At 68.0% G+C, this 56079-nt stretch carries 55 protein-coding genes, 1 tRNA gene and 1 riboswitch (2 of these 57 only partly in view); of the genes, 29 read left to right on the top strand and 27 right to left on the bottom strand.

The genetic code is table 11. From position 1 onward, the window contains the following. Both AC07M8_RS06425 and AC07M8_RS06420 read left to right on the top strand, forming a co-directional pair. Positions 1-554, top strand: partial view of a cystathionine gamma-synthase family protein gene (locus AC07M8_RS06425; RefSeq protein ID WP_495173542.1) — the 3' portion only. The gene continues 772 nt to the left of window position 1, outside the view; the window shows 554 of its 1326 coding nt (coding positions 773-1326); the start codon falls outside the window, past its left edge; it ends in the stop codon at positions 552-554. A gap of 57 nt (positions 555-611) precedes the next feature. After that, complete coding sequence (locus AC07M8_RS06420) at positions 612-1127, top strand: phosphoribosyltransferase (RefSeq protein ID WP_495173541.1); 516 nt, start codon at positions 612-614, stop codon at positions 1125-1127. 117 nt (positions 1128-1244) lie between these two features. Here the strand turns inward: AC07M8_RS06420 and murA are convergent, their stop codons facing one another. Further along, the gene (murA, locus tag AC07M8_RS06415; RefSeq protein WP_495173540.1) at positions 1245-2528 is read right to left on the bottom strand and encodes a UDP-N-acetylglucosamine 1-carboxyvinyltransferase; all 1284 of its coding nucleotides are present in this window, start codon (positions 2526-2528) and stop codon (positions 1245-1247) included. 206 nt (positions 2529-2734) lie between these two features. Between murA and AC07M8_RS06410 the strand changes: the two genes are divergently transcribed. Next, positions 2735-3409, top strand: a complete 675-nt coding sequence (locus tag AC07M8_RS06410; RefSeq protein WP_495173539.1) for a Crp/Fnr family transcriptional regulator — start codon at positions 2735-2737, stop codon at positions 3407-3409. A gap of 38 nt (positions 3410-3447) precedes the next feature. Here the strand turns inward: AC07M8_RS06410 and clpS are convergent, their stop codons facing one another. The 3 genes from clpS to AC07M8_RS06395 all read right to left on the bottom strand — a co-directional run bounded on the left by clpS (position 3448) and on the right by AC07M8_RS06395 (position 8314). Beyond that, complete coding sequence (gene clpS / locus AC07M8_RS06405; protein WP_267397160.1) at positions 3448-3792, bottom strand: ATP-dependent Clp protease adapter ClpS; 345 nt, start codon at positions 3790-3792, stop codon at positions 3448-3450. Positions 3793-3908: 116 nt separating this feature from the next. Continuing rightward, on the bottom strand, positions 3909-5639 hold the full coding sequence (locus tag AC07M8_RS06400; RefSeq protein ID WP_495173538.1) for a PHA/PHB synthase family protein: 1731 nt from the start codon (positions 5637-5639) through the stop codon (positions 3909-3911). A 194-nt stretch (positions 5640-5833) separates the two neighbouring features. Next, the gene (locus tag AC07M8_RS06395; protein ID WP_495173537.1) at positions 5834-8314 is read right to left on the bottom strand and encodes a TonB-dependent receptor; all 2481 of its coding nucleotides are present in this window, start codon (positions 8312-8314) and stop codon (positions 5834-5836) included. Positions 8315-8587: 273 nt separating this feature from the next. Between AC07M8_RS06395 and AC07M8_RS06390 the strand changes: the two genes are divergently transcribed. Then, entirely contained in the window at positions 8588-9796 is a 1209-nt protein-coding gene (locus tag AC07M8_RS06390; RefSeq protein WP_495173536.1) for an LL-diaminopimelate aminotransferase, read from the top strand. Between the two features lie 43 nt (positions 9797-9839). Here AC07M8_RS06390 and AC07M8_RS06385 read toward each other — a convergent pair whose 3' ends face one another. From AC07M8_RS06385 to AC07M8_RS06370, 4 genes are all read right to left on the bottom strand, one after another. After that, the gene (locus AC07M8_RS06385; RefSeq protein ID WP_495173535.1) at positions 9840-10277 is read right to left on the bottom strand and encodes a hypothetical protein; all 438 of its coding nucleotides are present in this window, start codon (positions 10275-10277) and stop codon (positions 9840-9842) included. Continuing rightward, complete coding sequence (locus tag AC07M8_RS06380) at positions 10274-10708, bottom strand: protein tyrosine phosphatase family protein (RefSeq protein ID WP_495173534.1); 435 nt, start codon at positions 10706-10708, stop codon at positions 10274-10276. The genes AC07M8_RS06385 and AC07M8_RS06380 overlap by 4 nt, the downstream gene beginning before the upstream one ends. Before the next feature lie 49 nt (positions 10709-10757). Further along, on the bottom strand, positions 10758-12536 hold the full coding sequence (recQ, locus tag AC07M8_RS06375) for a DNA helicase RecQ (protein WP_495173533.1): 1779 nt from the start codon (positions 12534-12536) through the stop codon (positions 10758-10760). A gap of 248 nt (positions 12537-12784) precedes the next feature. Further along, positions 12785-14944, bottom strand: a complete 2160-nt coding sequence (locus AC07M8_RS06370; RefSeq protein ID WP_495173532.1) for a M3 family metallopeptidase — start codon at positions 14942-14944, stop codon at positions 12785-12787. 103 nt (positions 14945-15047) lie between these two features. Between AC07M8_RS06370 and AC07M8_RS06365 the strand changes: the two genes are divergently transcribed. After that, complete coding sequence (locus AC07M8_RS06365; RefSeq protein WP_495173531.1) at positions 15048-15317, top strand: GNAT family N-acetyltransferase; 270 nt, start codon at positions 15048-15050, stop codon at positions 15315-15317. Positions 15318-15496: 179 nt separating this feature from the next. Here the strand turns inward: AC07M8_RS06365 and AC07M8_RS06360 are convergent, their stop codons facing one another. Continuing rightward, positions 15497-17353, bottom strand: a complete 1857-nt coding sequence (locus tag AC07M8_RS06360) for an ABCB family ABC transporter ATP-binding protein/permease (RefSeq protein ID WP_495173530.1) — start codon at positions 17351-17353, stop codon at positions 15497-15499. A gap of 95 nt (positions 17354-17448) precedes the next feature. Between AC07M8_RS06360 and AC07M8_RS06355 the strand changes: the two genes are divergently transcribed. After that, complete coding sequence (locus tag AC07M8_RS06355) at positions 17449-17679, top strand: hypothetical protein (RefSeq protein ID WP_267414270.1); 231 nt, start codon at positions 17449-17451, stop codon at positions 17677-17679. 81 nt (positions 17680-17760) lie between these two features. On the opposite strand, the gene AC07M8_RS06350 is transcribed toward AC07M8_RS06355, so the two are convergent. From AC07M8_RS06350 to crtY, 6 genes are all read right to left on the bottom strand, one after another. Further along, positions 17761-18705, bottom strand: a complete 945-nt coding sequence (locus AC07M8_RS06350; RefSeq protein WP_495173529.1) for a phytoene/squalene synthase family protein — start codon at positions 18703-18705, stop codon at positions 17761-17763. Next, on the bottom strand, positions 18702-19283 hold the full coding sequence (locus AC07M8_RS06345) for an LOG family protein (protein WP_495173528.1): 582 nt from the start codon (positions 19281-19283) through the stop codon (positions 18702-18704). Before AC07M8_RS06345 ends, AC07M8_RS06350 begins: the two co-directional genes overlap by 4 nt. 71 nt (positions 19284-19354) lie before the next feature. Beyond that, complete coding sequence (locus AC07M8_RS06340; protein WP_495173527.1) at positions 19355-19648, bottom strand: hypothetical protein; 294 nt, start codon at positions 19646-19648, stop codon at positions 19355-19357. Between the two features lie 33 nt (positions 19649-19681). Beyond that, positions 19682-20248, bottom strand: a complete 567-nt coding sequence (locus AC07M8_RS06335; RefSeq protein ID WP_495173526.1) for a septal ring lytic transglycosylase RlpA family protein — start codon at positions 20246-20248, stop codon at positions 19682-19684. 17 nt (positions 20249-20265) lie between these two features. Beyond that, complete coding sequence (locus AC07M8_RS06330) at positions 20266-21741, bottom strand: phytoene desaturase (RefSeq protein WP_495173525.1); 1476 nt, start codon at positions 21739-21741, stop codon at positions 20266-20268. A gap of 10 nt (positions 21742-21751) precedes the next feature. Further along, positions 21752-22927: a lycopene beta-cyclase CrtY gene (gene crtY, locus AC07M8_RS06325; RefSeq protein WP_495173524.1), complete on the bottom strand. Its 1176-nt coding sequence runs from the start codon at positions 22925-22927 to the stop codon at positions 21752-21754. Positions 22928-23135: 208 nt separating this feature from the next. Here crtY and AC07M8_RS06320 point away from each other — a divergent pair, with 208 nt between their 5' ends. The 6 genes from AC07M8_RS06320 to AC07M8_RS06295 all read left to right on the top strand — a co-directional run bounded on the left by AC07M8_RS06320 (position 23136) and on the right by AC07M8_RS06295 (position 28450). Continuing rightward, complete coding sequence (locus AC07M8_RS06320; protein ID WP_495173523.1) at positions 23136-23675, top strand: GNAT family N-acetyltransferase; 540 nt, start codon at positions 23136-23138, stop codon at positions 23673-23675. An 82-nt stretch (positions 23676-23757) separates the two neighbouring features. Next, positions 23758-25989 (top strand): TonB-dependent siderophore receptor, encoded by a 2232-nt coding sequence (locus AC07M8_RS06315; RefSeq protein WP_495173522.1) that lies wholly within the window; start codon positions 23758-23760, stop codon positions 25987-25989. Positions 25990-26118: 129 nt separating this feature from the next. Beyond that, positions 26119-26292 (top strand): hypothetical protein, encoded by a 174-nt coding sequence (locus AC07M8_RS06310; protein ID WP_495173521.1) that lies wholly within the window; start codon positions 26119-26121, stop codon positions 26290-26292. Between the two features lie 61 nt (positions 26293-26353). Continuing rightward, positions 26354-27160: a sterol desaturase family protein gene (locus AC07M8_RS06305; protein ID WP_495173520.1), complete on the top strand. Its 807-nt coding sequence runs from the start codon at positions 26354-26356 to the stop codon at positions 27158-27160. Further along, complete coding sequence (locus tag AC07M8_RS06300; RefSeq protein WP_495173779.1) at positions 27129-27515, top strand: DUF2141 domain-containing protein; 387 nt, start codon at positions 27129-27131, stop codon at positions 27513-27515. The genes AC07M8_RS06305 and AC07M8_RS06300 overlap by 32 nt, the downstream gene beginning before the upstream one ends. 68 nt (positions 27516-27583) lie before the next feature. Then, on the top strand, positions 27584-28450 hold the full coding sequence (locus tag AC07M8_RS06295; RefSeq protein ID WP_495173519.1) for a MipA/OmpV family protein: 867 nt from the start codon (positions 27584-27586) through the stop codon (positions 28448-28450). A gap of 141 nt (positions 28451-28591) precedes the next feature. On the opposite strand, the gene AC07M8_RS06290 is transcribed toward AC07M8_RS06295, so the two are convergent. Together AC07M8_RS06290 and AC07M8_RS06285 are read right to left on the bottom strand one after the other, a co-directional pair. Beyond that, complete coding sequence (locus tag AC07M8_RS06290; protein WP_495173518.1) at positions 28592-29344, bottom strand: anti-sigma factor; 753 nt, start codon at positions 29342-29344, stop codon at positions 28592-28594. Then, a complete protein-coding gene (locus tag AC07M8_RS06285; RefSeq protein ID WP_495173517.1) occupies positions 29337-29939 on the bottom strand; it encodes a sigma-70 family RNA polymerase sigma factor in 603 nt (200 codons plus the stop codon). Before AC07M8_RS06285 ends, AC07M8_RS06290 begins: the two co-directional genes overlap by 8 nt. A 185-nt stretch (positions 29940-30124) precedes the next feature. Between AC07M8_RS06285 and AC07M8_RS06280 the strand changes: the two genes are divergently transcribed. From AC07M8_RS06280 to AC07M8_RS06240, 9 genes are all read left to right on the top strand, one after another. Then, positions 30125-31114 (top strand): ferritin-like domain-containing protein, encoded by a 990-nt coding sequence (locus AC07M8_RS06280; protein ID WP_495173516.1) that lies wholly within the window; start codon positions 30125-30127, stop codon positions 31112-31114. A 35-nt stretch (positions 31115-31149) separates the two neighbouring features. Further along, positions 31150-32154, top strand: a complete 1005-nt coding sequence (locus AC07M8_RS06275; protein ID WP_495173515.1) for a ferritin-like domain-containing protein — start codon at positions 31150-31152, stop codon at positions 32152-32154. Between the two features lie 205 nt (positions 32155-32359). Then, complete coding sequence (locus AC07M8_RS06270; RefSeq protein ID WP_495173514.1) at positions 32360-33361, top strand: ferritin-like domain-containing protein; 1002 nt, start codon at positions 32360-32362, stop codon at positions 33359-33361. Between the two features lie 62 nt (positions 33362-33423). Next, positions 33424-34410: a ferritin-like domain-containing protein gene (locus AC07M8_RS06265; protein WP_495173513.1), complete on the top strand. Its 987-nt coding sequence runs from the start codon at positions 33424-33426 to the stop codon at positions 34408-34410. Between the two features lie 96 nt (positions 34411-34506). Continuing rightward, positions 34507-34596, top strand: a riboswitch (TPP riboswitch). Positions 34597-34667: 71 nt separating this feature from the next. Beyond that, positions 34668-36512: a phosphomethylpyrimidine synthase ThiC gene (gene thiC / locus AC07M8_RS06260; RefSeq protein WP_495173512.1), complete on the top strand. Its 1845-nt coding sequence runs from the start codon at positions 34668-34670 to the stop codon at positions 36510-36512. Positions 36513-36582: 70 nt separating this feature from the next. Then, the gene (locus tag AC07M8_RS06255; RefSeq protein WP_495173511.1) at positions 36583-37062 is read left to right on the top strand and encodes a GNAT family N-acetyltransferase; all 480 of its coding nucleotides are present in this window, start codon (positions 36583-36585) and stop codon (positions 37060-37062) included. A gap of 246 nt (positions 37063-37308) precedes the next feature. Next, entirely contained in the window at positions 37309-37647 is a 339-nt protein-coding gene (locus AC07M8_RS06250) for a DMT family protein (RefSeq protein WP_267414248.1), read from the top strand. 112 nt (positions 37648-37759) lie between these two features. Further along, complete coding sequence (locus tag AC07M8_RS06245; RefSeq protein WP_495173510.1) at positions 37760-38170, top strand: hypothetical protein; 411 nt, start codon at positions 37760-37762, stop codon at positions 38168-38170. A 108-nt stretch (positions 38171-38278) separates the two neighbouring features. Continuing rightward, on the top strand, positions 38279-38782 hold the full coding sequence (locus tag AC07M8_RS06240; protein ID WP_495173509.1) for a DUF3833 family protein: 504 nt from the start codon (positions 38279-38281) through the stop codon (positions 38780-38782). Between the two features lie 23 nt (positions 38783-38805). Here the strand turns inward: AC07M8_RS06240 and AC07M8_RS06235 are convergent, their stop codons facing one another. The 3 genes from AC07M8_RS06235 to AC07M8_RS06225 form a co-directional block, all read right to left on the bottom strand. Further along, positions 38806-39237, bottom strand: a complete 432-nt coding sequence (locus AC07M8_RS06235; RefSeq protein WP_495173508.1) for a pyridoxamine 5'-phosphate oxidase family protein — start codon at positions 39235-39237, stop codon at positions 38806-38808. A 68-nt stretch (positions 39238-39305) separates the two neighbouring features. Beyond that, positions 39306-39605, bottom strand: a complete 300-nt coding sequence (locus AC07M8_RS06230; protein WP_495173507.1) for an alkylphosphonate utilization protein — start codon at positions 39603-39605, stop codon at positions 39306-39308. A 72-nt stretch (positions 39606-39677) separates the two neighbouring features. Continuing rightward, entirely contained in the window at positions 39678-41129 is a 1452-nt protein-coding gene (locus AC07M8_RS06225; RefSeq protein WP_495173506.1) for a S41 family peptidase, read from the bottom strand. Between the two features lie 297 nt (positions 41130-41426). On the opposite strand from AC07M8_RS06225, the gene AC07M8_RS06220 reads away from it, so the two are divergent. From AC07M8_RS06220 to AC07M8_RS06210, 3 genes are all read left to right on the top strand, one after another. Beyond that, complete coding sequence (locus AC07M8_RS06220; RefSeq protein WP_495173505.1) at positions 41427-41696, top strand: ATP-dependent DNA ligase; 270 nt, start codon at positions 41427-41429, stop codon at positions 41694-41696. Further along, positions 41693-42124, top strand: coding sequence for a hypothetical protein (locus AC07M8_RS06215; protein ID WP_495173504.1), 432 nt, complete (start codon positions 41693-41695; stop codon positions 42122-42124). Before AC07M8_RS06220 ends, AC07M8_RS06215 begins: the two co-directional genes overlap by 4 nt. Positions 42125-42246: 122 nt before the next feature. Beyond that, the gene (locus AC07M8_RS06210) at positions 42247-42768 is read left to right on the top strand and encodes a YciE/YciF ferroxidase family protein (protein WP_495173503.1); all 522 of its coding nucleotides are present in this window, start codon (positions 42247-42249) and stop codon (positions 42766-42768) included. Between the two features lie 58 nt (positions 42769-42826). On the opposite strand, the gene pepN is transcribed toward AC07M8_RS06210, so the two are convergent. Further along, positions 42827-45433, bottom strand: coding sequence for an aminopeptidase N (pepN, locus tag AC07M8_RS06205; RefSeq protein WP_495173502.1), 2607 nt, complete (start codon positions 45431-45433; stop codon positions 42827-42829). A gap of 152 nt (positions 45434-45585) precedes the next feature. On the opposite strand from pepN, the gene AC07M8_RS06200 reads away from it, so the two are divergent. Continuing rightward, positions 45586-46404, top strand: coding sequence for a Rossmann-fold NAD(P)-binding domain-containing protein (locus AC07M8_RS06200; protein ID WP_495173501.1), 819 nt, complete (start codon positions 45586-45588; stop codon positions 46402-46404). Here AC07M8_RS06200 and AC07M8_RS06195 read toward each other — a convergent pair. The 3 genes from AC07M8_RS06195 to AC07M8_RS06185 form a co-directional block, all read right to left on the bottom strand. After that, positions 46314-47231, bottom strand: a complete 918-nt coding sequence (locus AC07M8_RS06195) for a DMT family transporter (protein WP_495173500.1) — start codon at positions 47229-47231, stop codon at positions 46314-46316. The two genes, AC07M8_RS06200 and AC07M8_RS06195, sit on opposite strands and share 91 nt — an antisense overlap. 30 nt (positions 47232-47261) lie before the next feature. Continuing rightward, positions 47262-48263 carry a threonine aldolase family protein gene (locus tag AC07M8_RS06190; RefSeq protein ID WP_495173499.1) on the bottom strand — a complete coding sequence of 334 codons (1002 nt, stop codon included), beginning with the start codon at positions 48261-48263 and terminating at the stop codon, positions 47262-47264. 101 nt (positions 48264-48364) lie between these two features. Next, the gene (locus AC07M8_RS06185; RefSeq protein WP_495173498.1) at positions 48365-50515 is read right to left on the bottom strand and encodes a transglycosylase domain-containing protein; all 2151 of its coding nucleotides are present in this window, start codon (positions 50513-50515) and stop codon (positions 48365-48367) included. Between the two features lie 156 nt (positions 50516-50671). On the opposite strand from AC07M8_RS06185, the gene AC07M8_RS06180 reads away from it, so the two are divergent. The 3 genes from AC07M8_RS06180 to AC07M8_RS06170 all read left to right on the top strand — a co-directional run bounded on the left by AC07M8_RS06180 (position 50672) and on the right by AC07M8_RS06170 (position 53151). Next, positions 50672-51250, top strand: coding sequence for an NADPH-dependent FMN reductase (locus tag AC07M8_RS06180; RefSeq protein ID WP_495173497.1), 579 nt, complete (start codon positions 50672-50674; stop codon positions 51248-51250). Between the two features lie 84 nt (positions 51251-51334). Beyond that, a complete protein-coding gene (locus AC07M8_RS06175; RefSeq protein WP_495173496.1) occupies positions 51335-51817 on the top strand; it encodes a DUF2231 domain-containing protein in 483 nt (160 codons plus the stop codon). Beyond that, positions 51814-53151, top strand: coding sequence for a PQQ-dependent sugar dehydrogenase (locus tag AC07M8_RS06170; RefSeq protein WP_495173495.1), 1338 nt, complete (start codon positions 51814-51816; stop codon positions 53149-53151). Before AC07M8_RS06175 ends, AC07M8_RS06170 begins: the two co-directional genes overlap by 4 nt. A gap of 53 nt (positions 53152-53204) precedes the next feature. Here the strand turns inward: AC07M8_RS06170 and AC07M8_RS06165 are convergent. Beyond that, positions 53205-53279: transfer RNA gene (locus tag AC07M8_RS06165), tRNA-Thr, on the bottom strand. 96 nt (positions 53280-53375) lie between these two features. On the opposite strand from AC07M8_RS06165, the gene AC07M8_RS06160 reads away from it, so the two are divergent. Beyond that, entirely contained in the window at positions 53376-53555 is a 180-nt protein-coding gene (locus AC07M8_RS06160) for a hypothetical protein (protein WP_495173494.1), read from the top strand. Between the two features lie 17 nt (positions 53556-53572). Here AC07M8_RS06160 and AC07M8_RS06155 read toward each other — a convergent pair whose 3' ends face one another. Both AC07M8_RS06155 and AC07M8_RS06150 read right to left on the bottom strand, forming a co-directional pair. Beyond that, entirely contained in the window at positions 53573-55375 is a 1803-nt protein-coding gene (locus tag AC07M8_RS06155; protein ID WP_495173493.1) for an aminopeptidase P family protein, read from the bottom strand. 364 nt (positions 55376-55739) lie between these two features. Next, positions 55740-56079: the 3' portion of a DUF808 family protein gene (locus AC07M8_RS06150; protein WP_495173492.1), read on the bottom strand. It continues 590 nt past the right edge of the window; the window shows 340 of its 930 coding nt (coding positions 591-930); the start codon falls outside the window, past its right edge; its stop codon occupies positions 55740-55742.

The following is a 56079-nucleotide window of genomic DNA, read 5'->3' as shown; positions in this document are numbered from 1 at the left end:
CGGACCTGGTCGCGGGCGGGGTGCTCGGCACCAAGGCGCACATCAACACCATCCGCTCGATGCGCAATACCATCGGCACGATCTGCGATCCCAACACTGCCTGGATGCTGCTGCGCAGCCTGGAGACGCTGGAACTGCGGATGAGCCGCGCCGGCGAGAATGCCGCCAGGGTCTGCGCCTTCCTGCGCCACCACCCCAAGGTGGAGCGGGTGGGCTATCTCGGCTTCCTCGAGGACAGCCCCGGCATGGAGCGCCAGGCCGACATCTACCGGCGGCATTGCACCGGCGCGGGATCGACCTTCTCGCTGCTGGTCAACGGCGGCGAGAAGGAGGCGTTCGCCTTCCTCGATGCGCTCAAGATCGCCAAGCTCGCGGTCAGCCTCGGCGGCACCGAGACGCTGGCAAGCCACCCCGCGGCAATGACCCACCTGTCGGTGCCCGACGCGCGCAAGGCGGCGCTCGGGATCACCGACAATCTGGTGCGGATCTCGATCGGCGTCGAGGATGCCGACGACCTGATCGCCGACTTCGACCAGGCGCTGGCGGCGATCTGAGCGGCCCGCCCGGCACCGCGACTTGCCCGCATAAGGCAATAGCGCGATAGCCGGGCGATGCCGATCTTCACCCCTGTCGCGCACGACGACGTCGTCGCCGCCGTTCTTCAGTTGGCCGATGCGATCGCCGGCGACGGCTGGCGTCCCGATGTGATCGTCGGCATCGGCCGCGGCGGGCTGGTGCCGGCGGTGTTCCTCAGCCACGCCATCGGCGTACCGATGCAGTCGGTGGATCGGTCCGGCGGCGAGGCGGCGGTGACCGAGCTGGCGCTGGCGCGGCTCGCCGAGCGCACCCGGGTCGGCGGGCGATTGCTGGTGGTGGACGACATCAACGATTCAGGCCGCACCATCGCCCAACTTCGCGGCGCGCTGGCCGCGGCAGGCGCGCAGGGCGATGGGGTGCGCTTTGCAACGCTGATCGACAATGTCGCCTCGGCGGAGCGGGTGGACTATCGTGCGCGGGCGATCGATCGGCGCGTGACCAAGGACTGGTTCGTGTTTCCCTGGGAGGCCGTGGCGCCTGCCGCCGCGATCGCCGCCGATGCCGCCGAGGTGCCCGAGCGGATCGGCTGAGACCCGCCGGTGGGTCGGCCCGGCCCTCGCATGCCACCAGCCATCGCCGTCACGCCGGACAAGGAAGCGGGAAAAGCAGCCGCCCTGGACCCCAGCTTGCGCGGGGACCACGACGCCTCACCCGTCGCTGGCGCGCTCGATATCGGCGCCGACGGCGGACAGCTTCTCCTCCAGCCGCTCATAGCCGCGGTCGAGGTGATAGACCCGCGCCACCGAGGTCTCGCCCTCGGCGGCAAGACCAGCGAGGATCAGGCTCATCGAGGCGCGCAGGTCGGTCGCCATCACCGGCGCGCCGGTCAGCCTGGCGACGCCCTTGACCACCGCGGTGCGGCCATGGACCTGGATATCGGCGCCCATCCGCGCGAGCTCGGGGACGTGCATGTAGCGGTTCTCGAAGATCGTCTCGGTGAGCACGCTGGTGCCCTGCGCCAGGCACAGCATCGCCATGAACTGCGCCTGCATGTCGGTGGCGAAGCCCGGGAACGGCGCGGTTGACAAGGTAACGGGCTGGAGCGGGCCGCTCGCCGCCACCCGAATGCCGTCCTTGGTCTCGTCGACCGAGACACCGGCCTCGCGCAGCGCATCGATCGTCGCCTGCATGTCGGCCACCGAGACGCCGACCAGCTCGAGCGAGCCGCCGGTAGTCGCCGCGGCGCAGGCATAGCTGCCCGCCTCGATCCGGTCGGGCATCACCGCATAGGTGGCGCCATGGAGTCGGTCGACGCCCTCGATTTCCAGCGTCTCGGTACCGATGCCGCTGATCTTCGCGCCCATTGCCACCAGGCAATTGCACAGATCGACGATCTCGGGCTCGCGGGCGGCATTCTCGATGCAGCTGCCGCCCTTGGCGAGCACCGCGGCCATGATCACATTCTCGGTGGCGCCAACCGAGACCACCGGGAAGCGATAGCGCCCGCCGCTGAGGCGGCCTTGCGGCGCGGTGGCGCGGACATAGCCTGCCGCCATCTCGAGCTCCGCGCCGATCGCCTCCAGCGCTTTCAGGTGGAGATCGATCGGGCGATTGCCGATCGCGCAGCCGCCGGGCAGCGATACCGTCGCCTCGCCGGCGCGCGCGAGCACGGGGCCGAGCACCAAGATCGAGGCGCGCATCTTGCGCACGATATCGTAGGGCGCCTCGGTTGAGGTCAGCTGGCCGGCACGGATCGTCATCACCCGGCCGAAATCCTCGGGTCGCGACCCTTCGATCTTGGTCGAGGCGCCGAGCTGGTTGAGCAGATGGCCGAAGCCGTCGACATCGGCGAGCCGCGGCAGATTCCGTAGCGTCAGCGGCTCGTCGGTGAGCAAGGCGCAGGGCATCAGGGTAAGCGCCGCGTTCTTGGCGCCGGAAATGGGCAAACGGCCCTCGAGGCGGTTGCCACCGCGGATCAGGATACGGTCCATCACCAAAGGCTCTAGCGCGCTGCCCGGCGCGTGCAAGGCCGGCAACCATCGGGCCGCCATGATCATTGGGGCCTTGTTAGGTTGATCAACTTTAAGGCAAAGATTTCCGAGCCTTGTTACATGCCACGGATAAAGGGGGAAAAATTCGCGTGGGCAGCTGTTTCGTCGATCGCATCGGCGAACTCATTGAACTGACGGCGGCCGAGATGGTGGCCCTAAGCGGATTGGAACAACGCGAGCGCGCGCTGCGGCGTGGCGCGGTGCTGCTGCGCGAGCACGACAAGCTTGCCGACATGTTTATCGTCCGCCGCGGCGTGCTGATGAGCTTCGTGCTGCTGCCCGACGGCAGTCGCCAGATCCTGCGCTTCCTGTTTCCCGGCGACCTGATCGGCGTCTCGTCGCTGGTATACCGCACCTCGACCGAATCGATCGCGGCGCTGAGCGAGGCGGTGGTGGCGCCGTTCGATCGCGCGCTGATCGGCACGCTGATCGCCGAGCACCCGCGCCTCACCGGCGTGCTGATGGCGCTGCACGAGATGGAGCGGGTGATCCTCACCGATCGGCTCGCGGCACTCGGCCGCACCTCTGCCAAGGTGCGGGTGGCGTCGCTGCTGATCGAGATCCGCAACCGCCAGCGGATCGGCGACCGCAACATCGGCGCGTCCTTTGCGCTGGGGCTGACCCAGGAGGAGATCGGCGACGCCACCGGGCTGACCTCGGTGCACGTCAACCGCATGCTTCGCCAGCTCGAGGAGGAAGGGATGATCAGCCGCACCGGCGGGCGGTTCACCATCACCAACGAGCCGGCGCTGATCCGCGCCGCCAATTACATCGACCGCAGCAGCCGGATCGATCTGGGATGGCTGCCTGCCGCCAAGTGACCCGCCTGCCGTAACTCGGCCGGTTCAGCCGAAGCAGCTCAGGCTTTCTCCAGCGTGCATTGCAGCGGGTGCTGGTTCTGGCGCGCGAAATCCATCACCTGGCCGACCTTGGTTTCCGCGACCTCGTAGCTGAACGTGCCGCACACCCCGACGCCCTTCTGATGGACGTGGAGCATCACCCGCGTCGCCGCCTCCATGTCCATGCGGAAGAAGCGCTGCAGGCACAGCACGACGAATTCCATCGGCGTGTAATCGTCGTTGAGCATCAGCACCCGGTAAGGCGTCGGCTGCTTGGTGCGGGTGCGCGTCTTGGTGGCGACCCCGGTGCCGCTGCCGTTGCCGCCAGCGCCGTCGTCGGAACCGTCGTCGGGGCGACCGGCCATGGTTAAAGGTGAAAGCTGCATGATGTTAGGGAAATATGGCATGCCGGGGGGTGGGGGCAAGAGGCGCGGCCGACTTAAAGCGCGCCGGGATCGGCAGCAGCCCTGATCGGTTCCGCTCAGCGCGTGCGGACATAGGCGCCGGGCGCGTCGCCGAGCGCGGGCAGTGTGCCCTCCCCCGGTATCCGGGCGCCGGTCGCCGGCACCCTGACATCGCCGTGGCGATGCAGCCAGGCGCTCCAGTCGGGCCACCAGCTGCCCTTGGTCTCGGTGGCACCGGCGACGAAGGCGTCGAGCGTGTCCGCGGGGGCATCGTTGGTCCAATATTGGTATTTGCCCGCGGCCGGCGGGTTGACCACGCCCGCGATATGCCCCGATCCGGCGAGCACGAAGCGCATCGGGCCGCGGAACAGCCGGGTGATCGACCAGACGCTCGCCGCCGGCGCGATATGATCGTCGCGCCCGGCCTGGACGTAGCTCGGGGTGGCGACTTGGGAGAGATCGAGCGGCACGCCGCGGATTGACAACGCGCCGGGCTGCACCAGCAGATTGTCGCGATACAGATCGGTGAGATAACCGAGATGCCAGTCGAGCGGGAGGTTGGTGGTGTCGGCGTTCCAGTGGAGCAGGTCGAACGGCGGGTAATCGCGCCCGAGCAGATAATGGGTGGTGACATAGCTCCAGATCAGGTCGCGGCCGCGCAGCAGGTTGAAGGTCGCCGCCATGTAGCGACCATCGAGAAACCCCTCGGGCGAGACCGCGCGGATCAGCGCCAGCGCGTCGTCGTCGACGAAATGGGCAAGATCGCCCGCTTTGGCGAAATCGACCTGCGCGGTGAAGAAGGTAGCGCTGGCGATCTGCTCGGCCTGCCCGCGCGCGGCAAGCCAGGCCAGCGTCGCGGCGAGCGTGGTACCGGCGACGCAATAGCCGATCGCGTGCACCGCGGGCACCGCCAGCAGCGCGCGGATCGTCGCCACCACCTCGGCCTGGGCAACGACGTAATCGTCCCAGCTCACGTCCTTCATCGTCGCGTCGGCCGACTTCCACGACACCGCGAACACGCTGATCCCCTGCGCCACCGCCCAGCGGATGAAGCTTTTCTCCGGGGTGAGATCGAGAATGTAGAAGCGGTTGATCCACGGCGGGAAGATCACCAGCGGGGTCGCGAGCACCGTGTCGGTGGTCGGCGCGTACTGGATCAGCTCGTACAAAGGCGTGCGCTTGATCACCTTACCCGGCGTGGTCGCGAGGTTGCGGCCGAGCTCGAAGGCGTTGCCGTCGGAGTGAGTAAGCTGGCCGCGGGCAAGATCGGCGAGCATGTGCTGCAGCCCGTCGAGCAGGTTCTGGCCGTTGGTGGCGATCGTCCGCTCGATCACCTCGGGGTTGGTGAGCGGGAAATTGGCCGGGCTGATCGCGTCGACCAGTACCCTGGTGGCGAAGCGCCATTGCTCGCGCTGCCGATCGGGCAGATCGGCGAGCGCATCGACCTCGCCGAGCATGCGATCGGCGAGCAGATTGTAGCTGCGCCGGATCCAGTCGAACCAGGGATCGTCGCGCCAGGCGGCCGCGGTGAAGCGCCGATCGCGGGGATCGCCCTCCGACGCGGCGGGCGGGGGCGGCGCCGCAGCGGGGTCGAGCCAGCGCTGCCACAACGCGATGCCGTCGTTCCCGTAACCGCGGCTCCGCGCCAGCGCCGCGGCGGCCGGCGTGTCCGCCGGCACCGCGGCCTCGGCGAGATCGAAGCCTTGCTCCATCATCATCTGCTGCGCGCGGCCGAGCACCCAGGTCCACTGCTGCAGCTCGGCGAGGCTCGGGATCGCAGTGGGTGGGTGGTCGGCAGGGTCCGCCATGGCTTTCCTCTTGGGCCAACGCCTTAGCCGCTCAGCCGGCGCAAGGGAAAGAACTTCGCTCGTCCCACTTCGCCCTCAAGCCGAGCTTGGTTCAGCATCCATGGCCTGCACGATCCGCGCGCTTGACGGCCGTGAGGGGCTATGGATCCTGAACCAAGTTCAGGATGACCGGGGGTAAGAAGGACGCGTTATCCCTAGCGGTGGATGCGGAAGGTGACGCCGACGGTGCGCGGGTCGCTCGGTGTCGCCAGGATCAGCCCGGAGTTGCCGGCCTGGACGGTGACATTCTGGATGTAATCCTTGTCGAGCAGGTTGCGCGCGAACACCGCCAGTTCCCAGCCCTCGGTCGAGCGATAGCCGATGCTGCCGTTGACCACCGTATAGCCGTTGATCACTGTATAAGCGGAGCCGGTGGGATCGCCGAACTGCCGGGTGCGGGTGTTGGAATCGACATGGAGGAAGCCGCTGCCGGCGTCGCCGATCGGCTGGGCGTAATCGGCGCCGAGCGTATAGGCCCATCTGGGCAGGCTCGGCAGTTGCTGGCCTGACAGATCGCACACCGCAGTGGTGTTGCCGATCCGCTCGATCGGGCACGGCGCCGCCGGGTAGGAGGCGTATTTGCCGTCGGCATAAGCGACGCTGGCGCGCAGCGTCAGGTTGCGGGTCACCGCCGCGGTGGCGTCCGCCTCGAAGCCCTTCACCGTTACGCGCGGGATGTTGGCGAGATAGGTGCGCAGCGCCGCGGCGGCGCCGGTATCGGTGACATTGGCCTGGAAATCGGTGACGCGGGTGTAGAAGCCGTCGACGTTGAGGATCAGGCGGCGATCGAACAGCCGGGTCTTCACCCCGACCTCGTAATTGGTATTCTCTTCGGGACGCACCACCGCGGTGTTGAGCGCGGGCAGGTTCTGGTTGTTGAGCGGCAGGCCGGACATGTTGATCCCGCCCGATTTCGCGCCGCGCGCGAAGCTTGCGTAGGTGAAGATGTCGCCCACCACCTCGTAGGAGATGTTGGCGCGGCCGGTCAGCGCACCATCGTCGACCTTGGCATCATAGCTCTGGCCGCGCAGGATCGACAGCTTGGCGGCGTTGAGCGCGGCGTTGGTGGTCTGCAGCCCGCCGAAGGTGAAGGTGTCGTAGGTGCCCTTCTTGTCCTCATAGGTGTAGCGCAGGCCGCCGGTCAGCGTCAGCCGGTCGATCGGGCGCCAGTTGACCTCGCCGAATGCGGCATAGCTGTTCGACTGGAAGTCGGTGCGCCCGTCGGTGCCATAGCCGTCAAGCAGATTGGCGGGGACGGCGACCGCGGCGGTGCCGGTGCCGGTGGTGGTGCCGATCAGCCAGCGCGCGGCCTGCGAGCCATAGATGGAGATCGGCCGTCCGATCACCCGCTGGCGGAAGAAATACAGCCCGCCGACATAGCTCAGGGCATGATCGCCGTTGGAGGCGAAGCGCAGTTCCTGGCTGTACTGGTCCTGCCGCGACGGGATGTGCTGCTCGGTCTGGATCTGGATGCCAGTATAATCGCGATCGTTGGCCGCATCCCAGTTCCAGAACCGCCAGGCGCTGACCGAAGTCAGCGTTACCGTCCCGAGGTTCCAGTCCGCGATCGCGGAGACGCCACCCTCGTTGGTGTCCACGCCGAGCGCCGCGTCGATGTCGGTCTTGCGGTCATAGGGGTTGGTGCTCGGCGGGGCATAGCCGAACTGCGCGGCAAGCCCGGCCGGCCCGCCATATTGACGCGAGGCGGTGCGGAACATCGTCGGGTCGGTGCCCGTCGTCGGCCGCACCGCGACATCGTAATAGACCTGGGTGCAGCAATTGCTCTGGAAGTTGGTGAAATCGGCGGTGAGCCGCACCGACAGATCGTCCGACGGTTTGAACAGCAACTGGCCGCGGATCGCCTGGTTGCCGATGCCGTTGTTGTCGCGCCCGGTGCGGACGTTGTCGATCACGCCGTCGCGTCGGGTACTGACCACCGACAGGCGGCCGGCGAGATTGTCGCTGATCGGGCCCGACACCGCCGCCTTGGCCTGGACGAAGTTGAAGCTGCCGTAGCTGATCTCGGCCTGGCCCTCGGACGTGAAGGTCGGCGCGCGGGTGGTGATGTTGATCGCCCCGGCGGTGGTGTTCTTGCCGAACAGCGTGCCCTGGGGGCCGCGCAGCACCTCGATCTGCTCGATGTCGCTGAAATCGAACGCCGCCGTCGCCGGACGCGCGTGATAGACCTGGTCGACATAATAGCCGACGCCCGGCTCCAGCCCGTCATTGGCCTGGCTGACCGCGACGACGCTGCTGCCGAGGCCGCGGATGGTGAAGGCGGTATTGCGTGGGTTGGCCGAACTATAGTTGAGCGCCGGCACCAGCTGCGAGAGCTGCTGGGTGTTCACCGTGTAGGAGCGATCGAGCAGATCGCCGCCGACCACCGACAGGCCACCCGGTACGGCTTGAGCATCCTCCGAGCGACGCCGCGCGGTGACGAGGATGTCGGGCAGAGCGGCGGAGCCGCTGTCGCCGGCGACGCGGGTCGGGCGGGTCGCCGCGGTGGAATCCTCGCCGGTCGCCGCGACACCGTCTTGCCCCGGCACCGCCGACCCGGTGTCCTGCGCCATCGCCGGTGTGGACAGCGCGCACGCCAATGCCGCCGCCGAAATCATGCCGCCGAGCCGCTTGCCCATTCGTTGTCCCCGTTATGCCGTGCCACACGCGGACGTTGCCGCGTCATTCCCTGATATATTTGGCCATATACAGGCGCCGCGGCAGCGGGAAAGCCCCGATCGTACCGTTCCATCATCCCAGCGAACGCTGGAATCTCTCACCGATCCTGCCTTCACATCATCGCCAGCGATCCCGACGCTCGGCAAGGTGACGGACAGAGCCCGCAAGTTCATGCCGCGAAAGGATGGTCTCGCGTTGCGCTAGAGCGTAGGAAGGCGACAGAAAGGTGCCCCATGTCCGACGATTTCTATCGCATCCGCCGTCTGCCCCCCTACGTCATCGCCGAGGTCAACGGCATGCGAGCGGCGGCGCGCGCGGCCGGCGAAGACATCATCGATCTTGGCATGGGCAACCCCGATCTGCCGCCGCCAAGCCATGTGCTCGACAAATTGTGCGAGGTGGCGATGAAGCCGGACGCGCACGGCTATTCGCAGTCGAAGGGCATTCCCGGGCTGCGCCGCGCCCAGGCGAACTATTACGGCCGCCGCTTCGGGGTCGATCTCGATCCCGAAACCGAGGTGGTGGTGACGATGGGCTCCAAGGAAGGGCTCGCCAGCCTCGCCACCGCGATCACCGCGCCGGGCGACGTGGTGCTCGCGCCCAACCCGTCCTATCCGATCCACACCTTCGGCTTCATCATCGCCGGCGCGACCATCCGCGCGGTGCCGACCACGCCTGACGAGCATTATTTCGAGAGCCTCGAGCGGGCGATGAACTTCACCGTGCCGCGGCCGAGCATCCTGGTGGTCAACTATCCGTCCAACCCCACCGCCGAGGCGGTGGACCTCGCCTTCTACGAACGGCTGGTCGCCTGGGCGAAGGAGAACAAGGTCTGGATCATCTCCGACCTCGCTTATTCCGAGCTCTATTACGACGGCAATCCGACGCCCTCGATCCTCCAGGTCAGGGGCGCCAAGGACGTCGCGATCGAGTTCACCTCGCTCAGCAAGACCTATTCGATGGCCGGTTGGCGGATTGGCTTTGCGGTCGGCAACAAGCAGCTGATCGCGGCGCTGACCCGGGTGAAGTCATACCTCGATTATGGCGCGTTCACGCCGATCCAGGCCGCCGCCTGCGTTGCGCTCAACGGCCCGCAGGATATCGTCGAGAAGAACCGCCAGCTCTACCAGCACCGCCGCGACGTGCTGGTCGAGAGCTTCGGCCGCGCCGGCTGGGACATTCCCTCCCCGCGCGCGTCGATGTTCGCCTGGGCGCCGCTGCCGCCGGCGGTGGCGCATCTCGGCAGCCTCGAATTCTCCAAGCAATTGCTCACCCACGCCAAGGTCGCGGTGGCACCGGGCGTCGGCTATGGCGAGAACGGCGAGGGTTTCGTGCGCATCGCGATGGTCGAGAATGAGCAGCGGCTGCGCCAGGCGGCGCGCAACGTGAAAAAATATCTGCAGTCGATGGGGGTCAACACCCCGTCGCGCAACGCAGGGTAAGATATCCTCGTCGCCCCAGCGCAAGCTGGGGTGACGGCATTGTTTAGACCCGGCCGAGATGCTGCGCGAAGCGGCTCGTCTCGGCGGGTGCCAGGCGGCGGATGTCGAGGACGTTGACGCCGGACAGCGCGACGCTGCCAAAGCCGCGCTCGCTGGTCTCGATGACGATGCCGCTGCCGGTCGAGCGCAGCGCGCTCCACGCCACTTCGCGCACCGCGATCCGCGCGCCCGCGCGCTTCATCACGGCCACCCGGCCGTCGCGATCCACCGCCAGCGCGCCAGCGCCATCGGCGCCGACCACGGCGCCCTGGGTGGCAAAGCCGGCGAGCGCCTGGTCAGCGGCCTCGGCGGCTTCCTCGGGCGTCTCGATCTTGGGCGCGCGGCGGCCGAACAGTCGCCACGCCAGCGCCACCAGCACGAGCACGACGATCACCGCGCCCGCGGCGACCGAGAGGGTGAGGCTGTCGACGCGGAGGATCATTGCGGCGCGGCGAGCGCGTCCAGCGTCGGGCGCATGCCCGACAGGTCGTAACCCGCCTCCGCCGCCTGGCGAACCAGCAGCTCGGGGTTGCGCCCGGCCTTGGCGGCGGCGAGCGCCCACAGGTTGCAGCTGCGCGTACCCGAGCGGCAATAGGCCAGCACCGGGCCATCGGCGGCGGTGAGCGCCGCGGTCATCGCATCGATCTGCGGGTGGCTGAAGCCGGCGTGGGTGACCGGGATCTCGGCATAGGCCATCCCGGCCGCCTCGGCCGCGGCGCGGATCGCGGCGCCCGACGGCTGGCCCGGCTCCTCGTCGTCCGGACGGTTGTTGACGATCGCGACGAACCCCGCCTCCTTGAGTGCAGCGACATCTTCGGGGGTGATCTGGGGGGCGACGCTGACGCGTTCGTTGACGGTGCGAATATCGGCCATGACGGCTCCTTAGAACGATTTACCGCGCCAGGGAAACGCCCGATCGCGCTTAAGAGGCGTCGCGGATCACGTCGAGAAAGGCGTCGCCATAGGCATCGAGCTTGCGCGCGCCGATGCCGGTGAGCAGGCTCAGCTCGGCGCGCCCCGCCGGCCGCCGTGCCGCCATGTCGCGCAGCACCGAGTCGTGGAAGATCACATAAGGCGGCACGCCGGCCTCCTTGGCGAGATCGCGGCGACGCGCGCGCAGCGCTTCGAACAACGGATTATCCGCCGGGTTGCCGGCGGCGGGCGCCTGGCCGCGGCGCTTGCGCTCGCGCTTGGGCGGCACCACCAGCGACAATCGCTCGCCGCCCTTGAGCAGCCCGCGCGCCCCGGGGCCGAATTCGAGCCCGCCATGATGGTTGGTGCGCAGCCCGTCGCGCAGCAGCAGCGCGCGGAACACCGGTTTGATCAGCGCCGCCTCGTCACCCTCGACGATCCCCCACACCGACAGATTTTCATGACCGTTGGTCATGCTGCGCTCGGTCGACTGGCCGAGCAGCACCTGCTCGATATAGCCCGCGCCGAACATCTGCCCGGTGCGGAACACCGCGGAAAGAACCTTCTGCGCGGTCTCGGTGGCGTCGATCGCGTCGGGCGAGCCCAGGCAATTGTCGCAATTGCCGCAATCCTCCTGGCGGTCCTCGCCGAAATGCTTGAGCAGGATGCGCCGCCGGCACCCCGCCGTCTCGACCAGCGCGCCCAAGGCCTGGAGCCGCGTACGCTCGCCGGGCTGGCGCTCGGGCTCGACCTCGCCGATCCGCTGGCGCGCGCGGGCGAAATCCTCGGCACCCCAGAACAGATGCGCCACCGCCGGATCGCCGTCGCGCCCGGCGCGGCCGGTTTCCTGATAATAGGCCTCGATCGACTTCGGCAGCCCGGCATGGGCGACGAAGCGGACGTCCGGCTTGTCGATGCCCATGCCGAAGGCGACGGTGGCGCAGATCACCATGTCTTCGGATGCGACGAAATCGGCCTGGTTCTTCTGTCGAATGTGCGGCTCGAGCCCGGCATGATAGGCGCGCGTCGGCCGGCCGGTGCGGCCCAGCGCCTCGGCGAGCTTCTCGGTCGCGGCGCGAGTCTGGGCATAGACGATGCCGGGGCCGGGCTGCGCCGCGATGACGTCCGCGATCTGCTTGGCGGTGTTGGCTTTGGGCGTGATCGCATAGCGGATGTTGGGGCGATCGAACCCCGAGACGATCAGGCCGTCCTGCGGGATGCCGAGCTGCTGGAGGATGTCGGCGCGGGTATGCGCATCGGCGGTCGCGGTGAGCGCCAGCCGGGGCACGTCCGGAAAGGCATTCATCAGCGGCGCGAGCAGGCGGTAGTCGGGCCGGAAATCATGGCCCCATTCGCTCACGCAATGCGCCTCGTCGATCGCGAACAGCGCGATCGGCGCACTGCCGAGCAGCTCGCGGAAATGGGTGGTCGAGGCGCGCTCGGGGGCGATGTAGAGCAGATCGAGTTCGCCGGCGCGGAACCGCGCGATCGTCTCGCTGCGATTCTCATCGGCACTGGTCAGCGTGCCGGCGCTGATCCCGACCGCCTGGGCGGCGCGGAGCTGATCATGCATCAGCGCGATCAGCGGCGAGACGACGACGCACGTCCCCTCCATCATCGTCGCCGGCAGCTGGTAGCACAAGGACTTGCCGGCGCCGGTCGGCATCACCGCGAGGGTGCTCTGGGAGGCGAGCACACGGTCCACCACCTCGCGCTGGACACCGCGGAAGTCGGGAAAACCGAAGATGCGCTGAAGATTGGGAAGGGGGTCTGCGGACACCCAGCGCATATAGCGAAAAGCGCCCGCGCCGCCAGCCTGGGATCGACCGCCGGGACGCGCCCCCCCCCATGACAACCGTCATCCCAGCGAAAGCTGGGATCTCGTACGGTGAAAGCGCGACAGGTGGCGTGCTTGCCTTCCCCTCCGTTCGCCCTGAGCCTGTCGAAGGGCATGGGTCTCACCGTGCTTCGACAGGCTCAGCACGTACTGAATGGAAATACCTCACTTGCAGACTGGCGATTTCCTGGCGGGAGCCGTTACTTCCCCGCCGGCGTCGCTGCCGCCGCCGCAGGCGCGGTCCCGTCGCTCTGCAGCCCCAGGTCCTTGAGCAGCGGGCCGACGTCGGGATCCTTGCCGTAGAAGGCGCGGAACATCGGCGCGTAATCCTCGGTATGGCCCTTGGAGAGGATCATGTCGCGGAAACGCTGGCCGTTGGCGCGGGTGAGGCCGCCGTTGCGCTCGAACCAGTCGAACGCGTCATTGTCGAGCATCTTGGTCCAGCTGTAGGCGTAATAGCCGGCCGAATAGCCGTTGCCCCAGATGTGGAGGAAGTAGCTCGAGCGGTAGCGCGGCGGCACGTCGGTAGTGTCGAGCCCGGTGTCGGCGAGCGCCTTGGCTTCGAACACGTCGACGTCCTGCTTGGGCGCCGTCGCCGGGAGCGAATGCCACGACATGTCCATCTCGGCCGCCGCCAGCGCCTCGCCGAACGAATAGCCCGAGTTGAAGGTGCCGGCCTTCTTGATCTTGTCGACCAAGGCTTGCGGGATCACCGCGCCGGTCTTGTAGTTGACGGCATAGTGCGGGAGCACCTTGGGATCGAGCGCCCAATGCTCGTTGAACTGCGAGGGGAATTCCACCCAGTCACGCGCGGTGTTGGTGCCCGAGACCGAGGGATAGGTCTGGTTGGCGAACAGGCCGTGGAGCGCGTGGCCGAACTCGTGGAACATCGTCGTCACGTCATCGAAGCTGATCAGCGCCGGCTGGCCGGCGGCAGGCTTGGTGAAGTTGCCGACATTGTAGATCACCGGCTTGGTGCCGAGCAGGAACGACTGATTGACGAAGTTCGACATCCAGGCGCCGCCCGACTTGTTGTCGCGCTTCCAATAATCAAAATACATCAGCCCGAGCGGCTTGCCGGTATAATCGGTGACCTCATAGGTCATCACGTCGGGGTGATAGACCGGCAAGTCGGTGCGGCGCTTGAAGGTGAGGCCGTAGAGCTGGTTGGCGGCGTAGAACACGCCGTCGGTGAGCACCTTGTTGATCTCGAAATAGGGCTTCAGCTCGTCCTGGTTGAGATCGTATTTCGCCTTGCGCACCTGCTCGGAATAGAGGTCCCAGTCCCAGGGCTTGAGCGCGAAATCGCCGCCGGTGGCCTTGATCTGCGCCTGGAGCTCGGCGGCCTCGCGGCGCTGCTCGGCGGCGACCGGCGCGCCGAGCTGCTTCATGAAAGCCAGCGCCGTGGCGGGGTTCTTCGCCATCTGGTCGGTGAGCACGTAATCGGCCCAGGTCGGGAAGCCGAGCAGCTTGGCCTTTTTGGCACGGAGCATCGCGATCTGGGCGATGGTATCGCGGGTGTCGTTGGCGTCGCCCTTTTCGGCGCGAGTCCAGCTGGCGTTGAACAGCGCCTCGCGGGTGGCGCGATCCGTCAGCGAGGAGCCGCTCGGCTGCTGGGTGGTGTTCTGCAGCGGCAGCACGTAGCGGCCGGTGAGCCCGCGCTCGGTCGCGGTGCCGGCGGCGGCGGCGATCTCGGCGTCGGACAGGCCGGCGAGCCGGGCCTTGTTGTCGACCACCAGCGCCCCGGCCTTGGCGGCGGCGAGCAGCTTCTGCTGGAACGCGGTCTCCAGCGTCGACAGCTGGCTGTTGTAGGTGCTGAGCGTCAATTTGTCGGCGGGCGACAGCTGCGCGCCGGCGCGCACGAAGCCCTGGTAGTTCAGGGTGAGCACCTGGAGCTGCTCGGGGGTAAGCTTCAGCGACGCGCGCTGATCGTACAGCGTCTTCACCCGCGCGAACAATTTGGGATCGAGGCTGATCGCGTCCTGGTGCGCGGCGAGCTTGGGGGCGAGCGCCGCCTGCGTCGCCTGCAACGTGTCGTTGGTGTTGGCCGAGACCACCCCGCCGAACGCCAGCGCGACACGCTCGAGCATCCGCCCCGAGCGCTCCATCGCGGTCACGGTGTTGTCGAAGGTCGGCGCCGCGGGATTGTTGGCGATCTTGCTGATCTCGGCGCGCTGCTCGGCCATGCCGGCGAGGAAGGCGGGCTGGTAATCGGCGTCCTTGATCCGGTCGAACGGCGGCGCCTCGAACGGCAGCGTGCTCGGGCTGGCGAAGGGATTGCCCGCCGGCGCGACCTGCGCGAGCGCGGTGGACGACAGCAGCGTGAGCGCCGCGGCGGCGACGAGCGATAAACGATGCATCAAGACCTCAAGGTGACGAACTTTACGCGGGCGTGATGGACCGACCAGCCGTGCGCGGCAAGCGATGGATGGCTCCGCCGGCACAGTCGTGCATTGTAGCGCGATGACCGAGGTTCACGACAATGCCGCCCGGGGGCGGTTCGAGCTCAGCGACGGTGGCGAGACCGCGATCGCCGCCTACACCCGCAAGGGCGACGCGATCGTCTTCACCCATACCGAAGTGCCGCCGGCGCTCGAGGGCCAGGGCGTGGGCACGCGGCTGGTGAAGGGCGCGCTGGCGCAGGTGCGCGCGGCAGGGCTGAAGGTGGTGCCGGCCTGCTCGTTCGTCGCGGCCTATGTGCAGCGACACCCCGACGAGGTGGACCTGGCGTAGCGGGGACCGTGGCGCCCGTTCACATCCTTGAGCATCCCCCACCGCCTATCCGCCGCCAGACATGATCCGTCACCCCAGCGGAAGCTGGGGTCTCCTTGTGGCGGGTGATCCGCGCTCCTCTGGGAGATCCCAGCTTTCGCTGAGATGACGATCATGGATGGGGGTGACGCGCGACGCGGCTATTCCGCCGCCAGCGCCCCCGCCCCCGCCAGCCCCCCCGCCTCCGGCAGCGCCGCCTCGTCGCGTTCCTGCGCCTGGCGCTGCCACATCTCGGCGTACAGCCCGCCCTGGCGCAGCAGCGCGGCATGGGTGCCGCGCTCCACCACCTGCCCGCCGTCGAGCACCACGATCTGGTCGGCATGGACGACGGTCGACAGGCGATGCGCGATGACGATGGTGGTGCGGCCGCGCTCGATCGCCTCGAGCGTGTCGAGGATCTCGGCCTCGGTGCGACTGTCGAGCGCGCTGGTCGCCTCGTCGAGGATCAGGATCGGCGGGTTCTTGAGCAACGTCCGCGCGATCGCCACCCGCTGCTTCTCGCCGCCCGACAGCTTGAGGCCGCGCTCGCCGACGCGGGTGTCATAGCCCTCGGGCTGGCGCTCGATGAACCCCGCGATCGCCGCGCCGCGGGCCGCGCCTTCCATCTCGGCCTGGCTCGCGCCCTCGCGGCCATAAGCGATGTTGTAACCGATGGTGTCGTTGAACAGCACGGTATCCTGCGGCACGATCCCCACCGCGCTGCGCAGGCTCGCCTGGGTGACGCGGGCGATGTCCTGGCCATCGATGGTGATCCGCCCCGCGGTGAGATCGTAGAAACGGTAGAGCAGCCGCGCGAGCGTCGACTTGCCCGCGCCCGACGGGCCGACCACCGCGAGCGTGCTCCCCGCCGGAATGTCGAGGTCGAGCCCGGTGAGGATGTCGCGCCCCGGATCATAGCCGAAGCGGACGCCCTCGAAGCGCAGATGGCCTGCGCCCACCACCAGCGCCGGCGCGCCGGGCACGTCCGTCACCTCGGCCGGGGTGTCGATCAGGTCGAACATGCTGCCCATGTCGATCACGCCCTGGCGGATGGTGCGATAGACCATGCCGAGCAGGTCGAGCGGGCGAAACAATTGCGCGAGCAGGGTGGAGACGAACACCACATCGCCGGCCGAGAACCGCCCCTGGCTCCAGCCCCAGACGACGAAGGCCATGCCGCCTCCGAGCATCAAATTGGTGATCAGCGCCTGGCCGACGTTGAGCCAGGCGAGGCTGTTCTCGCTCTTCACCGCGGCGCTGGCATAGGCCGCGATCGCGGCATCGTAGCGCCGCGCCTCGCGCTCCTCGGCACCGAAATATTTCACCGTCTCGAAGTTGAGCAGCGAATCCACCGCATGCGCGACCGCGCCGGTGTCGAGGTCGTTCATCCGCGCGCGCAGCGCGTTGCGCCAGTCGGTCACCGTGCGGGTGAACCAGATATAGGCGGCGACCATCACCAGCGTCGCCACCACCAGCGGCAGCCCGAAATTCTTGCCGAAGATCGCGACCACCAGCGCGAGCTCGAGCACCGTCGGCGCAATGTTGAACAGCAGGAAATAGAGCATCGTATCGATGCTCTTGGTGCCGCGCTCGACCACCTTGGTGACCGCGCCGGTGCGCCGCTCGAGGTGGAAGCGCAGCGACAGGCCGTGGAGGTGGCGGAAGACATTGGCGGCGAGCCGCCGGGTCGCATCCTGGCCGACCCTCTCGAACACCGCATTGCGGATATTGTCGAACAGCGTCGTGCCGAACCGCGAACCGGCATAAGCGAGCACGAGCAGCACCACGAGCATCGCCACCGAGCGATCGCCGCCCGCCATCCGGTCGACGGCATATTTCAGCGTATAGGCGGCGCCGAACACCTGGAGCAGCTTGGACACCAGCACCAGCGCCATCGCGCCGACGATCCGCGCCTTCAGCCCCGGCTCGCCGGCAGGCCACAGATAAGGCAAGAAGCGGCGCAGGACCGGCAGCAGCGGCTGGTCGGCGCGGGTATGGGTCGTCGGATCGGGTGGCATCGCCCCTGTATGTAGGAGCACGGCGGCTACCGTAACAGCACCGTTGGAACATTGTGCGGCCCCGGTCGATTTTACGCCTTGACTTGGAGGCGCGCATGCAACCGTTGTTTTACGTCATGGCGATCATGGGCTGCGGAGACGGCAACGTGCAGTGCACCGAGGCACGCGTTGTGCCGGTGCGCTACGAGACCATGGCGCAATGCCGTGCCGCCCTGCCCGAGCAGCTCGCCCAGAACACCGACGTGCCCTATCCGATGATCGGCGCCGCCTGCCGCAGCCAGGGTGCGCAGATGGCCAAGGCAGACGCCAAGGCGCCGCGGGGGTAAACTCCCCGCCGTTCGCGCTGAGCTTGTCGAAGGGCGTTGAGATCCTTGGGTTTCAACAGGCTCAGCACAAACGGTGTGATGTTAACGAGGACGCGTCCATAACGCCGGGTCCCGCGGCGCTTCTTCGATCCCCGCCCGCCCCCGCGCGTTGCGCCAGGCCTTCGCGATAAAGCCCAGTTTCTCAGCGCCCGACGTCCCGATCCGCTGGTCCCAGGCATGCGCACCGCGCGCTGCGACCTTGCGCCCGATCGCGCCATAGATCCCTGCCGCGGCGAGCACCGCCCAGGCCGAGCGGAACGACAGCGCCTTGGCCCCTACCCGCGCGCTCGCCTCGAACGCCGCCGCCCTGGTCGCGAGCCGCTCGCCGAGCACCGCCAGCCCGGCCCGGTTGGCCGGGGCCATCTGCTCGCCGGGCACGATCCCTATCTCCGCCAGCCAGTCGGTGGGCAGATAGCAGCGCCCCGCCGCGGCATCCTCGCCGATGTCGCGGGCGATGTTGGCGAGCTGGAACGCCATGCCGAGGTCGCAGGCGCGATCGAGCGTCGCCTGGTCATCGGGGCTCACCCCCATGATCACCGCCATCATGCAGCCGACCACCCCGGCGACATGGTAGCAATAGCGGTAGAGATCGTCCTCGCTGCGTGGCCGCCAGCCCTCGCCGTCGAGGCGGAAGCCCTGGATCAGGTCGCGCGCGAACGCCCTTGGCAGCCGGGTTTCGGCAGCGACGATGCGCAGCGCGTCGAACGCCGGCTCGCCGATCACCCGGCCATCGAGCGCCGCCTCGGTGAGCGTCGCCATTGCCGCGATGCGCTGCTCGCCATCGACCACTTCCGACATGCCATGCCCATGATCCTGGCCGTCGGCGATGTCGTCGCAGGCACGGCACCAGGCGTAGAGCAGCCACGCCCGCTCGCGGGTGACGCGGTCGAACAGCAGGCTGGCGGCGGCGAAGCTCTTCGATCCCCGCGCGATCGATTCATGCGCCGTGGCGACGATAGCATCCCGCGCAGGCAGCGCGCCGGTCAAAGGTCGGACGTCTTCATCCGCACGATCGGCTGGGTCGGCACATGCGCGGCCATGCGATCGAGCAGCGTATCGAGCGTGTCGGCGACGATCAGCAGGTCGCGATGCTGCGGGCGCAGGAAGCCGACCTCGGCGCTCTTTTCCCAGAAGGCGATCAGGTGATCGTAATAGCCCGCGACGTTGAGCAGCCCGACCGGATCGCTGTGATAGCCAAGCTGCGCCCAGGACAGCGCCTCCCACAGTTCGTCCATCGTGCCGGTGCCGCCTGGGATGGTGATAAAGCCGTCGGCGAGCTCGGTGAATGTGGCTTTCCGCTGGTGCATGCCGGCGACGACGTGGAGCTCGGTAAGGCCGCGGTGCGCGACCTCGGCATCGACCAGCGCCTGCGGGATCACGCCGATCACCTCGCCGCCAGCCTGCAATGCCGAATCGGCGATCGCGCCCATCAGCCCGAGCCGGCCGCCGCCGTAGACGACGCCGATTCCGCGCGCTGCCAGCGTGCGGCCGATTGCGCGGGCGGAGTCGATGTAGACAGGGTCGGCGGGGGTTGCCGACCCGCAATAGATGGCGAGGCGTTTCATGCCGTTTGCGCTAGGCGAACCCGCCGCCGCGGACAAGCTGCCGCCCGCAGCGCCCTGCGCCTGGAATGCGCCTAGAAGATGCCGACTGCGGCATCCGCCCAGATCAGCCCGACCACGCCGACGATCCCCACCGCCGCAAGCGCACGGTACAGCGGATTGTCGACCAGCCGTGATGCCGCCTCGATGGCGAGGCCGCCGCCGATCAGCAGGATCGCTGCTGCGGCGAAGTCCGCCCGATCCCAGGCGACCGCGCTGGTGAGCTGCATTGCCACCGCCGGCAGCAGCAGCAGGCCCGCGATCGTCAGCCACATCAGCGGCCGCCATGCCTTGAGGCCGTGCGATGCCGTGCGTCTCACCAGCGCCATGCGATCTCTCCTGCTCGGGTCCGTGCCGCTCCCTTACCACTGCGGGAGCGGCGACGACATAGCCGGCGCCGGTGCGCGCAGCTGGTCGCGCAGCGATGCCAGCGTGGCAGGCGAGGCATCGGGGCGCGCCGCCGCGGCCTTGCCGTCGCGCAGCCGGGCGCGATCGCGCTCGGACGGCTCGACGCAGCGGACGCGCACCGCGGCATGGCCTTGCGCGCGGATGCCGAGTTGGCGCGCCGCGCCGCGCGACAGATCGATGATGCGGTCGTGCGCGAACGGCCCGCGATCGTTGACGCGGACGAGGATGGTCCGCCCGGTGTCGAGCGACGTCACCTCGACATAGCTCGGCAGCGGCAGCGTGGTGTGGGCGCCGCTTATCGCCTTGGCGCGGAAGCGCTCGCCATTGGCGGTGCGGTTGCCGGATTCATCGCCATACCAGCCGGCATAGCCGAGTTGATCGTAACCGGGCGCCGCGGCGGGCGTGTAGGTCACCCCGCGTACCGTATAGGGCCGGCCGATCTTGACCGGATAGTCGCTGACCGGCCGATAGGGCGTCGTGCTGCACGCGGCCAGCGCCAGCGCCACGGCGATGCCGGGCACCAGGCGCCGCACCGGGATCACCGCGCCGCGAGCATCAGCGCCGCGGTCGCCTTGGCGCTGCCGACCACACCCGGAATCCCCGCCCCCGGGTGCGTACCGGCGCCGACGAAATAGAGGTTGGGAATCGCCTCGTCGCGGTTGTGGACGCGGAAATAGGCGCTCTGGGTGAGGATCGGCTCAAGGCTGAACGCGCTGCCCTGATGGGCGTTGAGATCCGCCGCAAAGTCGTTGGGCGCATAGCTGAACTTGGTGACGATCCGCTCGTGGATGTCCGGGATCAGCCGGCGGCCGATCTCGTCGAGGATCCGCCGCTCGAGGATCGGCCCGATCTCGTTCCAGTCGACCGGGAATTTGCCGAGATGCGGCACCGGCGCCAGCGCGTAGAAGGTCGAATAGCCCTCGGGCGCCATGCTCGGGTCGGTCACGGTCGGATGATGCAGGTAGAGCGAGAAATCCTGCGCGAGCACGCCGTGATCGTAGATGTCGGCGAGCAGCTCCTTATAGCGCGGGCCGAACAGGATCATGTGGTGCGGGATACCCGGCCACGCGCCCTTGATGCCGAAATGCACGAGGAACAGCGACGGCGAATATTTCTTCTTTTCCAGGGAAGTCTTCTTGCGCTGCGAGCTGCGCGAACTCTTGAGCAGGTCGCGATAGCTGTGCATGATATCGGCGTTGCTCGCGATCGCATCGGCTTGCGCATGCCAGCCGCTTTCGCAGCGCACGCCGGTGGCGCGATCGCCCAACGTCTCGATCTCCACTACCGGATCGCCGAGCCGCAGCGTGCCGCCGATCCGCTGGAACTGCGCCACCAGCCCGGCGATCAGTTTGTTGGTGCCGCCGCGCGCGAACCATACGCCGCCGTCGCGCTCGAGCTTGTGGATCAGCGCGTAGATGGCGCTGGTCGTCATCGGGTTGCCGCCGACCAGCAGGGTGTGGAAGCTCAGCGCCTCGCGCAGCTTCTCGTTCTGGACATATTTGGAGACGATCGAATAGACCGAGCGCCACGCCTGATATTTGGCGAGCGCCGGCGCCGCCTTGATCATCGACGCAAAGTCGAGGAACGCGACATGGCCGAGCTTCTCATAGCCCTCGCGATAGACGCCTTCGGCATATTCGAGGAACTTGCCGTAGCCGGCGACATCGGCCGGGTTGAGCTTGGCGATCTCCGCCTTCAACGCCGGCTCGTCGTTGCTGTAATCGAAGTTGGTGCCGTCGGGCCAGTTGAGTCGGTAGAAGGGCGACACCGGCTCGAGCGTGACGTCGTCCGCCATGTCGCGGCCGGTGAGCCCCCACAATTCCTGCAGGCAGGCGGGATCGGTGATCACCGTCGGCCCGGCATCGAAGGTGAAACCGTCGCGCTCCCAATAATAGGCCCGCCCGCCCGGTTTATCGCGCGATTCGACGATCGTGGTGGCGATACCCGCCGATTGCAGCCGGATGGCCAGCGCCAGGCCACCAAAGCCTGCGCCAATAACGATCGCGTTCTTCATCGATAAATCCTCATGCCCGCTTCGCCGCGCGCTGGCCGGCGAGCGCTCGCACCGCACGGCCGATCGGCACCGGCGGCTTGCCGATCAGCAGCCGGGCCTTGTCGATCATGGTTGAGCGCCCGGCGTAGAATCGACCGATCAGCCGCGCGTCGAGCCTGTAGAAGCGCTCCAGCACCCGATAGCGTTCCGCCGGTTCCGCCGCCTTGAACAACATCGCATCGAGCATCCGGTAAAAGCCGCGCGCATCCCAGGCGGCGCGCGCGGCGCCATGGGTCGCCTCGTGGAGGTCGGCGCCGGCAAACGAGGTGCGCGCGGCGAGCATCGCCGCGGTGCGCACCGCATCGGGAAGCGAATAGCCGGTGGTCGGGTGGAACAGCCCGGCGCGCATCCCGGCCTTGGCGACCCCTGCCCCGCCCGAGCGCCAATAGGCCTCGAAATCGCCGCCGATCGCGACCGGCAGCACGCCCGCCTCGTCGCGCTCGGCCGCGGCGACCCGCCAGCCGCGCGCGGCCGCATAGGCCTCGATCCGCGCGCCGATCGTCGCCCGGTCGAGCGCCGGCGTGTCGCTGTAATAGGTGTCCTCGAGGAACATCCGCCGCGGGCCGAACGGCAGCGCGTACATGAAACGGTAGCCGTCGATCTGCGCTACGGTGGCGTCCATCACCACCGGGCGGGTGGCGCCATGGTCCTCGGCGAGCAGCAGCTCGCGGCCGACGAATTTCTGCCAGCCGAGCTCGAGGCACGAGAGCTTGCCCGGCCCCCTCGCGTCGATCACCCCGCGCGCCTCGATGCGGTCGCCGTCGGCGAGCACCACCGCGGTCGCCGAGGCGGCGAGCACCTTGCGCCCGAGCATCAGCGCGCCCGGCGCCATCGCCGCGCGCACCGCGGCATCAAGCCGCGCGCTGGTCACCGAATGGTAGCTCGCGTCGATGGTGCGGGCGTGGCCCGGGAAGGCGACGTCATAGCCCTGCCAGTCATGCTCGACGAGCGGCGCGACGATCCAGCGGTCGGCCGCATCGACGTCGCTGCCGAAGAACGACCACAGATGGTTGCCGCCGACACTGTCGCCTGCCTCGATCAGCCGCAGGTCGAGCGCCGGGTGGCGCGCGCGCAACGCCAGCGCGATCAGCCCGCCGGCAAGGCCGCCGCCGACGATCGCCACGTCGCAAGGGATCGTCGTGCCCATCGCCGTCGCCTAGCCCAATCGCGTGCCGACGAGAACCAATATTGCGGGTTTTGGGCTGGAGTTTCTGCCGGTCGCTCACCTCCCGCCACCCGTTACCCGTCACCCCAGTGCAAGCTGGGGTGACGGGTGCAAGCAAGCTCGACGACCGCGATGATTGCCGCAGCCCGCGACAGGTGCATCGCCCCGGCAATCGGCTACATTCCCGGGCATGGCTTCATCCGCCCCCACGCTCACCACCGCGCGGCTCACGCTAGCCCCGCACGCCATCACCGATCTCGACGAGCTGCTCGCGATGTGGGCGGAGCCGGTGGTGCACCGCCACATCGGCGGCCGCGCCTTCACCCGCGAGGAGGTGTGGCAGCGGCTGCTGCGCTACATCGGCCATTGGCACGCGCTCGGCTGGGGCAATTGGGCGATCCGCGAGACGGCGAGCGGGCGCTGGGTCGGCGATGCCGGCTTCATGGACGCGCGGCGCGATATCCAGCCGCCGTTGCCGGCGATCCCCGAGGTCGGCTGGGTGCTGTCGGGCTGGGCGCACGGCCGCGGCTTTGCCCAGGAAGCGCTCGCGGCAATCTTCGCCTGGGGCGATGCGCACGACCTCGGCGACACCGGCTGCATCATCGATCCCGCCAATGCGGCGTCGGTCCGGGTCGCCGAGCGGATGGGCTATCATCGTGAGCTCGGTGCCGATTACCACGGCAAGCGCATCGATTTTTACCGGCGCAAGCCGCTGGCCGGCCACGGCTAAATCGATCCCGCGCCCGCGCCGTCCACTCTTACTATTGCAAGTCACTCGCGATAGCACTAGTCGGACCGCGAAAGGGATCTTCATGAACATTCGTCCGATCGGCCTGCTGCTAGCCGGCTCCATGCTCTCGAGCGCGCCCGCGATGGCCCGACCCAGCGAAGTCCCGCCGAGCCCGGCCACGGCCACCAGCCCGACCGTGGTCACCGATGCGGTGCCCAGCGACGACCAGCGCCCCATGCAGACCGCTGCGCCGGTCGATGACGATGACAGCGTCATCGTCGTCACCGGCGAACGCCCGCGCACCGAGGCGACCTCGGGCACCAAGAGCAACACCCCGATCGCCGACACGCCGCAGTCGATCAGCGTCGTCGATTCGGAAGAGATCGCGCGCCTCGGCCTGCAGAACCTCAGCCAGGTGCTGCGGTTCGTGCCCGGGGTGACGACCGAGCTGCGCGGCTCGAGCGCCGAGGTCTATGATCTCACCACGCTGCGCGGCCTGACCGCGTTCGAGTATCTCGACGGCCTGCGGCTGTTCTCCAGCCCGAGCGGCTATGCCGCCCCGCAGGTCGACGTGTCGCGGCTGTCGCGGCTCGAGGTGCTCAAGGGCCCGGCGTCGGCGCTGTATGGCGCCAGCGGCCCGGGCGGGCTCTATGCGCTGTCGAGCAAGCTGCCGCTCGATCAGGAGAGCTACGGCGCGGTCAGCGCCACCGCGGGCAGCTATGATCTATACCGCGTCGACGCCGATGTCGGCGGCAAGATCGGCGAGCAGGTCGGTTACCGCCTCTACGGCAGCGTCAACGGCGCCCACACCCAGCAGACCTGGGGGAAGCGCGAGCGGCAGACGGTGTCGGGCGCGGTGACGCTCGGCCTCAACAGCCCGACCAGCCTGACTCTGCTCGGCAATTACTCGCACGATCCGTACAACGGCACCTACAGCGGCTTCCCGCTGGACGGCACGCTGCAGACCAATCCTAACGGCCAGGTCTCGACGCACTTCGACGCCGGCGAAGAGGACAATCGCTTCAAGCGCAACCAGGCCGCCGGCACCTATATCCTCAACCACGATTTCGGCGGTGGCTGGCACTTCCGCTCGTCGGGCCGTTACCAGTACGTCGAATCCGACGTGAACCTGGTCTATTCGTCGGGGTCGCTCGACGCCACTGAGACGATGCTCAATCGTGGCTCCTACGTCACCAACGAGCATATGCGCGCCTGGACGTTCGACAATCAGCTCACCGGCACCGTCCGCACCGGCCCGATCGAGCACCGACTGATGCTCGGCCTCGACAGCCAGGTGCTGCATTCTTACGAGATCGCCGCATTCGGCTCGGCAACGTCGATCAACCTCTACAACCCGGTCTACGGCACCATGCCGGTGCCGCGCAGCGTCTACGAAGTGCCGGGCTACACCCCGACTTTCGGTTACGACCCGACCACCTTCGCCACGCCCGCGACCTACGAATATGAAAACCGCCAGCGCGGCGTCTACGCGCAGGACGAGATGGCCTGGGGCGGGCTGCGCGTGACGCTGAGCGGCCGCCAGGATTGGGCGCGCGTTCATTCGCTTGGCAGCGATGCGGTCGACAGCGACAAGTTTACCTATCGCGCCGGCGCGCTCTACAAGCTGCCGTTCGGCCTCGCGCCCTATATCTCCTACGCCACCTCGTTCGAGCCGCAGGCCGGGCTGGTGCTGCGCGGCGACGGCACCACCGGCCAGGCCGATCCGTCCGAGGGCAAACAGCTCGAGGTCGGTGCCAAATATCAGGTGCCGGGCAGCCAGATCCTGATCACCGGCGCGTGGTTCCGGATCAACCAGACCAACCTGCTGCAGGCGCTGCCCAACACCAACTACTCGATCCAGACCGGCGTCGCCAAGTCGCGCGGCTTCGAGCTCGAGGCCAACGCACCGCTGCCCTACGGCTTCCTTGCCAAGGTGGCGGTGACCCGGCAGAGCGTCCGCGACACCGACGGCAGCCGCCTGGTGATGGCCGGCCGCGGCGGCGTCGCCGGCAACCTCGAATGGGCACCACGCGACGGCGCGTTCAACGGCTTCGCGGTGGGCGGCAGCGTGCGCTACGTGGATCACGTCTCCACCGGCGTCGATGGCGTCAGCACCCCGCGCTACACGCTGTTCGACGCGCTGGCACGGCTCGACCTTGGCAAGCTGTTCCCGCAGGCCAATGGCCTCACCGCTGCGGTCAACGTCGCCAATGTGTTCGACAAGAAGTATGTCACCGGCTGCTATTCGGCCTACCAATGGTGCTGGTACGGCAACCGCCGCACCGTGCAGGGCACGATCGGCTTCCGCTGGTAAGCGTCCGGGGCTGTCGGTCGGCTCGCCCTTAAGGCACCGGTCCGACCGACAGGAACAGAGGCAATGCCACACCGACGACCAAGTCTAACCGGGATCGCGCAGGGCATAGCCGGCGCAATCCTGGTGGTGATGCTCGTGGTCGTTGCCAAGGCCAGCCAATATGCCGCGGTGGCGCAGTTCGGCGCCCGTCTCGGCTTCGACCTCGCCTCGATGATCGGGCTGCTGCCCGTGCTGCTGCTGGCGGTCGCGATCCGCTGGCGCTGGCGTCGCTATCGCGCCACCCGCGGTACGCAGCCCGGCTGATCCACGGCCTACTATCCCGCGCGGGGTTACCGCCCCGCCGTTAAGCGCGTACAGCAACCCGATGCTGCTCGCGCTCTTCCTTTCGGCACTGGCGATGACCCTCATCGTCGGGGTCCGCTACCTGATCGTCTCGGGCGCGTTCGCCGCGGCGACGCGGCTGCGCCATCCCGGGCTCTATCGCGGGCTCGATTCGCAGATGCGCCGCGAGATCGGCTGGAGCCTCGCTGCCGCCGCCATCTACGGCCTGCCCGCCGGGATCATCGCCTGGGGCTGGCAGCATCACGGCTGGACGCGGGTCTATACCGATCTCCACGCCTGGCCGCTGTGGTATTGGCCGGTGTCGGTGCTGCTCTACCTCTTCCTCCATGACAGCTGGTTCTACTGGACCCATCGCTGGATGCATCGACCCAGGGTGTTCGCGCGTGCGCATGCCGTCCACCACGCCAGCCGCCCGCCCACCGCCTGGGCAGCGATGGCGTTCCACCCGATCGAATCGGTCACCGGCGCTGTGATAATTCCGCTACTGGTATTCGCGATTCCGATCCACGTCGCCGCACTGGGCTTCGTGCTTACCGTGATGACGGTTATGGGGGTGACTAACCACATGGGCTGGGAGGTTTTTCCCAGGTTCATGTGGCAGGGCCGATTGGGCGGCTGGCTGATCACCGCCAGCCACCATCAGCGCCATCACGAACAATATGGATGCAATTATGGCCTCTATTTCCGCTTCTGGGACCGGCTATGCGGCACCGATCGCGGCCTCGGCGACTTCGCCCGCGCGCACGCCAAGGCAACCGCGCGCAGCGCTGCTGGCGCTGATCCCCGCCGCGGCGCTGCTGCTCGGCGCGGCGCCGACGGCGCGGCTTGAGGTCTCGGTCGATCACCTGCGCTCGGCCAAGGGGCTGATCCGCGTCTGCCTCACCGCCGATCCCGATAATTTCCCGGCCTGCGTCGACGATGCCGATGCCGCCACCCGCTCGGTGTCTGCCGGCACCCATGCGATCGTCTTTCCCGGCCTGCCGCACGGCAATTATGCGATCGCGGTGATCCATGACGAGAATGGCAACGCCAAGCTGGACACCTTCGCCGGCATACCGCGCGAGGGCTTCGGCTTCTCGCGCGATCCCGCCTTCCGCTTCGGCCCGCCGCGGTTCGCCGCCGCCCGCTTCGCCGTGGCAAGTGATGCAGATCGGCAACAGATCCGGATGCATTACATCCTCTAGACCGCCCGACGCGGACATATTTCCAGCCGACAGCGTTACGCGCTCGAAACAGGTTCTGGGAGCTTTCCGTGCAGCGTTCTATTCTTTTGCCTCTGGCGCTAGCCGCCGCCACCGTCGCCACCCCCGCGCTGGCGCAGTCGACCGACACGCCGCCCGCCTCGGGCACCACCACCGAGGATTTCGGCGATGCGATCACGGTCGGCGCGGCGGGCGTCTATCTGCCTGATTACGAAGGCTCGAACGACTATCGCTGGACGGCGGCGCCGGCCGCGATCGGCTCGGTCAAGGGCTTTGCATTCAGCGTGCTCGGCAACCGCGCCAGCATCGATCTGATCCCCAACAAGCCAGGTCCGTCGTGGGACATCCAGGCCGGGCCGATCGGCGTGGTCAATTTCAACCGCCAGAGCCTCAAGAGCATCGATGATCCGCGGATCCGCGCGCTCGGCAAGGTCGACACTGCGATCGAGCTCGGCGGCTATATCGGCCTCGGCAAGACCGGCGTGATCACCAGCCCCTATGACAAATTGTCGGTGTCGCTGAGCTATCGCCATGACGTCAGCAATTCGCATGACAGCGCGATCTGGCAGCCGAGCATCAACTATCTCACCCCGCTCAGCCGCAAGGCCGCGGTCGGGCTGTTCGCGTCTGCCGAACATGCCGGCGACGGCTATGCCACCACCTATTTCTCGATCACCCCCGCCCAGAGCCTCGCCAGCGGCCTGCCGGTGTACAATGCGCATGGCGGCTGGAAGAACTATTCGGTCGGCGGCGTCGTCACTTACTCGCTTACTGGCGACCTGTTGCACGGCTTCAAGGTCCTCGCCGGCGGCACCTATCGCCGCATGCTCAACGACTTCGGCGACAGCCCGACGGTGAGCATCGCCGGTGATCGCAGCCAGTGGATGGGCGCGGTCGGCCTCGCCTACACCTTCTGACATGGGGGCGGGGAAACCCGCCCCTCCCCCCGGCCACTGGGGCCGTGCGCCGGCCCGCCCGGAGACGTCAGCCGGCGACCACCCGAGCCGGCTCACGTCCTGCGCGATGCGCAACACCTGCGGCGGCTTACCGGCCGCGCTTTACCCGCGGCTCAGTTCACCCGTCGCCACCACCGGACCGGTCGGCTGACCGGTCGGCGAGCCGCCGATCGGCTCGATCGAGATCGCCAGCGTGGTGCCGGCGACCAGCACCGCGCGCCGCGTCGCCGCGATCGCGACCCTGGTCGGCCCGCCACCCGGCAGCAGGCCGAGCGGCTGCGGCTTGCCGTCGCCGCCGATCGCCCACAGCTGGGCATCGCGCCCGCGCGGCACCGCGATCCGCCCGGTGATCAGCACCTCGCCGCGCGCGCTGTCATAAGCGGCGGGCAACGGCTTGCCCTCGCCCGACGGGGTGATCGCCGCCAGCAACGGCGCAGGTGCCGGGATCGCCCGCGGTGCGGGCGGCACCGGCGGAACCGGCCGCAGCAACAATGCGGTGCTGAGCGCGAGCAGCAGGCACGCCGCGAGGCTTGCCGCGATCGCCAATGTCCGCCAGCCGCGCAGGCCGCGATCATTGTCCTGGCCGGTCGCCGCGAGGATGCCGCCGCGCAGTGCGTCGAGCGCCGCTTCCAGCCGCGCCTGCGCTGCCGCGGGCGGCGTCACCGACGGCCATTCTGCAAACCACGCGCCAAACCAGCGGCGCCAGTCCTCCACCGCACGGGCGAACGCGGGCTCGCGCGCCAGCCGCCGCAGCGCCGCGGTCCGCTCCTCGCCCTCGAGCAGCCCGAGCACCAGCTCGCCGGCGGTCACCTCGGGGGGTAGGGGGTCGCGCTCGGCGGATATCGGATCAGCCATCCGCCATCACCGGATCGGGGTCGCGCCCTCCGCCGAGGCATGCGCGCAGCGCGATCAGCCCGCGACGGACCCAGCTCTTCATGGTCCCGATCGGCACCGCCTGGCGCTCGGCAAGCTCGGCATAGGTGAAGCCGCCGAAAAAGGCGTTGCGGATCGCGTCGCGCTGGCGCTGCTCGATCTCGTCCAGGCAGCGCTGGAGGTCGGCGACCTCCTCGTCGCCGACCATCGCCGCGTCGGCGAGCGGCGCCGGATCGGGCATGGCCAGCGCCGCGTCGACTGGCGCGATGTCGCGGTGCCCCTGGGCCCGCCGCCAGTCGATTGCCTTGTTGCGCGCGATCGTCGCCAGCCAGGTTATCGGGCTCGCCCGCCCCGGCTCGAAGGCGCCCGCACGTCGCCAGATGATCAGAAATACTTCGTGCAGCACGTCCTCGGCACCTTGTCTGTCGGCGCAGATACGCAGGCAGATGCCAAAAAGCTTCGCGGAGGTCAGCGCATATACCTCGCGGAAGGCGGCGCGATCTTCATCGCCGACGCGGATCAAGGCGTCGGTGAGGCGCGATCGTGCCGCAACCTGATCATCATTGCTGCTGCCCACGCACGCGAAGTAACGCCAAGTTCTGAGCACCGCAACATACTTGCGTTAGGATAATTATTTCAGCGTGTTGCGCGCCGTCCGCATCCTTTGGCCTGATCGCGCGTATCTCCGCACTGACGATCGTACGCATGATGACTGGCGGTGCCAGCCCGGTCGGCGATCGCAATTCAGGGAGGTTGCCCGACATGACGGAAAGCGCACATCTGATTGAGGCTCTCGATGCCCGCGTCCAGCGGCGCGAGGAACGCCGCGACTTCTTCAAGAACGCCCTTGGCGCCGTTGCGATGACCGCCGCGGGTGCCACCGCGCTGTCGATGTCGAGCAAGGCGTCCGCACAGGCGGTCACCGACGCCGACGTGCTCAACTTCGCGCTTAATCTTGAGTATCTCGAGGCGCAGTTCTATTCTTATGCCGCCAACGGCACCGGGCTTGATGCCTCGCTTCTCACAGGCACCGGCACCCAGGGCGCCGTGTCCGGCGGCCGTCAGGTGACCTTCACCGATCCGGTCGTACAGCAATATGCCCGTGAGATCGCGGCCGACGAGGTCGCCCACGTCCGCTTTCTGCGCACGGCGCTCGGCACCTCGGCCGTGGCGATGCCGGCAGTCGATGTCAGCGTTGGCCCTAATACCGCCTTCTCTAACGCGGCGCGTGCTGCGGGCCTGATCGGCGCGGGGGCGACCTTCGATCCCTATGCGACTGACGAGAACTTCCTGCTCGGCGCGTTCATCTTCGAGGACGTCGGCGTCAGTGCCTATAAGGGCGCCGCGCCGTTGCTCACCAGCAAGACCTATCTCGAGGCCGCCGCGGGCATCCTCGCGGTCGAGGCCTATCACTCGGCCATCGTCCGCGCGACGCTCTACGCCAAAGGCGTGGCCACCCCGACGCTGCGGACCTCGGCCGATGCGATCTCCAATGCCCGCGACAGTCTGGATGGCGCCAGCGATATCGATCAGGGGATTTCACCGGTCACCGCGACGACGGTCAGCCCGACCGGGACGAGCACCAGCGTGCAGACCTCCAACATTGCACCGCTCGACGCCAATGGCATCGCCTTCAGCCGCTCGACCGGTCAGGTGCTCAACATCGTCTATCTGACCAACACGGCCGCCGCCATGGGGGGCTTCTTCCCCGCCGGCGTCAACGGCACCATCAAAACGAGCGCAGCGAACTGAGGCTGAGGCCTCCTTCAGCTTCAGGGGATTAGACCATGAACGATCTTCAGAACCGGCTCGAGATCATCGATGCCATCGAACAGCGCCGGCACGAGCGGCGCCGCTTCCTGCGCTTCGCCGGCGGTGCCGCCGTCGGCGTCGGAGCCTTGTCGCTGCTCGCCGCGTGCGACGACGATAATGATGACGACACCGTCACTCCCACGCCGACCCCCACGCCCACGCCCACGCCCACGGCGGCGTTCAGCGACGTCGATATTCTCAACTTCGCGCTAAACCTCGAATACCTCGAGGCGCAATTCTATTCCTATGCCGCGTTTGGTTATGGGTTGGAAACATCGCTCACCACCGGCACCGGCACGGCCGGCGCCGTCACCGGCGGTGCGCAGGTAAACTTCACCGACCAGGTAGTGGCGCAATATGCCCGCGAGATCGCGGTCGACGAGCGGGCCCACGTCTCGTTCCTACGCACGGCGCTAGGCACGTCGGCGGTGGCGATGCCGGCGATCAACATCTCGGGCGATGCAAATGGTGCGTTCACCGCGGCCGCGCGTGCGGCGGGCGTGGTGCCCGCGACCGGCACCTTCAACCCTTATGCCAGTGACGAAAACTTCCTGCTCGGCGCCTTCATCTTCGAAGACGTCGGCGTCACCGCCTATAAGGGCGCCTCGCCGCTGATCACCAACAAGACCTATCTGGAAGCAGCGGCCGGCATTCTTGCCGCCGAGGCCTACCACGCCGGCCTGATCCGCACGACGCTCTACGCTAAGGGGTTGGCAACGCCGAGTCTGCGGACGATCGCAGGTCAGATCAGCGACGCACGCGACAGCCTGGATGGCTCCACCGATCTCGACCAGGGGATCGTGGCAACCGACACCACCATGTCCAACCTCGTGCCGACCGATGCCAACGGCATCGCCTTCAGCCGGACGCCGGGGCAGGTGCTCAACATCGTCTATCTGTCCAAGTCGGCGCTTGCCGCAGGCGGGTTCTTCCCCGCTGGTGTCAACGGCACGATCAAGGCCAGCGCCGCCAGCGGCTGACGCTGGCCCTGCCAGCCGATGCTTCCCCAAGCGGCCGCTCTGTCCCCCCGGCAGAGCGGCCGTTTTTTGTCGTGCGTCTGCGAAACGGCGTTGATCCGCGGCGACATAGGGCGACACGTTGTGCAAAGGGTTGACGCGCCGGGGTGGATGCGGAACGGCAGCACCGGCGCCAGCTTCATCGCGCCCGGCAGGGGAGACCTGAGTAATGACCGACAGCGTACATCTGATCGAGGCCCTCGACGCCCGCGTAAAGCGGCGCGAGCAACGCCGCGACTTCTTCAAGTCGGCGCTCGGCGCCGTGGCGGTTACCGCCGCCGGCGCCACCGCGCTGTCGCTGGCCGATCGCGCCGCCGCTCAGACCGTCACCTATACCGACGCCGACGTGCTCAACTTCGCGCTCAACCTCGAATATCTCGAGGCGCAATTCTACGCTTATGCCGTCACCGGCACCGGACTGGCCGCCGCGCAGCTCACCGGCGCCGGCACCCAGGGCGCGGTATCCGGCGGTCGCGCCGTCGACTTCAGCAGCGATCCCGTCACCGGCCGCTACGCGCGCGAGATCGCCGCTGACGAGGCCGCGCATGTCGCCTTCCTGCGTTCCACGATCGGCAGCACCGCCGTCGCCATGCCCGCGATCGATATTTCGGCGAGCGCCACCGGTGCCTTCTCGGCCGCGGCGCGTGCGGCCGGCCTGGTCGGCGCCGGGGTCGCCTTCGATCCTTATGCCAGCCCCGAGAATTTCCTGCTCGCCGCCTTCATCTTCGAGGATGTCGGCGTCACCGCCTATAAGGGCGCCTCGCCGCTGATCACCAACAAAACCTATCTCGAGGCGGCCGCCGGCATCCTTGCGGTGGAGGCCTATCATGCCGCAACCATCCGCACCGCGCTCTACACCAAGGGCCTGGCAACGCCGTCGCTGATCACCTCGGCGACCGCGATCTCGGACGCGCGCGACAAGCTCGACGGCGGCACCGATATCGATCAGGGCATCACCGCCGGCTCGACGACCATCACCAACGCGGACGCGACCACGACGACGCTTGCCGTGTCCAACATCTCGCCGCTCGACGCCAATGGCATCGCCTATTCACGCACGCCCGGCCAGGTGCTCAACATCGTGTATCTGACCAGCGCCGCCGCGAGCCTGGGCGGGTTTTTCCCCGCCGGCGTCAACGGCACCATCAAGCAGAGCGCCGCCTCGGCCTGACGGCAGGGCATCAGCCCGCCTGTCCAGGCCCTTCACGCGTAAGAGTTAGGGGAGTTTACCCGATGACCGATAGTCCGACCAACCAGGTGCTCGATGCGATCGCGGCGCGCCGCGCTGAACGCCGCAATTTCCTCCGCTATGCCGGCGGCGCCACCGTCGCGGCCGGCGGCCTGTCGCTGCTCGCCGCTTGCGGCGGCGATGGCAACGACACCGTCACGCCGACGCCGACACCCACTGCCACCACCGGCGTGAGCGACATCGACACGCTCAATTTTGCGCTCAATCTCGAGTATCTGGAGGCGCAATTCTACAGTTTCGCCGCCTTCGGCACCGGGCTTGCCGCCACCTACACCACCGGCGCCGGCACCCTCGGCACCACCACCGGCGGTGCCGCGGTGAAGTTTACGGACCCGCTGGTCGCGCAATATGCCCGCGAGATCGCGCTCGACGAGGCGCAGCACGTGCTGTTCCTGCGCACCACGCTCGGCGGCGCCGCAGTCGCAATGCCCGCGATCAACATCGCCGGCGACGCCACCGGTGCCTTTACTGCCGCCGCCCGCGCGTCCGGCGCGATCGGCGCCAACGACGTGTTCAACCCCTATGCCAGCGACGAGAACTTCCTGCTCGCCGCCTATCTGTTCGAGGACGTCGGGGTCTCGGCGTACAAGGGCGCGGCGCCGCTGATCAACAGCAAGATCTACCTCGAGGCCGCGGCCGGCATCCTCGCCGCCGAAAGCTATCATGCCGGGCTGATCCGCTCGGTGCTGTATCGCAAGGGCATCGAGACGCCGACGCCGTCGCTGCTCACCATTGCCCAGCAGATCAGCGACGCGCGCGACAGCCTGGATGGCAGCACCGACATCGATCAGGGAATCGGCGACGCGACCACCGCCAACATCGTCCCCAGCGACGCCAACGGCATCGCCTACAGCCGCTCGACCGGCCAGGTGCTCAACATCGTCTATCTCAACAAGGCCGCGGTCGGCTCGGGCGGGTTCTTCCCCTCGGGGCTCAACGGCAACGTCCGCACGTCGGCCGCCAGCGGCTGAGGCGCCTGCCTGCCAAGACGACCGGGGCCGCGCCAGCGATGGTGCGGCCCTTTTTCGTTGCCCCGCCGTGCTCGTCGCGCTTATGTTGGCGCCCTTCCCCGGGGGAGCGCTGCCACGGCGCTTGAGAGGGGGGCACGAGCCCCCGACCCGCTGAACCTGATCCGGTTGATACCGGCGTAGGGAGGGCGAGACCGCAGCCAGTCCAACGGACAGGCGAGGACCCAAGCCCGGCTTACGGCGCTTGGAGATTTGCCGACATGCCTGACATTGCTGCACCGACCGAGATCGGCATCACCACCGGCCCGATCCGCGGCTCGAAGAAGATTCACGTCGGTCCGCTTGGCGTGGCGATGCGCGAGGTTCACCTCGATCCCTCGTCCGGCGAGCCGCCGTTGCGGGTCTACGACCCCTCGGGGCCCTATACCGATCCCGATGCGCGCATCGACATCATGGCCGGCCTGCCGCAGCGTCGCCGCGCGTGGATCGAGGCGCGGGGCGATGTCGTGCCCTATCATGCGCGCGAGATCCGGCCGGAAGACAATGGTCAGTTCGGCCCCGATCGCTCGGGCGGGGTGCCGCAATTTCCGAACCCGGTGAAGCGTCCGCTGCGCGCTCGCGCCGGCGGCAACGTCAGTCAGATGCACTATGCCCGCCGCGGCATCATCACCCCCGAGATGGAATATGTCGCCACCCGCGAAAACCTCGGCCGCGAGCGGCTGCGCGACCATGCACGCGACGGCGAGAGCTTCGGCGCCGCCATCCCCGATTACGTCACCCCCGAGTTCGTCCGCGACGAGGTCGCCCGCGGCCGCGCGATCATCCCCAGCAACATCAACCACCCCGAATCCGAGCCGATGGCGATCGGCCGCAACTTCCTGGTCAAGATCAACGCCAACATCGGCAACTCCGCGGTCGCGAGCAACGTCGCCGCCGAGGTCGACAAATTGGTCTGGTCGATCCGCTGGGGCGCTGACACGGTGATGGACCTTAGCACCGGCCGCAACATCCACGACACGCGCGAATGGATCATCCGCAACAGCCCCGTGCCGATCGGCACCGTGCCGATCTACCAGGCGCTCGAAAAGGTCGGCGGCATCGCCGAGGAGCTGACCTGGGAGATCTTCCGCGACACGCTGATCGAGCAGGCCGAGCAGGGCGTCGACTATTTCACCATCCATGCCGGCGTCCGCCTCCCCTACATTCCGATGACAGCGAAGCGCGTCACCGGCATCGTCAGCCGCGGTGGCTCGATCATGGCGAAATGGTGCCTGGCGCATCACCGCGAGAGCTTCCTCTACGAGCGGTTCGACGAGATCACCGAGATCATGAAGGCCTATGACATTGCCTACAGCCTCGGCGACGGCCTGCGCCCTGGCTCGATCGCCGACGCCAATGACGAGGCGCAGTTCAGCGAGCTCTACACGCTCGGCGAGCTTACCCACCGTGCGTGGGCGAGCGACGTCCAGGTGATGATCGAAGGCCCCGGCCATGTGCCGATGCACAAGATCAAGGAGAACATGACCAAGCAGCTCGCGGTTTGCGGCGAGGCGCCCTTCTACACGCTCGGGCCGCTCACCACCGACATCGCACCGGGCTACGACCATATCACCAGCGGCATCGGCGCGGCGATGATCGGCTGGTACGGCACTGCGATGCTCTGTTACGTCACCCCCAAGGAGCATCTCGGGCTGCCCGACCGCGACGACGTCAAGGTCGGCGTCGTCACCTACAAGCTCGCGGCCCACGCCGCCGATCTCGCCAAGGGTCATCCAGCGGCCAAGCTGCGCGACGACGCCCTCAGCCGCGCGCGATTCGATTTCCGCTGGCGCGACCAGTTCAACCTCAGCCTCGATCCCGACACCGCCGAGCAGTATCACGACCAGACGCTGCCGGCCGAAGGCGCCAAGACCGCGCATTTCTGCTCGATGTGCGGGCCGAAGTTCTGCTCGATGAAGATCACCCAGGAGGTGAGGGAATTCGCGGCGAAGCAGAATGCGCCGGTGGAGACGTTCGTCGCGGCCGAGGAGGCCGAGGCCGGCATGGCGGGAATGAGCGAACGGTTTCGCGAGCAGGGCGGCGAGGTGTATCTGCCGGCGGCATGAGGCATCTGCCGTGGACCGGGGCCAACGCCGGCGGCTTTCCGCGACGGCCGCCGCTCGCTAGACCGGGCTGATGCCGATCATCCTCCCCTATTCCGACGATCTCGCCCCCGCCTTCCGCGCGATCAACGCCGCGTGGATCGCCGACATGTTCGTGCTCGAGCCGCATGACGAGCATGTCCTCGCCCATCCGCGCGAGGCGATCGTCGACGAGGGGGGCGTGATCCTGTTCGCCGCGGTGCCTGAGCACGGCGTGGTCGGCACCGGTGCGCTGATGCCGCTCGCGCCGGGCGTGGTCGAGCTCACCAAGATGGGGGTCCGCGCCGAAGCACGCGGCGCGAAAGTGGGCGAGGCGCTGCTGTCGGCGCTGATCGAGCGGGCCCGCGCCATGCCCGGCATCGAGACGCTGTTCCTGCTCACCAGCAGCAAATGCCAGGCGGCGATCCACCTGTATGAGAAAGCGGGCTTCGTCCACGATGCCGCGATCATGGCCGCCTACGGCGCCACCTATGCGCGCTGCGACGTTGCGATGCGCTATCCGCTGAACGGCTGATGGAAGCGCCGGCGCCACGGCGGCCGGCAAAGCATCCAACACGCGGCCACTGACGCTGTCCTACACTGTCGTGCCGCGTCACGCTGGCGCGCATGACCGATCCTGCATCTTGGCAGCGCGGCTTGCGCGATCAATGCAGCACGGGAAACGCTCGCCCGCGATCGTTGCCGTCCTGTCTCTCAACTTCCTCAACTTGTCTTCTGCGTCACTGCTGTCCGTCCACGCCGCGGCCGCTACACTGGCGCCATGCCAACGATCCTGCTGCTCACCTTGTCCAACCTGTTCATGACCACCGCTTGGTACTGGCACCTCAAGGGCGGGATGGCGAAGCCGCTGCCGCTGGTGATCGCGATCAGCTGGGGCATCGCCTTGTTCGAATATTGCCTGGCGGTGCCTGCCAACCGCCTCGGCTACACCGCCGGCTGGAGCGCGGCGCAGCTCAAGGTGACGCAGGAAGTGATCGCGCTGCTGATCTTCGGCGTGTTCATGGTCGCGGTGCTCGGCGAGCCGCTGACCTGGCGCCACGCCGCCGCCTTTGCCTGCCTCGTCGGGGCGGTGGCGTTCCTCTTCGTTGGCCGCGGCTGACCGGGAGAGATGGCTCCATTCCGGACCGTCATGATGGACATATCGCGCCGGTCGGGAGCAGGATGACGGCGGCGCTGGTCGCTGCCAGCCATCACCGATCCGGGGGGAGCCGATGATCGTTCGCCTGATGCTCTACGGTGCTGCTGCCGTGGTCGCGGCCTCCGTCAGTACCTCCAGCGCCGTCGCGGTTCCAGGCGACAAGCCGGATTTCTCGGCGGTGACGTCGGTGGCCGCCGCCAAGCGGCTCGCCAAGACCGGGGCGCTGGTGCCGGTGTTCGTCTTCCCGGTCGAGCTGGGTGGCCCCGACGAGGCAGTGAACATCGTCTATGTGCCCCCTGCCATCCGCTATACCATGACCAAGGTGATCAGCACGCTACGCCGCTTCACCAAAGAAGGGCTGATCGATCACATGTCCGTCGAGCCCGATTATCGCGGCGCCAGTGTCGTCCCCACCGCGCTCCATTATCACGCCACCAGCCACGGCAAGCCCGGCAGCATCGAACCAACGATCAAAATCTGGTAGCCTGCCGGGTGACCAGACGCGCAACGCCGTCGCCATCGACCAACGGTAGTGCTACGGGCCCGCTTGTCCGCCACGCATTCCGCGCCGCGGCCTGGCGTTGCGGTGAATATGGCATTGATCCTTATGGCACCGCTCCTGCTCGCAGCCGCGCCTGCGCCGGCCGCTACCCCACCCGCGGCAGCGGAGACGCCCACGCTCGATCTGATCCACTTCTTCACCGGCACCACGGAGAGCGATGGCGAGCTATCGGTCGCCTTCCGCGCCGACAAGCAGGTGCGGGTCCATGGCCGTGGCCGGGTGGAACCCGACGGCAGCCTGGTGCTCGAACAGGACATCGAGCAGACCGGCAAGTCGGTGCGACACCGCGTCTGGCGGCTGCGCGCCACCGGCAATGGCCGCTACACCGGCACGCTGACCGGCGCGAGCACGCCGATCAGCGGCGAAACAGTCGGCGGTCGCGTCCACCTCACCTTCAAGGAAAAGCACGGCTACCCGGTCGAGCAATGGCTGACGCTCAACCCGGGCGGCCGCTCGCTACGCAACGAGTTGCGGGTGCGCCGCTTCGGCATCACCTTCGGCTCGCTCGACGAGACCATCCGCAAGACCGACTAGACCGCCGGTTGCGGCAGGCGCGGTCAGAGGCTCACCTCGCCCTCATCCTCGCCATCCCAATAATGCGCGCGCTCGGCGTGGACGCGGATCAGCACCAGCCCCGGCGTCGCGGCGCCGTCGGGCCACCAGCGTTTTAGATCCTCGGTCCAATGCGCCTCGAACTGCGCGCGGTCGCGGATCAGTTCGGCGCGGCCTTCGATCGCGACAAAGAAGGGGCGCAAGCCCAGCATTCCGGCCTTGCCCTGGAAGCTCAGCCCGACTTGGGGATCGGCCTCGATGTCGGATACCATCCGGGTGGTTTCATCGGAGAAGAACCAGCTGTCGCCATCGAAGGCAACATCGCGGTTGTTGCTCATCGGCCGGGCGCCGATCGCGCCGCCGGTGGTGCGGGTGTTGAGCATCGCGAAATCGATGTCGCGCATCGCCTCGGCGAGATCGGACAGGGTCTTGACCATGGTGCGGTTCCTCTCGTTATCCGCGCTCAACGCCCGTTGCCGCCCGGAGGCTCCCGCCGCGTCCGCGATCAGCGCTTGCGCACGAACTCGGCGCGCAGCACCAGCCCCTTGATCCCGTCGAACCGGCAGTCGATCTCCTGCGCATCGCTCGTCAGCCGGACCGCTTTAATCAGCGTGCCGCGCTTGAGCGTCTGGTTGGCCCCCTTCACCTTGAGGTCCTTGATCAGCGTGACCTGGTCGCCGTCGGCGAGCAGATTGCCGACGGAGTCGCGCACCTCCAGCCCTTCGGCTGCGGCGGCAGCGGGCGCATCGGCGGCGTTGATCCATTCGCCGCTGGCCTCGTCATAGATGTAATCGTCGTCGCTCACCGCCTGGCTCCTTCGCGGCGGCGTAGAGCAGGGCGGGCCGGCGCCGTCCACCACCGCGCCGGCGACACCAACTCAGAACAGCCCGGGCACCTCGCGCTGCGCGGTGCTCGCCGCCATCGGCATCAGCAGGTCGCGACGGCCCGCGCCGCTGCGCAGCGACGCGGTGGTGGCATCGGTGCTGGCGGTGATCCGGGTGCAGCTCTTGCCCTCGAGGAAGTCGAGCGCCGAGCGGGTCGAGGCCTCGCGCGGGTCACCGAGCGGATAGCCAATGTCGTCGGCGGCCTGGCAGCTCGCCTCCACGGTATTGGCAAGCCCGGTGTAATAGGCGCCTTGGCGGTTGGCGTTCTGAAGCGAGAAGGCGATGACCCGCAGCCGATCGTCGCACGAGGCCTTGTCGAGCGCGATCTGGCCGACCGGCTTGCCATAGGTGTTGGTGCCGATCAGCGCCGCATTGGCGTGGAGATAGGGGATCGCCGCGGCGATCACGAGCTCGCTGGCCGAGGCGGTGCCGGCGGTGCCGATGAAGGCAACCCTGGTGGGCGCGATCGACTCCGCTTGCGGCTGGAAGGTACGGGTTTCGTTCTCCGCCGCCTTTTCGGGCCGGAAGGTCATGTAATCGAACACCTCGCTCGTCGAGCGATTGGCACCCATCAGATCGCCCATCAGCTGCGCGATCGAGATCAGCCCGCCGCCATTGTAGCGGAAATCGACGATGACGTTGGTGATTCCGGCGGCCTTGAACCGCGCGAAGGCGGCGCGCAGCGCCGGATCGGCGGTGCTGATGAAGGTGCGCAGATTGACGTAGCCATATTGCTGGCCGCCATCGTTGATGACTTGCGCGCCGTATCGGCTCGACACCGGGGCGAGCGAGAAATCGGTTTTGGCAAGAGTGACGTTGCGGGTGCCTGCCGCGTCGCTGATCCGCAGCACCCGGCTGGTGCCCGTGGCGTCGGGGCCGAGCGCCGTCGTCAGCCCGGCGGTGCCGCTTGCCGCGACGATGCTGCTTACCGTCTTGAGATCGCTGGCACTGGTGCCGATCGCCAGGATCTCGGCACCCCGATCGATCCCCGCTGCCAACGCGGGGGCGCCTTCGAACGACTCAATGACGAACAAGCGCGACTGGGTAGAGTCGACACCAAGGCGAATACCGAAACCGGCGCTGGAGCCGGAATCATAATAGGCATTCTCCTCGGCGATCGAGGTCAGATAGGTGAAGAACCGGTCCTTGCCCTGGCCGCGCGCCGTCGCGGTAAGCGCGTCGACATAGCCGCCGACATCCGCATAGGGGCTCGGATCGAGGCTGGTCGGCAGCGTCTCCGGGAACAGATACCATTCCTTGAGCTGCGCCGCGGCCCAATCCTGGCGCTCGCGCAGGCTGCACCCCGCCGCCACCGGCTGCGACGGCAGGGCATTGCCGCCACCGCCGGTTGGCGTGCTCGCCATCGTATCGCCGGCACCACCGCCGCCACACCCCGACAGCATCGCCGTCAACGCCAATACCGCCCCGAACCGCCGGAATTTCATGATTTTTTTCTCTCCCCGGCCACCACACTGCCGTTGCCGAGCCCGACAGGCAAGCCACCCGTCGATGCCACGATCAACGGTTCGTCGCATGGAGCAGTGGAGCAGGATCGCGGCCGCCGCATTGAACCCGACATGCCGTCGTGATCCCAGTTCAACCATCTGTTTAATATGGCGATTTAGGTGCTTGAGGTGCCGATGGAGGCGGAGCCGGCTGAGGCGCTGCCGGTTAGCGAAAGCTGGCACTAGGAGCCCAAATGGGATGGTTTCCGGTGCATCGCGGCGATCCGCGCGGGTAGCGTGTCGCTCCAGTCGAAGGCCGGCAAGCCGCTCGGCCGTTACTTTCCCGAAGTGGTCGCCGCGCTCGGCGACCTGCGTGATGCCATACTCGACGGCGAGTTGCTGATCCCGGTCGGCCCGACCCTGTCGTTCGGCGCGCTGCAGATGCGGTTGCACCCGGCGGCAAGCCGCATCCCCCGGCTGGCGGCGGCAACGCCGGCGCGGCTGATGCTGTTCGACCTGCTCGAGGATCGCGGCACGTCGATCGCTGCACGGCGCTTGACGGCGTGATCGCCAAGCGCCGCGATGATCCCCACCGGCCGGGCGAGCGGGCGATGATCAAGGTCAAGCGGCTGCGCACCGCCGATGGCGTGGTGGGTGGCTTCCGCTATGCCAGCGCCAAGCGCGGGGTGAGATCGCTATTGCTCGGTCTCTATGACGATGCGGGGCTGCTGCACCATGTCGGCTTCACCGGCGACGCGCCCGGTGGCCCGAGCCGCTGGCAGACCGAGCGATCGACCGCCTGGCAGCCACTGCGCCCGACGCTGGTCGCGGAGGTGCGCTATGACCATGTGACCGACCGACGCTTCCGCCATGGCACCGCCTTCCTGCGCTGGCGGCCGGACAAGGTGGCCGCGCAATGCACGATGGATCAGCTCGGCGAGGAAGCGCGGCCATCTATCGTTGCGGCGGCGATCGCCGACGTAACCGAAAATTAAACAAAAGCCTTACTCTCACGCAACCGGCCACGGGTCTGCTCGTTGAAGACAGACGCCACACCGCGGGTTTCCCCCCTTTCCTCGCGGCGTGGCGTACCCCCTCACATTTCCGGAGATTCGCCATGGGCTTGTTCAGCAAGGACATCGAGACCTTCCAGGATCTCTTCAAGCATCAGCTCGAAGACATCTATTATGCCGAGCAGCAGATCACCAAGGCGCTGCCGAAGATGATCGAGAAGGCCACCGATCCGCAGCTACGCCAGGGCTTCGAAACCCATTTGCGCGAGACCCAGGGGCAGATCACGCGGCTGGAGCAGGTGTTCCGGCTCGAGGGGCTCGAGCCCAAGGGCGCGACCTGCCCGGCGATCGACGGGATCATCAAGGAAGCCAATGAAGTCGCCGGCGAGATCTCCGACAAGGCGGTGCTCGACGCTGCGCTGATCGCCGCCGCCCAGGCGGTGGAGCATTATGAGATCACCCGCTACGGCACGCTGATCGCCTGGTCCAACCAGCTCGGCAAGACCGAGCAGGCCGCGCTGTTCAAGCAGACGCTGGACGAGGAATATGCCACCGACGACAAGCTGACGACGATGGCAACGGGCAAGGTCAACGCCAAGGCCGAACTGGCCGAGACCGCGGCCTGATCGTAAGCGGCGTCATCCCGGGACCGGCCGGGATGACGCCGGGCTCGACGACGCTCGCCTAGGCGAGACTTTTCGATGCCTGCTCGAACATGTCCTTCGACAAGCCAGGCGTCGACACGATCCGCTCCAGCTCGGCCCGCATCAGCGCAGCGCGCGCCGCGTCGAACCGGCGCCAGCGCGCCAGTGGCGGCAGCAGCTTGGCCGCGGTCTGCGGATTGAGCCGGTCGAGCGCAATCAGCTGATCGGCGACGAAGCGGTAGCCCGACCCGTCCGCGGTGTTGAACGCGCGCTGGTTGGCGCCGAACGCCCCGATCAGCGCCCGGGCGCGGTTGGGGTTGGCCAGGGTGAAGTCCGGATGCCGCGCCAGCGCCGCGACCTCGCCCGCCGTATCGTCGCGCGACGACAACGCCTGGGTCTGGAACCATTTGTCGAGCACCAGCATGTTGCCGGCATAGCGCTTGTAGAAGATGTCGAGCGCCTGTTCGCGCTGCGCCGACTGGCCGTTGGCAAGCGTCGACAGCGCACCCTGCCGATCGGTCATGTTGTCGGCTAGCTCGAACTGCTGGAAGGCGAGATCGGCGGCATCGAGCGCACCGCCCGCGGCGATATAGCCGAGCGCGACGTTCTTGAGCCGGCGCATGCCCTTGCCGGCCGGCGTATAGGCATAGGTCTGTGCCAGTCCTTCACCATAGGCCTGGCGCCACTGGCCGTTGAGCCGCTTGCCAAGCTCGCAGCGCAGTGCCTCGCGCGCCCGGAAGATCGCGTCGGGATCCACCGTCGCCATCTGGTCGCCGATGAAGCTTTCCGATGGCAGCAACACCGCCTCGGCGATGAAGGCGCGATCGAGATCGGCGCTGTTGAGCGTATTGGCGACTGCGGCGACCACTGCGTCATGATCGACGGTGCCGGAAATGGCGCCTGCGACCAGCGTGTCGAGCATCAGCTGCTGCATCGCCTCATAGCGGGCGAAGGGATCGTCATCGCGCGCCGAAAGGAAGGCGAGATCGGCGGCGCTGCGATCGCTTTCGATAATCACTGGCGCCGAGAAGCCGCGGTTGATCGAGAGGATCGCGCGCTCGGTGATGCCCTCTACCGTGAAGGTCTCGCTCGACTGGTCGAGCAGCACCAGTTGCTCGTCGCCGATCGGCTGGCCGGTTTCCGCGCCGAACAGCTTGATCCTGAGCGGCAGCACCATCGGCTGCTTGTCCGGCTGCCCGGGGGTCGCGGGCACATGCTGGGCGAGGCGCAGCGTTGCGCGCGCGCCGCCCGGTTCCTGGGTAAGGTGGGCGGCGACGCGCGGCGTGCCTGCCTGGCTGTACCACAGCCGGAACTGGCCGAGATCGATGTCGCCGGCCTCTTCCATGCAGGCGACGAAATCCTCGCAGGTCGCCGCCGTCCCGTCGAACCGCGCGAAATAGAGGTCGGTCGCGGCGCGGAATTTTACGGGGCCGAGCATGGTCGCCATCATCCGGATCAGCTCGGCGCCCTTGTTGTAGATGGTCGCCGTGTAGAAATTGGAGATCTCGAGATAGTCCTCGGGACGGACCGGGTGGGCGAGCGGACCGGCATCCTCGGGGAACTGCGCCGCGCGCAAGCCGCGCACGTCCTCGATGCGCTTCACTGCGGCCGACCCCTGGTCCGCCGAGAAGCCCTGGTCGCGATAGACGGTAAAGCCTTCCTTGAGGCTGAGCTGGAACCAGTCGCGGCAGGTGATCCGGTTGCCTGACCAATTGTGGAAATATTCATGCGCCACTACTGCGGCGATCGCGTCATAATCGTAATCGGTGGCGGTGTCGGGGTCGGCGAGGATGTAGCGGCTGTTAAAGATATTCAGCCCCTTGTTCTCCATCGCGCCGAAATTGAAATCGTCGACCGCGACGATGTTGAACACATCGAGATCATATTCGCGACCGTAGACGCGCTCGTCCCACGCCATCGACAGCTTAAGCGCATGGAGCGCATGCTCGGTCTTGGCGAGGTCGGCAGCGCGCACCCAAATGCCGAGCGACACCTCGCGGCCCGACATGGTGGTGAAGGTGCCGCGGTTGACCGCGAGATCGCCGGCGACCAGCGCGAACAGATAGCAGGGCTTGGGATAAGGATCGTTCCATTCCGCCCAATGGCGGCCGTCGCCGAGCTCACCCTCGCCGACAGGATCGCCATTGGCGAGCAGCACCGGAAAGCGGGTCCTATCCGCGGTCATCCGTACCGTGTAGCGGCTGAGCACGTCCGGGCGATCGGGGAAATAGGTGATGCGGCGGAAGCCCTCGGCCTCGCATTGCGTGCACAGATTGCCGCCGCTGGCGTAGAGCCCCATCAGCTGGGTGTTGCGCTCGGGCGCGATCTCCACCTCGGTCTCGATCGTGTGCGCGTCGCCGGCGAGCGGAATGACGAGCTGTTCGCCCTCGATCCGCCAGTCGCTGATCGCAACGCCATCCACGCTCACCGCCAGCGGTTTCTGCCCGGCACCGTCGAGGCGGAGCGGCTCGCCGCGCGCGCCGTTGCGGGTCACCGACATGGTCGCGGTCACGCGCGTCGCGGCGGGATCGAGATCGAAGGCGAGGCGGATGTCGGGCACCAGCCAGGCAGGCGCGCGATAATCCTCGCGCCGGACGGTGCCGGGCTGCTGCTGGGGCGTGGCGATGCTGTGCGAAACGTCGAGCATGAAGACCTTTATAGAAACGCCGCCTTACGCTGCCAGCGAAAGCTTGCGCGGGCAATGTCGCGTGTTACGTCACCAACTTCCGACGGGAGATTTGGTCGCATGATCCGTACCTTCAGCGCAGCGGCGCTGCGCCGGCAGGGCGGGACTGCTCCATGCTGCTGATCTTCGGGCTGGGCTATACCGCGCAGCGGCTGGCGGCACGCTGGCCGGCGGCGGTGATCGGCACCAGCCGCGATGGCCGCGCCGGCACGATCGCCTTCGCCGACGAGCCCGCGGTGCGCCGCGCGCTGGCGGCGGCGAGCCACGTGCTCTCGTCGGTGCCGCCGGTCGATGATCACGATCCGGTGCTTGCGCGCTATGGCGACGCACTGGGCACGCAGCGGCTCGCCTATCTCTCCTCCACCGGCGTCTATGGCGACGCCGGCGGCGCGTGGGTGGACGAGACCTCGCCGACGGGCGGCGGGCGACGCTCCGCTCGCGCCGCGGCGGATGCGGCGTGGCTGGCGCGCGGCGCCCGCGTGTTCCGCCTGCCCGGCATCTACGGCCCCGGCCGCTCGCCGCTCGATCGGGTGCGCGATGGCCGCGCACACCGGATCATCTCGGCGGGTCAGGTGTTCAGCCGTGCGCATGTCGACGATCTCGTCAGCGGGCTGCTGGCGGCTGCCGACGCCCCGCCGGGCGCCTATAATCTCGCCGACGATTACCCCGCGCCGCTCAATGACGTGGTGAGCTATGCGGCATCGCTGCTCGGGCTGCCGCCGCCGCCGCTGGTCGCGCCAGACCAGCTATCGGCCACGGCGCGCGCCTTTTACGCCGAGAATCGCCGCGTCGCCAACGGCAAGGCCAAGCGCGTGCTCGGCTGGACGCCGCTATACCCCCACTACCGATTGGGCCTTCGCGCTCTCAACGCGATCACCAGCCCGATCCCCGTCAGCAGCGCGCCGGCGCCGGCGAGCGGCGACCAGCGATAGCCTTCGAACAGCGTCGACAGCAGCATCGCGATCACCGGCACGATCACGCTCGAATAGGCCGCCTTGGCCGGACCGATGACGCGCAACACGCCATAATATAGCGGAAAGGCGAGCGTCGACGCGAACAGCGCAAGATAGACGATCCCCGCCGCATAGCCCCAGCGTGGCTCGATCACCGGCGGCCCGGTCATCCACCAGGCGAGCGCGCCATCGATCCCCGCGCCGATCAGCATCGCCACCGCGAGCGTCGGGATCATGGCATAGCGTTTGGCGGTCTGCGTTGCCTGCATCACGTTTGCGACCGAGGCGGAGAGCAAGGCAAGCAGGGTGAAGCCGATCCCGGCGAGCGTGGTACCGGCGCCGCGCGGGTCGCCTTGCGCTTCATGGACAAACAACAGCACGATGCCCGCCATCGCCACCGCCGAGCCGGCGATCAGCTGCCCGCCCAGGCGCTGGCCGAGGAAGATCCGCGCGAGCAGGGCATTGGGGACGAGCAGCATCGCGAACACCACCGCGACCAGCCCCGAGGTGATGAAATGCTCGGCGCGATAGACGAAGTTGAAGTTGAGGCAGAATTGGAACAAGCCGGTCGCCGCCGCAAATCCCCAGCCGCGTGCGTCGAGGCGCAGCCGCTCGCCCCTGATTGCCGCATAGGTCGCCATCATCAGCCCGGCGAGGAGGAAGCGATAGGTCACCGACCAGCCCGGGGGTACCACCGCAAGCTGATCGCGGATCACCAGCCAGGTCGATCCCCAGATCAGCGTGACGATCGCGAACGGGATGAGGATCGACAGCCGGGTCGATTGCGGGGCGCCGACCTCGCTCATGGCAGGGGCCGTCTCACCGGGCGTGCCGGCTCACAGCGCTCGGATCGCAGTTGCGAGCTGCGCAACCTCGTCCTCACGGCTGTCCCAGGCAGTAACGAGGCGGACCTCGCCCGCGGCCCAATCGTAGAAGTCGAATCCCTTGGCGCGCAGCGCCGCGGCTTCATCGGGCGTCACCCGCAGGAACACTTCATTGGCCTCGACGGGATGGACGAGGCGCGTACCCGCAGCCTCGGCGAGCGTGGTCGCGCGGGCGTTGGCGGCGCGCGCATTGTGTAGCCACAGGTCGCCGTCGAGCATCGCCAGGATCTGCGCGGCAAGGTAGCGCCCCTTCGACAGCAGCAGCCCGGCGCGCTTGCGGCGGTATTGGGTAACGGCGGCGTGGTCGGTGGCGAAGAACACCAGCGCCTCGGCGCTCATCGCGCCATTCTTGACGAAGCCGAAGCTCAGCGCATCCACCCCAGCGCGCCAGGTCACCTCGGCGGGGGTGCAGCCGAGCGTCGCCACCGCATTGGCGAAGCGCGCGCCATCCATGTGCAGCCCGAGACCGCGGCGGCGCGCCACGTCGCCGATCGCGGCGACCTCGGCGGGCGCATAGACCCGGCCGTATTCGGTGGCGTTGGTGATCGAGATGGCATGCGGCTGGACGCGGTGGACGTCGTCGGCGATCGCGTCGACGACGTGGAGGATGCTGTCCGGCGTCAGCTTGGCCCCCTTGCCATCGGCGAGGAACAGCTTGGCGCCATGGGTGTAGAATTCCGGCGCGCCGCCCTCATCGTTCTGGATATGCGCGTCGCGGTGGCAGACCACACCGCCGTGCGGCGGGCATAGCGCCGCCAACGCCAGGCAGTTCGCCGCGGTGCCGGTCGGCACCCACAAGACGCTCACCGACGTCTCGAACAGATCGGACAATCGCCCATCGAGCTGTGCCGACCAGCGATCGCCCGCATAAGCCGTATCGAGCGTATCGGCGGCGGCGATCGCCGCCATCACTTTGGGGTGCACCGGGGCGGCATTGTCTGAGAAAAAGCGCATAACGTGCGCCTTGGCGGCAGCCTGCGCAGCGGTCAACAATGCCCTTCCCCCGATACCATGCGGCGTTCCGCGCCATATGCTGCGCAGGCGTACAAAGCGCTTTACTGCTCGTCGTCGCCCTCGTCCTCGGCCGCGCGGCGCTGGTCGCGCGGCGGCGGCGGGCCGTCGCGATCGCGGTCGCGCGACGGCTGGATGCTGATGCTGCCATCCTTGCCGAGCTTCATGTCGAGCCCGAAGCCGCGCACCCCACCCTCGATCGGCGCGATCGGGGTGACGTCCGGCACCGTCTCGTCGATCAGATTGTCGACCGCGGCCTCGGGATCCATCGCATTCTCGTCGACCACCACCGGCGCGGCAACCGGCGCGATGCCGAGCCCGGCGACCATGAACTGGCGCCACATCTGCGCCGGGATGCCGCCGCCGTGAAGCCCGGGGTTGGGCGTGCTGTCGTCGTTGCCCACCCAGACGCCGACCACCAGATCGCGCGAGAAGCCGATGAACCAGGCATCGCGGCTGCTCTGCGAGGTGCCGGTCTTGCCATAGGCATCCACCGTCAGCGTCGCCTCGCGCCCGGTGCCGCGCAGCGACGACGAGAGCAGGTCGAGCATCTCCTCGCGGATCTTGTCGGGGATCTTGCGGCTGCCACCCGACAGCGACTGGTACCAGCTCTTGTCGGCGACCTTCTGAATGCCGCGCGGCTGCACCGGATAATTGCCGTTGGCGATCGCCGCATAGGCCGCGGTCAGCTCGAGCAGCGAGACTTCGGCGGTGCCGAGCCCGATCGTTGCCTCGTTGGGGATCGGCGTCGAGATGCCAAGGTCGCGCGCCGCATTGATCACGTTCTTGACGCCGACCTGCTGGGTCAGCCGCGCGGCGACGACGTTGGACGAACGCGCGAAGGCGCGGCGCAGCGTGATCTGGCCGAGGTAGCGGCCATCGTCGTTGTGCGGCTTCCACCCGGCGATCTCGACCGGCGAATCATCCATCATCGAGTCCGGCGTCATCCCGGCGCGCATCGCGGCGAGATAGACGAACAGCTTGAAGGTGGAGCCGGGCTGGCGGCGCGCCTGGGTGGCGCGGTTGAACGGGCTCTTGCCATAATCCTTGCCGCCGACCATCGCCACCACCTGTCCATCGGGGCGCATCGCCACGATCGCGGCCTGCGCCTGGCGCAGCCCGGCCTGCCGGATCACCCGCTCGGCGGTGTTCTGCAGGCGCCGGTCGAGCGTGGTCTCCACCGTCGCCTCGGTCTTGACCTCGCCGGCACGGTCGCGCGCCTCCGGCAGCACCCAATCCGCGAAATAGGTGCCGCTCGGCAGCTGCTGCGGGTTGGCGGGCAGCACGCGCTGCGGCTGCACCGCCGCGGCCTCCGACTTGGTCAGGAAGCCCGCCGCCTGCATTGCGCCGACCACCACCATCTCGCGCTTGCGCGCGCCGGCAAGATTGCTGGTCGGCGCGAGCCGCGACGGCGCCTTGACGAGGCCGGCCAGCATCGCCGCCTGGCCGACGTTGAGATCCTGCGGCGCGCGGCCGAAATAATGTTTGGCCGCGGCGGTGAGCCCATAGACGTTGTCGCCGAAATAGACGTTCGACAGGTAGCGCGACAGGATCTGGTCCTTGCTCAACCATGCCTCGAGCCAGAAGGAGATCATCACCTCGCGGATCTTGCGCGCCGCCGTCCGGTCCGAATCGAGGAAGGCATTCTTGGCGAGCTGCTGGGTGATGGTGCTGCCGCCCTCGCGCACCCCGCCGGCGCCGACATTATGCCAGGCGGCGCGCAGGATGCCGCGCGGGTCGATGCCCCAGTGCGAATAGAAGCGGCGATCCTCGATCGCGACGAACGCGCCGGTGACGTGGCGGGGCAGCTTGCCGGCATCCACCGGCGTGCCGATCACCGCGCCGCGCCGCGCGATCGGGGTGCCGTCGTCGGCGGTCAGCGTGATCGACGGCGGGGTCGGCGGCTGCAGCGACTTGGACAAGGGTGCGGTGAGCGCCAGCCAGCCGATTGCGATCACCAGCAGCACGATGAACGCCGCGGCGCCGCGCGTCACCCACCGCCACAACGATCCCCGCCCAGACTGCGGCTCACGCGGCTCGCGCGGCTCAGACCCGTCGTCGGGCTCGCCGAACCGGCCCGGGCCCCAGGCACGCACAGGCTCGGCGTCATCCAGGGCATAGCGCTGCCCGATCGGCGATCGGCGGCGATTGTCGAACGAATCAGGGCGCATCGGCTCATCCCAGCGGTCAGCCATGAGGTGTATTACAATCCTAAAAACAGCCGAGGCAACTGCCCTGACAACCCGCGCGATAGCCAACGAATTTACTGGCTTGGCCGGACGAATACCAGCGGCGCCTGCACTGGCGCCGACGCGCTGGCGCCGCCTCGCCAGCCGCGCTATCCCCGCGCCATGGCCACACCCCCCCTCCCCCCGCTCGTCGTCGGAATCGGCGGCACCATCGGGGGCGTCTCCTCCACCGAGCGCGCGCTCCGCATCGCGCTCGATGCCGCCGAACGCGAGGGCTTCCGCACCCGCATGTTCGGCGGCGCCGACATGGCCCGGCTGCCGCTCTACGATCCACGGGCGCTGAGCCGCACCGCCGACGAACAGGCGTTCGTCGACACCGTCCGCCAGGCCTCGGCGGTGATCATCGCCAGCCCGGGCTATCACGGCAGCATCTCGGGCGTGGTCAAGAACGCGCTCGACCTGCTCGAGGAAACCGCGCGCGACGAGCGCGCCTATCTCGCCGACATGCCGGTAGGGCTGATCGCCACCGCTTATGGCTGGCAGGCGACCGGATCGACGATCGCCGCGCTGCGCTCGATCGTCCACGCCCTGCGCGGCTGGCCGACGCCATTTGCCGCCGCGATCAACACCCAAGCGACCAAGTTCGACGAGGACGGCGGCGCCAACGATCCCGCCGTGCTCGAACAGCTCCGCCTGGTCGGTCGTCAGGTCGCGCGCTTCACCTCGCTCGCAGCGGTCTAGCCAACCGGCGCAAGCCGGCTCTGTCGGCCAGCAACGTTTTGTCGCACGCGGGGAACTGACGAGCGCAAAACGCGCTTAGCTGGGATGAACCCAGATCCAGGCTCGGCGCAGCCCGCACGACCACTCGACAACCCCCGGTCCACCGCCAGGGTATTCGGTCACCCGATCCATGCGATGCTGGTGCCCTTCCCGATCACCTGCTTCATCGGCGCGCTGCTCACCGACCTTGCTTATGTCGGGTCGGCGAACGTGATGTGGAGCAACTTTTCGATCTGGCTGATCACCGGGGGGCTGGTGATGGGAGGGTTCGCCGCGCTGGCGGGAATCATCGATTATGCTGGCGACCGTCGCGTGCGGGCTGCCGGTCCGGCCACGCTGCACATGATCCTCAACCTCAGCGTCTTCGTGATCGAGCTGTTCAACGCCTTTGTCCACAGCCGCGACGGCTGGACGAGCGTGGTGCCGACCGGGCTGACGCTGTCGATCATCAGCGTCGCGCTGCTCGCCGTCAGTGCCTGGCTCGGTGCATCGCTCGTCTACAAGCATCGCGTGGGGGTCCGGTCATGAGCCGCGCGCGCATCATTGCCGGGGTGGCCGGCCTGTCGCTAGCCATGACGCTTGCTGCTTGCGACGACGGCGGCAAGCATTTCGACCGCCGCACGCAGATCGGCGCACATCCGGTGCTGCCGGCACCCCAGCAATATCTGATCCCGCCGATCCACGTCGCCGAGGTGGTCGGCTGGGGCGCCAACGAGACGCCGACGGCCCCTCCCGGCATGCGCGTGCAGGCGTTCGCCCGCGATCTCAACCACCCGCGCAATATCGCCGTTTTGCCCAATGGCGACGTGCTGGTGATCGAATCGCAAGGGCCGAACCTCGATCCCGTCACGCGGCCGAAGAACCCGATCGTGTCCTGGGTGCAGAAGCGCGCCACCGGCCAGAGCGGCGCCAAGCCCAAGGGCGCGACCAACCAGATCACCCTGCTGCGCGATGCCGACGGCGACGGCGTGCCCGAGCAGCGCACCGTGCTGGTCGGCCATCTCAATTCGCCGTTCGGCGTCGTCTTCGCCGACAACTTCCTTTACGTCGCCGCAACCGATGCAGTGCTGCGCTACCCGTTCACCCCGGGGCAGACCAAGATCACCGCGCCGCCGGTGCGACTTACCGAGCTGCCCGGCGGTCCGATCGACCATCACTGGACCAAGAGCCTGACGCTCAGCCCGGATGGCAAGCTGCTCTATGCGACGGTCGGCTCGAACAGCAACATCACCGAAAACGGCATGGAAGCCGAGAAGAACCGCGCCGCGGTGTGGGAGATCGAGCGCGCCACAGGCCGCTCGCGCGTCTTCGCCGGCGGCCTGCGCAACCCCAACAGCCCCAATTTCTACCCGGGCACCAACACCTTGTGGGTAGTCGCCAATGAACGCGACGAGCTCGGCCCCAATCTGGTGCCGGACTATCTAACCTCGGTACGCGACGGCGGCTTCTATGGCTGGCCGTACAGCTATTACGGCCAGCACGTCGACCCGCGCGTCCAGCCGCAGCGCCCCGATCTCGTCGCCAAGGCAATTGCGCCCGATTATGCGCTGAGCAGCCATGTCGCGGCGCTGGGCCTGACCTTCTACACCGGCACCAACCTGCCCGCTCGCTACCACGGCGGCGCCTTCATCGGCGAGCATGGCAGCTGGGACCGCGACGAGCTCAACGGCTATAAGATTGCCTTCGTGCCGTTCGCCAATGCCCGGCCCAACGGCATCGCCGAGGACTTCCTGACCGGCTTCGTCGACGCCGACGGCAAGGTCCGCGGCCGCCCGGTGGGGGTGACGGTCGACCGCACCGGCGCCCTGCTGGTGGCGGATGACACCGGCAACGTCGTCTGGCGGGTCACCGCGGCCCGCTAAGGCCGCGGCACCCGCCGGATGGGCCCCATGGGGCCGTCAAGTCATTGAAAAACTGGTGCTGCCGGTGAGGATTGAACTCACGACCTCAGCCTTACCAAGGATGCGCTCTACCACTGAGCTACGGCAGCACTCCCGCTACGCAGCGGGGAAGCGCGCCTAGAGACCAGTGGGCGCGCCTTGTCAAGCCATTGTCGGGGCTTTGCGCGGAGCCTAGGCAGCTTTCCATGACCGCCAACGACGAACGGGCCGAGCGACTGGCCGCCCAGCTGAGGGCCAATCTGCGGCGCCGCAAGGCGCAGGCGCGCGACGGCGGTGCGGGCCGGCCGGCGGACGCTGCCGCTGGCCGGCCCGCCGGCAGCGATCCCTCGGGCGACGACCAGATCGGCGACGGCAGCCGCCGCTAGTAAGCCGCGGGCGGCCCTTACGCGATCGGCGCGCATTTGGCGTCCAGCCAGGCCCGATCCTCGCCGGTGAGGATCGCACCGAGCCGTTCGCCAACCATTGCGTGATAGCCATCGAGCCACGCCCGCTCGTCGGCCGACAACAGGCCGGGTTCGATCAGCGTCCGCTCGATCGGCGCCAGGGTCAGCGTTTCGAACCCCAGCATGGCGCGGCCGGGATCGCCGCCCTCGATATGCCGCGGCTCGACCAGCAGCAGATTCTCGATGCGGATGCCGTATTCGCCGGGCTTGTAATAGCCCGGCTCGTTGGAGAGCATCATCCCTGCGCGCAGTGGCTCGAGCGCGGCGCCGCCGGGATAGTTGGGCGCGGCGATCCGCTGCGGGCCTTCGTGGACCGACAGATAGCTGCCGATGCCATGGCCGGTGCCATGACCGAAATCGAGCCCCGCCTCCCACAAGGGCCGGCGCGCAAAGGCGTCGATCTGTCCGCCCATCGTGCCATCGGGGAAGACCGCGGTGGCGATGGCGATATGGCCCTTGAGCACGCGGGTGAAGCGATCGCGCATCTCCGCGGTGGGCGTGCCGATCGGCATCACCCGGGTGACGTCGGTGGTGCCATCGGCATATTGGCCGCCTGAATCGATCAGGAACAGCTGGCCGGGCTCGATCGGCGCATTCGATTCCTCGGTGACATGATAATGCGGGCTGGCGCCATGCGCGCCGGTCGCCGAGATGGTCGCGAAGCTGGTGTCCTTGAGCAGCCCGGTTTCCTCGCGGAACGCGAGCAGCCTGGCCGCCGCCGACAGCTCGGTCTCGCCGCCCTTGGGGCATTCGGCCTCCACCCAGCGTAGGAAGCGGGTGAGCGCGGCGCCGTCGCGGATCGAGGCGGCGCGATGGCCGGCAACCTCGACCGGGTTCTTGAGCGCCTTGGCGAGCACCACCGGGTCGCGCAGCGCCAGCACGCTCGCGCCGCCGGCCTCCAGCCCATCGAAGATCGCCGCGACCGCGCGCTCGGGATCGGCGACGACGCGACGCCCCGCATAACCGCCGAGCGCGCCGGCGAACGCAGCGCGATCGTGGACGCGGACGGCGTTGCCGAGATGCTGGCGGACGGTGTCGTCGAGCTTCTCGGGCGCGACGAACAGGTCGGTGGTGCCATCGGCGTCGACGATCGCATAGGACAAGGCGACGGGGGTATGGTCGACGTCGCCGCCGCGGACGTTGAGCGCCCAGGCGATCGAGTCGAGCGCGGAGAGCACCACTGCATCGGCGCGGCGTTCGCCGAGCCAGTCGGCGATGCGCGCACGCTTGGCGGCCGAGGAGGCGCCGGCCTGGGCATCGTCATGGACGGTGAGCATCGCCGGCGACGGTGCCGGCCGGTCGGTCCACACCGCGTCGATCGGGTTAGCCGCCACCGGCACCAGCGCGGCGCCGGCCTCGGCGAGCGCGGCATCGGTCTCGACCACCCAGGCGCGGGTGTGCAGCCAGGGATCATAGCCGACCCGCGCGCCTTGCGTGACGTGCTGCGCCAGCCAGCCGGCGACGCTTTCCGCGGGAACCGGCACATAGGCCCAGTCGTCGCCCGACACCTGCTCGCGCACCTGCAGCGTGTAGCGGCCATCGGTGAAGATCGCCGCCTGATCGGCGAGCACCACCGCGGTGCCCGCGGAGCCGCCGAACCCGGTCAGCCAGCCGAGCCGCTGCGCATAGGCGCCGACATATTCGCTCATATGCTCGTCGGTGAGCGGGACCACGAAGCCGTCGAGGCCGGTCTCGGCTAGGCGGCGACGAAGAGCAGAGAGGCGGTCGGAATAGGGGCTCATGGCGACGGGTCCGTGTTGATGGCGCGCGCCGCCGCTGCCGCGGGCGGCGCTGACAAGTTGAGGAAGTTGTCATCCCCCAAGGGGAGTCTCAACTTCGATCGTTTCCATTCTTGCGATGATCGCAGTTGGTGGGGATATCAGCATCGGTCCGTGTAGGACAGTGGCGCGCGCTGCAAAGCCGGCGCTGCAGTCTTGCGAGCGTTCCTTCTACCGTCATCCCAGCGAAAGCTGGGATTTTCCCGAGGCGAGCATTTGCCTGCCACGAGGAGACCCCAGCTTCCGCTGGGGTGACGGTTTGGAGGGAAGACCTCCTTCCGTGGAAGCTGATCGATGACGAGACGAGGAGAGCGCTCGACGTGCCTCCTCAATGCTTGCGCGGCACCAGGTGGAGCAGACCCGCGATGACGCCGCCCACCACCAGCCCGACGATCCCCGAGACCACCGCCGTGACGACCCAGCTCACCACGCCCGGCAGCACCAGGACCGCATGCGCGGCGCCCTCGGCGGCGGCGTGGATGGCATGGGGCAGCGCCTCTACCCCGAAGGTTTCGAGCCCGTGGACGATGATGCCGCCGCCGACCCATACCATCGCCGCGGTGCCGATCAGCGACAGCGCGTGGAGCACCACCGGCATCGCTGCGACCAGCCCGCGGCCAAGCGTCCGCGCGCCCTTGCCCGGGCGCTTGGCGAGATGGAGGCCGATG

This window comes from Sphingomonas sp. GW821-FHT09E03 (assembly GCF_059416225.1).
The sequence above is the reverse complement of the archived record's forward strand: the minus strand, read 5'-3'. Positions and strand labels throughout refer to the sequence as shown.

Bases quoted from the DNA above. Each gene is read 5' to 3' on its own strand.
- AC07M8_RS06420 (WP_495173541.1), top strand. From the start codon at position 612: ATGCCGATCTTCACCCCTGTCGCGCACGACGACGTCGTCGCCGCCGTT.
- murA (WP_495173540.1), bottom strand. From the start codon at position 2,528: ATGGACCGTATCCTGATCCGCGGTGGCAACCGCCTCGAGGGCCGTTTG.
- AC07M8_RS06410 (WP_495173539.1), top strand. From the start codon at position 2,735: ATGGTGGCCCTAAGCGGATTGGAACAACGCGAGCGCGCGCTGCGGCGT.
- clpS (WP_267397160.1), bottom strand. From the start codon at position 3,792: ATGGCCGGTCGCCCCGACGACGGTTCCGACGACGGCGCTGGCGGCAAC.
- AC07M8_RS06400 (WP_495173538.1), bottom strand. From the start codon at position 5,639: ATGGCGGACCCTGCCGACCACCCACCCACTGCGATCCCGAGCCTCGCC.
- AC07M8_RS06395 (WP_495173537.1), bottom strand. From the start codon at position 8,314: ATGGGCAAGCGGCTCGGCGGCATGATTTCGGCGGCGGCATTGGCGTGC.
- AC07M8_RS06390 (WP_495173536.1), top strand. From the start codon at position 8,588: ATGTCCGACGATTTCTATCGCATCCGCCGTCTGCCCCCCTACGTCATC.
- AC07M8_RS06385 (WP_495173535.1), bottom strand. From the start codon at position 10,277: ATGATCCTCCGCGTCGACAGCCTCACCCTCTCGGTCGCCGCGGGCGCG.
- AC07M8_RS06380 (WP_495173534.1), bottom strand. From the start codon at position 10,708: ATGGCCGATATTCGCACCGTCAACGAACGCGTCAGCGTCGCCCCCCAG.
- recQ (WP_495173533.1), bottom strand. From the start codon at position 12,536: ATGCGCTGGGTGTCCGCAGACCCCCTTCCCAATCTTCAGCGCATCTTC.
- AC07M8_RS06370 (WP_495173532.1), bottom strand. From the start codon at position 14,944: ATGCATCGTTTATCGCTCGTCGCCGCCGCGGCGCTCACGCTGCTGTCG.
- AC07M8_RS06365 (WP_495173531.1), top strand. From the start codon at position 15,048: ATGACCGAGGTTCACGACAATGCCGCCCGGGGGCGGTTCGAGCTCAGC.
- AC07M8_RS06360 (WP_495173530.1), bottom strand. From the start codon at position 17,353: ATGCCACCCGATCCGACGACCCATACCCGCGCCGACCAGCCGCTGCTG.
- AC07M8_RS06355 (WP_267414270.1), top strand. From the start codon at position 17,449: ATGCAACCGTTGTTTTACGTCATGGCGATCATGGGCTGCGGAGACGGC.
- AC07M8_RS06345 (WP_495173528.1), bottom strand. From the start codon at position 19,283: ATGAAACGCCTCGCCATCTATTGCGGGTCGGCAACCCCCGCCGACCCT.
- AC07M8_RS06340 (WP_495173527.1), bottom strand. From the start codon at position 19,648: ATGGCGCTGGTGAGACGCACGGCATCGCACGGCCTCAAGGCATGGCGG.
- AC07M8_RS06330 (WP_495173525.1), bottom strand. From the start codon at position 21,741: ATGAAGAACGCGATCGTTATTGGCGCAGGCTTTGGTGGCCTGGCGCTG.
- crtY (WP_495173524.1), bottom strand. From the start codon at position 22,927: ATGGGCACGACGATCCCTTGCGACGTGGCGATCGTCGGCGGCGGCCTT.
- AC07M8_RS06320 (WP_495173523.1), top strand. From the start codon at position 23,136: ATGGCTTCATCCGCCCCCACGCTCACCACCGCGCGGCTCACGCTAGCC.
- AC07M8_RS06315 (WP_495173522.1), top strand. From the start codon at position 23,758: ATGAACATTCGTCCGATCGGCCTGCTGCTAGCCGGCTCCATGCTCTCG.
- AC07M8_RS06310 (WP_495173521.1), top strand. From the start codon at position 26,119: ATGCTCGTGGTCGTTGCCAAGGCCAGCCAATATGCCGCGGTGGCGCAG.
- AC07M8_RS06305 (WP_495173520.1), top strand. From the start codon at position 26,354: ATGCTGCTCGCGCTCTTCCTTTCGGCACTGGCGATGACCCTCATCGTC.
- AC07M8_RS06290 (WP_495173518.1), bottom strand. From the start codon at position 29,344: ATGGCTGATCCGATATCCGCCGAGCGCGACCCCCTACCCCCCGAGGTG.
- AC07M8_RS06280 (WP_495173516.1), top strand. From the start codon at position 30,125: ATGACGGAAAGCGCACATCTGATTGAGGCTCTCGATGCCCGCGTCCAG.
- AC07M8_RS06275 (WP_495173515.1), top strand. From the start codon at position 31,150: ATGAACGATCTTCAGAACCGGCTCGAGATCATCGATGCCATCGAACAG.
- AC07M8_RS06270 (WP_495173514.1), top strand. From the start codon at position 32,360: ATGACCGACAGCGTACATCTGATCGAGGCCCTCGACGCCCGCGTAAAG.
- AC07M8_RS06265 (WP_495173513.1), top strand. From the start codon at position 33,424: ATGACCGATAGTCCGACCAACCAGGTGCTCGATGCGATCGCGGCGCGC.
- thiC (WP_495173512.1), top strand. From the start codon at position 34,668: ATGCCTGACATTGCTGCACCGACCGAGATCGGCATCACCACCGGCCCG.
- AC07M8_RS06255 (WP_495173511.1), top strand. From the start codon at position 36,583: ATGCCGATCATCCTCCCCTATTCCGACGATCTCGCCCCCGCCTTCCGC.
- AC07M8_RS06250 (WP_267414248.1), top strand. From the start codon at position 37,309: ATGCCAACGATCCTGCTGCTCACCTTGTCCAACCTGTTCATGACCACC.
- AC07M8_RS06245 (WP_495173510.1), top strand. From the start codon at position 37,760: ATGATCGTTCGCCTGATGCTCTACGGTGCTGCTGCCGTGGTCGCGGCC.
- AC07M8_RS06240 (WP_495173509.1), top strand. From the start codon at position 38,279: ATGGCATTGATCCTTATGGCACCGCTCCTGCTCGCAGCCGCGCCTGCG.
- AC07M8_RS06235 (WP_495173508.1), bottom strand. From the start codon at position 39,237: ATGGTCAAGACCCTGTCCGATCTCGCCGAGGCGATGCGCGACATCGAT.
- AC07M8_RS06225 (WP_495173506.1), bottom strand. From the start codon at position 41,129: ATGAAATTCCGGCGGTTCGGGGCGGTATTGGCGTTGACGGCGATGCTG.
- AC07M8_RS06210 (WP_495173503.1), top strand. From the start codon at position 42,247: ATGGGCTTGTTCAGCAAGGACATCGAGACCTTCCAGGATCTCTTCAAG.
- pepN (WP_495173502.1), bottom strand. From the start codon at position 45,433: ATGCTCGACGTTTCGCACAGCATCGCCACGCCCCAGCAGCAGCCCGGC.
- AC07M8_RS06200 (WP_495173501.1), top strand. From the start codon at position 45,586: ATGCTGCTGATCTTCGGGCTGGGCTATACCGCGCAGCGGCTGGCGGCA.
- AC07M8_RS06195 (WP_495173500.1), bottom strand. From the start codon at position 47,231: ATGAGCGAGGTCGGCGCCCCGCAATCGACCCGGCTGTCGATCCTCATC.
- AC07M8_RS06190 (WP_495173499.1), bottom strand. From the start codon at position 48,263: ATGCGCTTTTTCTCAGACAATGCCGCCCCGGTGCACCCCAAAGTGATG.
- AC07M8_RS06185 (WP_495173498.1), bottom strand. From the start codon at position 50,515: ATGGCTGACCGCTGGGATGAGCCGATGCGCCCTGATTCGTTCGACAAT.
- AC07M8_RS06180 (WP_495173497.1), top strand. From the start codon at position 50,672: ATGGCCACACCCCCCCTCCCCCCGCTCGTCGTCGGAATCGGCGGCACC.
- AC07M8_RS06175 (WP_495173496.1), top strand. From the start codon at position 51,335: ATGAACCCAGATCCAGGCTCGGCGCAGCCCGCACGACCACTCGACAAC.
- AC07M8_RS06170 (WP_495173495.1), top strand. From the start codon at position 51,814: ATGAGCCGCGCGCGCATCATTGCCGGGGTGGCCGGCCTGTCGCTAGCC.
- AC07M8_RS06160 (WP_495173494.1), top strand. From the start codon at position 53,376: ATGACCGCCAACGACGAACGGGCCGAGCGACTGGCCGCCCAGCTGAGG.
- AC07M8_RS06155 (WP_495173493.1), bottom strand. From the start codon at position 55,375: ATGAGCCCCTATTCCGACCGCCTCTCTGCTCTTCGTCGCCGCCTAGCC.